This window comes from Frankia sp. Hr75.2 (assembly GCF_949319125.1).
In the GTDB taxonomy this organism is placed as follows: domain Bacteria; phylum Actinomycetota; class Actinomycetes; order Frankiales; family Frankiaceae; genus Parafrankia; species Parafrankia soli.
Window position 1 is genome coordinate 1 of record NZ_CASGGV010000285.1, and the last position, 57,671, is coordinate 57,671.

The 57,671-nt window shown below is 73.9% G+C and carries 45 protein-coding genes (1 of these 45 running past the window's edge); 14 read left to right on the forward strand and 31 right to left on the reverse strand.

Annotation, left to right across the window (positions count from 1 at the left end; genetic code table 11):
• Positions 1 to 287 precede the first annotated feature (287 nt).
• Entirely contained in the window at positions 288 to 2,252 is a 1,965-nt protein-coding gene (locus tag AC559T_RS19325; protein WP_498869641.1) for a glycoside hydrolase family 3 protein, read from the reverse strand.
• 257 nt (positions 2,253 to 2,509) lie between these two features.
• Between AC559T_RS19325 and AC559T_RS19330 the strand changes: the two genes are divergently transcribed.
• Together AC559T_RS19330 and AC559T_RS19335 are read left to right on the forward strand one after the other, a co-directional pair.
• Positions 2,510 to 4,387, forward strand: a complete 1,878-nt coding sequence (locus AC559T_RS19330; RefSeq protein WP_498869642.1) for a class I SAM-dependent methyltransferase — start codon at positions 2,510 to 2,512, stop codon at positions 4,385 to 4,387.
• Positions 4,388 to 4,672: 285 nt separating this feature from the next.
• Positions 4,673 to 5,530, forward strand: coding sequence for a L,D-transpeptidase (locus tag AC559T_RS19335; protein WP_498869643.1), 858 nt, complete (start codon positions 4,673 to 4,675; stop codon positions 5,528 to 5,530).
• 67 nt (positions 5,531 to 5,597) lie between these two features.
• Here AC559T_RS19335 and AC559T_RS19340 read toward each other — a convergent pair whose 3' ends face one another.
• Positions 5,598 to 6,767, reverse strand: a complete 1,170-nt coding sequence (locus tag AC559T_RS19340; protein ID WP_498869644.1) for a M48 family metalloprotease — start codon at positions 6,765 to 6,767, stop codon at positions 5,598 to 5,600.
• Positions 6,768 to 6,772: 5 nt separating this feature from the next.
• Complete coding sequence (locus AC559T_RS19345) at positions 6,773 to 7,237, reverse strand: BlaI/MecI/CopY family transcriptional regulator (protein WP_071061488.1); 465 nt, start codon at positions 7,235 to 7,237, stop codon at positions 6,773 to 6,775.
• A gap of 205 nt (positions 7,238 to 7,442) precedes the next feature.
• Between AC559T_RS19345 and AC559T_RS19350 the strand changes: the two genes are divergently transcribed.
• Positions 7,443 to 7,850 carry a TOBE domain-containing protein gene (locus AC559T_RS19350; RefSeq protein WP_020462748.1) on the forward strand — a complete coding sequence of 136 codons (408 nt, stop codon included), beginning with the start codon at positions 7,443 to 7,445 and terminating at the stop codon, positions 7,848 to 7,850.
• A gap of 83 nt (positions 7,851 to 7,933) precedes the next feature.
• Here the strand turns inward: AC559T_RS19350 and AC559T_RS19355 are convergent, their stop codons facing one another.
• Both AC559T_RS19355 and AC559T_RS19360 read right to left on the reverse strand, forming a co-directional pair.
• Positions 7,934 to 8,920: a tRNA-dihydrouridine synthase gene (locus AC559T_RS19355; RefSeq protein WP_131622150.1), complete on the reverse strand. Its 987-nt coding sequence runs from the start codon at positions 8,918 to 8,920 to the stop codon at positions 7,934 to 7,936.
• 74 nt (positions 8,921 to 8,994) lie between these two features.
• The gene (locus tag AC559T_RS19360; protein ID WP_498869668.1) at positions 8,995 to 10,542 is read right to left on the reverse strand and encodes an MFS transporter; all 1,548 of its coding nucleotides are present in this window, start codon (positions 10,540 to 10,542) and stop codon (positions 8,995 to 8,997) included.
• Positions 10,543 to 10,864: 322 nt separating this feature from the next.
• On the opposite strand from AC559T_RS19360, the gene AC559T_RS19365 reads away from it, so the two are divergent.
• Together AC559T_RS19365 and AC559T_RS19370 are read left to right on the forward strand one after the other, a co-directional pair.
• On the forward strand, positions 10,865 to 11,491 hold the full coding sequence (locus tag AC559T_RS19365) for a TetR/AcrR family transcriptional regulator (RefSeq protein ID WP_071061486.1): 627 nt from the start codon (positions 10,865 to 10,867) through the stop codon (positions 11,489 to 11,491).
• Positions 11,492 to 11,724: 233 nt separating this feature from the next.
• Positions 11,725 to 12,090: a DUF962 domain-containing protein gene (locus tag AC559T_RS19370; RefSeq protein WP_235015031.1), complete on the forward strand. Its 366-nt coding sequence runs from the start codon at positions 11,725 to 11,727 to the stop codon at positions 12,088 to 12,090.
• Between the two features lie 300 nt (positions 12,091 to 12,390).
• Here the strand turns inward: AC559T_RS19370 and AC559T_RS19375 are convergent, their stop codons facing one another.
• The 5 genes from AC559T_RS19375 to AC559T_RS19395 form a co-directional block, all read right to left on the reverse strand.
• Positions 12,391 to 15,171, reverse strand: coding sequence for an ATP-binding cassette domain-containing protein (locus tag AC559T_RS19375; protein WP_498869645.1), 2,781 nt, complete (start codon positions 15,169 to 15,171; stop codon positions 12,391 to 12,393).
• Positions 15,172 to 15,421: 250 nt separating this feature from the next.
• Complete coding sequence (locus AC559T_RS19380) at positions 15,422 to 15,925, reverse strand: DUF1206 domain-containing protein (protein ID WP_498869646.1); 504 nt, start codon at positions 15,923 to 15,925, stop codon at positions 15,422 to 15,424.
• A gap of 66 nt (positions 15,926 to 15,991) precedes the next feature.
• Complete coding sequence (locus AC559T_RS19385) at positions 15,992 to 16,279, reverse strand: DUF1206 domain-containing protein (protein WP_498869647.1); 288 nt, start codon at positions 16,277 to 16,279, stop codon at positions 15,992 to 15,994.
• 93 nt (positions 16,280 to 16,372) lie between these two features.
• A complete protein-coding gene (locus tag AC559T_RS19390) occupies positions 16,373 to 17,119 on the reverse strand; it encodes a RibD family protein (RefSeq protein ID WP_112108800.1) in 747 nt (248 codons plus the stop codon).
• Positions 17,116 to 17,550: a hypothetical protein gene (locus tag AC559T_RS19395; protein ID WP_368953416.1), complete on the reverse strand. Its 435-nt coding sequence runs from the start codon at positions 17,548 to 17,550 to the stop codon at positions 17,116 to 17,118. The genes AC559T_RS19390 and AC559T_RS19395 overlap by 4 nt, the downstream gene beginning before the upstream one ends.
• A gap of 68 nt (positions 17,551 to 17,618) precedes the next feature.
• Between AC559T_RS19395 and AC559T_RS19400 the strand changes: the two genes are divergently transcribed.
• Entirely contained in the window at positions 17,619 to 18,512 is an 894-nt protein-coding gene (locus AC559T_RS19400) for an exodeoxyribonuclease III (protein WP_498869648.1), read from the forward strand.
• A 147-nt stretch (positions 18,513 to 18,659) separates the two neighbouring features.
• Here AC559T_RS19400 and AC559T_RS19405 read toward each other — a convergent pair whose 3' ends face one another.
• From AC559T_RS19405 to AC559T_RS19425, 5 genes are all read right to left on the reverse strand, one after another.
• On the reverse strand, positions 18,660 to 19,259 hold the full coding sequence (locus tag AC559T_RS19405) for an Hsp20/alpha crystallin family protein (RefSeq protein WP_498869649.1): 600 nt from the start codon (positions 19,257 to 19,259) through the stop codon (positions 18,660 to 18,662).
• Positions 19,260 to 19,702: 443 nt separating this feature from the next.
• Positions 19,703 to 20,440: a DUF4230 domain-containing protein gene (locus AC559T_RS19410; RefSeq protein ID WP_071061472.1), complete on the reverse strand. Its 738-nt coding sequence runs from the start codon at positions 20,438 to 20,440 to the stop codon at positions 19,703 to 19,705.
• 82 nt (positions 20,441 to 20,522) lie between these two features.
• On the reverse strand, positions 20,523 to 22,571 hold the full coding sequence (locus tag AC559T_RS19415) for a SpoIIE family protein phosphatase (RefSeq protein ID WP_498869650.1): 2,049 nt from the start codon (positions 22,569 to 22,571) through the stop codon (positions 20,523 to 20,525).
• A gap of 354 nt (positions 22,572 to 22,925) precedes the next feature.
• Positions 22,926 to 23,255, reverse strand: coding sequence for a hypothetical protein (locus AC559T_RS19420; RefSeq protein ID WP_498869651.1), 330 nt, complete (start codon positions 23,253 to 23,255; stop codon positions 22,926 to 22,928).
• 401 nt (positions 23,256 to 23,656) lie between these two features.
• Positions 23,657 to 23,803: a hypothetical protein gene (locus AC559T_RS19425; RefSeq protein ID WP_157904237.1), complete on the reverse strand. Its 147-nt coding sequence runs from the start codon at positions 23,801 to 23,803 to the stop codon at positions 23,657 to 23,659.
• A gap of 3 nt (positions 23,804 to 23,806) precedes the next feature.
• Between AC559T_RS19425 and AC559T_RS19430 the strand changes: the two genes are divergently transcribed.
• Entirely contained in the window at positions 23,807 to 25,027 is a 1,221-nt protein-coding gene (locus AC559T_RS19430) for an ABC transporter ATP-binding protein (protein ID WP_112105815.1), read from the forward strand.
• Positions 25,024 to 25,809 carry an ABC transporter permease subunit gene (locus tag AC559T_RS19435; RefSeq protein ID WP_071061467.1) on the forward strand — a complete coding sequence of 262 codons (786 nt, stop codon included), beginning with the start codon at positions 25,024 to 25,026 and terminating at the stop codon, positions 25,807 to 25,809. Before AC559T_RS19430 ends, AC559T_RS19435 begins: the two co-directional genes overlap by 4 nt.
• A 74-nt stretch (positions 25,810 to 25,883) precedes the next feature.
• On the opposite strand, the gene AC559T_RS19440 is transcribed toward AC559T_RS19435, so the two are convergent.
• From AC559T_RS19440 to AC559T_RS19450, 3 genes are all read right to left on the reverse strand, one after another.
• On the reverse strand, positions 25,884 to 27,689 hold the full coding sequence (locus AC559T_RS19440) for a hypothetical protein (RefSeq protein WP_498869652.1): 1,806 nt from the start codon (positions 27,687 to 27,689) through the stop codon (positions 25,884 to 25,886).
• Positions 27,689 to 28,474, reverse strand: coding sequence for an FkbM family methyltransferase (locus AC559T_RS19445; protein WP_020462765.1), 786 nt, complete (start codon positions 28,472 to 28,474; stop codon positions 27,689 to 27,691). Before AC559T_RS19445 ends, AC559T_RS19440 begins: the two co-directional genes overlap by 1 nt.
• A 178-nt stretch (positions 28,475 to 28,652) precedes the next feature.
• On the reverse strand, positions 28,653 to 30,191 hold the full coding sequence (locus AC559T_RS19450) for a lipopolysaccharide biosynthesis protein (RefSeq protein WP_498869653.1): 1,539 nt from the start codon (positions 30,189 to 30,191) through the stop codon (positions 28,653 to 28,655).
• Positions 30,192 to 30,449: 258 nt separating this feature from the next.
• Here AC559T_RS19450 and AC559T_RS19455 point away from each other — a divergent pair, with 258 nt between their 5' ends.
• Positions 30,450 to 32,162: a glycosyltransferase family 4 protein gene (locus AC559T_RS19455; protein ID WP_498869654.1), complete on the forward strand. Its 1,713-nt coding sequence runs from the start codon at positions 30,450 to 30,452 to the stop codon at positions 32,160 to 32,162.
• Here AC559T_RS19455 and AC559T_RS19460 read toward each other — a convergent pair.
• Positions 32,142 to 36,089 (reverse strand): alpha-(1->3)-arabinofuranosyltransferase, encoded by a 3,948-nt coding sequence (locus AC559T_RS19460; protein ID WP_498869655.1) that lies wholly within the window; start codon positions 36,087 to 36,089, stop codon positions 32,142 to 32,144. The genes AC559T_RS19455 and AC559T_RS19460 overlap by 21 nt on opposite strands.
• 321 nt (positions 36,090 to 36,410) lie before the next feature.
• Entirely contained in the window at positions 36,411 to 37,580 is a 1,170-nt protein-coding gene (locus tag AC559T_RS19465) for a dolichyl-phosphate beta-glucosyltransferase (protein WP_498869656.1), read from the reverse strand.
• A 796-nt stretch (positions 37,581 to 38,376) separates the two neighbouring features.
• Between AC559T_RS19465 and AC559T_RS19470 the strand changes: the two genes are divergently transcribed.
• On the forward strand, positions 38,377 to 38,775 hold the full coding sequence (locus AC559T_RS19470; protein ID WP_498869657.1) for a hypothetical protein: 399 nt from the start codon (positions 38,377 to 38,379) through the stop codon (positions 38,773 to 38,775).
• Here the strand turns inward: AC559T_RS19470 and AC559T_RS19475 are convergent.
• The 3 genes from AC559T_RS19475 to AC559T_RS19485 all read right to left on the reverse strand — a co-directional run bounded on the left by AC559T_RS19475 (position 38,721) and on the right by AC559T_RS19485 (position 41,498).
• Entirely contained in the window at positions 38,721 to 39,206 is a 486-nt protein-coding gene (locus AC559T_RS19475) for a ribose-5-phosphate isomerase (protein ID WP_020462770.1), read from the reverse strand. The two genes, AC559T_RS19470 and AC559T_RS19475, sit on opposite strands and share 55 nt — an antisense overlap.
• A gap of 61 nt (positions 39,207 to 39,267) precedes the next feature.
• A complete protein-coding gene (locus AC559T_RS19480; RefSeq protein ID WP_083390851.1) occupies positions 39,268 to 40,002 on the reverse strand; it encodes a mycothiol-dependent nitroreductase Rv2466c family protein in 735 nt (244 codons plus the stop codon).
• Between the two features lie 80 nt (positions 40,003 to 40,082).
• Entirely contained in the window at positions 40,083 to 41,498 is a 1,416-nt protein-coding gene (locus AC559T_RS19485) for an AI-2E family transporter (protein ID WP_498869658.1), read from the reverse strand.
• A 393-nt stretch (positions 41,499 to 41,891) separates the two neighbouring features.
• On the opposite strand from AC559T_RS19485, the gene pepN reads away from it, so the two are divergent.
• Positions 41,892 to 44,447, forward strand: coding sequence for an aminopeptidase N (gene pepN, locus AC559T_RS19490; RefSeq protein WP_112107644.1), 2,556 nt, complete (start codon positions 41,892 to 41,894; stop codon positions 44,445 to 44,447).
• A 67-nt stretch (positions 44,448 to 44,514) separates the two neighbouring features.
• Here pepN and AC559T_RS19495 read toward each other — a convergent pair whose 3' ends face one another.
• The 7 genes from AC559T_RS19495 to AC559T_RS19525 form a co-directional block, all read right to left on the reverse strand.
• Positions 44,515 to 44,910 carry a DUF5130 family protein gene (locus AC559T_RS19495; RefSeq protein ID WP_498869659.1) on the reverse strand — a complete coding sequence of 132 codons (396 nt, stop codon included), beginning with the start codon at positions 44,908 to 44,910 and terminating at the stop codon, positions 44,515 to 44,517.
• Positions 44,897 to 45,205 carry a hypothetical protein gene (locus tag AC559T_RS19500; RefSeq protein ID WP_235014288.1) on the reverse strand — a complete coding sequence of 103 codons (309 nt, stop codon included), beginning with the start codon at positions 45,203 to 45,205 and terminating at the stop codon, positions 44,897 to 44,899. Before AC559T_RS19500 ends, AC559T_RS19495 begins: the two co-directional genes overlap by 14 nt.
• A gap of 229 nt (positions 45,206 to 45,434) precedes the next feature.
• The gene (locus AC559T_RS19505; RefSeq protein ID WP_498869660.1) at positions 45,435 to 47,816 is read right to left on the reverse strand and encodes a 4-alpha-glucanotransferase; all 2,382 of its coding nucleotides are present in this window, start codon (positions 47,814 to 47,816) and stop codon (positions 45,435 to 45,437) included.
• Positions 47,813 to 49,840, reverse strand: a complete 2,028-nt coding sequence (locus AC559T_RS19510; RefSeq protein WP_498869661.1) for a sensor histidine kinase — start codon at positions 49,838 to 49,840, stop codon at positions 47,813 to 47,815. Before AC559T_RS19510 ends, AC559T_RS19505 begins: the two co-directional genes overlap by 4 nt.
• Positions 49,815 to 50,555 carry a response regulator transcription factor gene (locus AC559T_RS19515; RefSeq protein WP_071061445.1) on the reverse strand — a complete coding sequence of 247 codons (741 nt, stop codon included), beginning with the start codon at positions 50,553 to 50,555 and terminating at the stop codon, positions 49,815 to 49,817. Before AC559T_RS19515 ends, AC559T_RS19510 begins: the two co-directional genes overlap by 26 nt.
• Before the next feature lie 84 nt (positions 50,556 to 50,639).
• Complete coding sequence (locus tag AC559T_RS19520) at positions 50,640 to 51,875, reverse strand: mechanosensitive ion channel family protein (RefSeq protein WP_498869669.1); 1,236 nt, start codon at positions 51,873 to 51,875, stop codon at positions 50,640 to 50,642.
• A gap of 159 nt (positions 51,876 to 52,034) precedes the next feature.
• Positions 52,035 to 52,187, reverse strand: a complete 153-nt coding sequence (locus tag AC559T_RS19525) for a hypothetical protein (RefSeq protein ID WP_165938402.1) — start codon at positions 52,185 to 52,187, stop codon at positions 52,035 to 52,037.
• A 277-nt stretch (positions 52,188 to 52,464) separates the two neighbouring features.
• Between AC559T_RS19525 and AC559T_RS19530 the strand changes: the two genes are divergently transcribed.
• The gene (locus tag AC559T_RS19530) at positions 52,465 to 52,986 is read left to right on the forward strand and encodes an HNH endonuclease (protein WP_020462780.1); all 522 of its coding nucleotides are present in this window, start codon (positions 52,465 to 52,467) and stop codon (positions 52,984 to 52,986) included.
• 58 nt (positions 52,987 to 53,044) lie between these two features.
• Positions 53,045 to 54,748 (forward strand): SDR family oxidoreductase, encoded by a 1,704-nt coding sequence (locus tag AC559T_RS19535; protein WP_498869662.1) that lies wholly within the window; start codon positions 53,045 to 53,047, stop codon positions 54,746 to 54,748.
• Between the two features lie 42 nt (positions 54,749 to 54,790).
• Here AC559T_RS19535 and AC559T_RS19540 read toward each other — a convergent pair whose 3' ends face one another.
• Positions 54,791 to 57,028 (reverse strand): ATP-binding SpoIIE family protein phosphatase, encoded by a 2,238-nt coding sequence (locus AC559T_RS19540; RefSeq protein ID WP_498869663.1) that lies wholly within the window; start codon positions 57,026 to 57,028, stop codon positions 54,791 to 54,793.
• Between the two features lie 170 nt (positions 57,029 to 57,198).
• On the opposite strand from AC559T_RS19540, the gene AC559T_RS19545 reads away from it, so the two are divergent.
• Positions 57,199 to 57,671 carry the 5' end (the start) of a glycoside hydrolase family 13 protein gene (locus AC559T_RS19545; protein WP_498869664.1) on the forward strand. It continues 1,330 nt past the right edge of the window, so the window shows 473 of its 1,803 coding nt (coding positions 1–473); its start codon is at positions 57,199 to 57,201; its stop codon lies off the right edge, out of view.

Here is a 57,671-nt window from a genome sequence, read left to right on the forward strand (position 1 = left end):
GGGGGGGGGGGGTGGTGCGCCCTGGCACCCACCCCCCCGCCACAGTTGTTTTCTAGCGCCCAGGTTGTGGTGGTTTGGGGTCCACGGTGGCGGCCCTGGCGCTGGGCAAAGTGCTATCAATCCCCGGCAGGAGCCCGGGCGGTAGGCCTCCGCCCGGGCTCCTGCCGGGCAACGTCGACGGGGCGCAGCGCCGACCCCGACCGGCGCGGACCACAGCCCACCACCTGCGGCGATGGGGCCCGGCGGCAGGCACGCCACCGACCACGGGTCGGGAGGAGCGGCCGAGGTCAGCAGGCGCGCGGGGTCGGTAGGCCTGCGCCGCGCGGCAACGCGGTGCCGGTCGCGGTTCGGGTGACGACCGGCAGCCGGCCGGAGGGTGGCACCGCGCCGGCCAGCACCGCCGCCAGCGCCTTCATCGACGCTGGGTCGCGTGAATAGCTCGCCAGCCACGCCCCTGCGGCCACCGGCGGACGGTAGGGCGTCCCGGTCGACACGACCACGGTCCGCCGATCGGTGACGGGCGGCGGCGAGTTCCCGACCAGCACCACCCGGACCACAGCCGTACCCGCTCCCGAGGCGCCCGCTGCGGGCGGCGCTGGCGGGCGGCCGGAGCCCTGGGCGGCCAACCGGGCGCCGATCCCCCGGGCACCCAGGGCGTCCACGAGCATCTTCGCGGCGCCTGACGGCCCGGAGACCTCCACCGCCGGCTGCGTCCCGCCCGCACCTGCGCCGGCGGTGCCGCGGCTGAGCGGGAGCAGGTCACACGTCGGCTGGTCAAGGAGCGTGATCGCCCGCTCGGCGATCGCGGCTGCGGTGGCCGCCGCCTCCTCGGGGGTTCGGGCCGCGGCGGGCTCGGTGTGCGCCAGCCTCCACTTCATCCTCAGGATTCGACGTACCGACGCGTCGATCCGCTCCGGAACGATCGCCCCGGAGCGCACAGCGGAAACCACAGCATCAAGCGCCTGCGCCAGGTCCGGCGGCATCAGCAGCATGTCGACGCCGGCCTGGACGGCTCGCACCGCCGCGCCGCCGGGCGTGTTGTGCTCGGTGATCGCGGCCATGTTCAGCGCGTCGGTGACGATGACGCCGTCGAAGCGGAGCTCGTGGCGCAGCAGGCCGTCGACCACCGGCTTCGACAGCGTCGCCGGCGCGGCCGGGTCGAGCGCGGGGACGTTCAGATGACCGACCATGACCATCGGTACGCCCGCGGCGATCGCCGCCCGGAACGGCGGCAGGTCGAGCGCCGTCAGCGCCGCCCGGTCTCTGGTGATCGTCGGCAGGTCGGCGTGGCTGTCGACGGACGTCGCGCCGTGCCCGGGAAAGTGTTTCGCGGCCGCGGCCACCCCGACCTGCCGGTATCCTTCGACCGCCGCCGCGGTGAACCGCCCGACCGCCGCAGGGTCGTCGCCGAAGGAGCGCTCACCGATCACGGGGTTCGCCGGGTCGCTGTTGACGTCCGCGTCCGGGGCGAAGTCGACGTTGATGCCCAGGGCGCGCAGGTCCGCGCCGGTGATCTGCGCGGCGTCCCGCGCGTCGGTGGGACGTCCCGTCGCGCCCTGTGCCATCTGGCCGGGCAGCAGGGTCACGCCGTCCCGGACGCGCAGCACCGTTCCCTGCTCCTGGTCCGCGGCGATCAGCAGCGGGATGCTGGCCGCCGCGCTCAGGTCCGCGGACAGCGACTTGACCTGGTTCGGGTTGACGATGTTGTCCGGGAGCGCCCCCGGGCCCGTCCCGCCGGCGTCGAAGTAGATCACGCCGCCCAGGCCCCGTCTCGCGACGGCTTCGGCAGCCGTGTCCACACCGGACGTCCGCCGGTTCGCGGTGACAACGGCCGGGCTCCGGTCGGCGCCCGCGGTACCGAAGACGTATCCCATCATCATCTGGCCTACGCGCTGCTCCAGCGACAGGCCGGCCAGCGTGGACTCGACCCAGCTGTTCTCCTCGGCCGAACCGGCGCCGGGGCCGCTCCCCGCGCCGCCCGGGTCGGCGGCCGACAGCTCGTCGGCGCCGGTTTCCGGGCCCTCGGCGGGGTGCTCCGCGGTGCCGCGCCCGGATTCCGCGCCCGCCGCGCCGCCGCCCGGGTCCCCCGCCCTGGCGGAGCCGCCTGCGGTGTCGCCGTCGGCGAGGCTGAGCCGGTCCGCCATCGAGCCGCCCGCGTCGGTGCCGCGGACCGCCCAGGCGAACGCCGTGACACCGGCCAGCGCCGCCAGGACGACCGCGAGCGCCACCCCGACGACCCGCACACGCCGCATTGACCATCCCCTCGCCCGCGAGTCGCCCGATCCGTCTCCTCGCACCGTCTGTGACCTCACCTGCCCGGACCGGACCGCTCGGAACCGGACCGCTCGGAACCGGCCGGGAACCGAAACCAGCCGGCAACGGGAGCGAACCGTACACACCATCATGGATCGCCAAGCGGGGTGGGGTGGGCGCGGAGCGGAGCGCACGGGGACGTACGTTGCGAGGTGACCGTCGCGGCGCCTCCGGAGGTGCCAAGACAGGAGGCGTCATGAACCGTCGAGCACTGTTGCCGGTCGCCGCATGCGCGGGCGTCGGGATCAACGGCCTGCGGCTGCGCGCACGGATGCGGGCACTCGCCGTCATCGCACCGGCCGACGAGCCGGTACACCCCTCGCACGTCTTTCTGCTGGCGGACGGCGTCCGCCTCGACGAGCCGGCCCGGCGGGCGGCGAGCGCGCACGCGCTGCGGGAGGGCCTCACCGTCCTGGACCTCGTGCCGGCCGAGCTGCCCGCGCACGAACTGCTCGACCTCGCGCGGCTGGTCGATCCGGCGCGTTACCGCACCCAGCGGCTGGAACGGGGGCGCGGAGCCTTCCGTGCGCTGCTGGTCGACCGGGACGTCCTGGAGCGCACCGGGCTCGACCTGAAGGACCCGAGCCGCGTCGACCTGGTCGCGGCGACGGCGGCCCTCAAGCTGCTCGCGCCCGCGTCGACGGATCTGGCGATCCTGCCGGGCCTCACCACCGCGGACGGCTTCACACCCGCGGACGGCGGGCCGCCGACCGGGTCGGCGGACGGGTCGGACCGGGTCGCGGTGCAGTTCGCCGCTCGCCCGTGGGAGCCCGGCCAACCGTTCTTCCCTCTCGCCCGCGACCTCGCGGTGGCCGCCGGGGCCACCGCGGCCCCGGGCTGGGCGCTCGGCGCGGCGGTGCTGTCGTGGCTGCAGCCGTTGGTCGTCGGAGCCGGGCGCATCCGGGTGCCCGCCACCGACCTCGTCCGCAGCCCGCTGACCCGCCGGCGGCCCGCGCTGCGGACCCTCGCGTCGGCGGTCGGCGGCGCGGTGACGGGCTCGGGCGTGGACCTGCCCAGGCCGGGGCCGCCCGCCCCCGAGCCCGCCGTGCTGGCCGCGAAGCGGCGTGAGTACGCCGCCGACCTGGCCGCCGGCATCGACCGGTTCCTGGAGCCGGCCACGACGAGCTGCCCCTGGTGCGGCGGCACGGACCTCTCGCTGGCCCTGCGCGGCGCGGACGCCATCCAGGTCAAGCCGGGGGTGTTCCGGTACGACCGCTGCGGCGGCTGCGGCCATGTTTTCCAGAACCCGCGGCTGACCCTCGACGGCCTCGACTTCTACTACCGGGACACCTACTCCGGCCTGGGCTCCGGGCTGACCGAGGAGCTCTTCCGCCGCAACACCGACAGCTACCTGGAACGGGCGCGGATCGACATACCCACGCCACGGCGCTGGCTGGACGTCGGCGGCGGGTTCGGGCACTTCTGCGCCGCCGCACGCGAGGTGTGGCCGACGACCTCGTTCGACGGTCTGGACATCGGCGCGGCCATAGGCGAGGCGGAGCGCCGGGGCTGGGTCGACCAGGCCTACCGGGGGCTGCTGCCCGACCTCGCCGGGACGATGAGCGGGCGCTACGACGTCGTGAGCATGTTCCACTACCTCGAACACACCCGGGACCCGCGGGCCGAGCTGCGCGCCGCCGCCGAGGTCCTCGCCCCGGGCGGCCACCTGCTCATCGAGGTGCCGAACGCGCAGAGCCCGGCCGCCCGGTGGTACGGGACGTACTGGCCGGGCTGGTTCGTGCCGCAGCACCAGCATCTCGTCCCGGCCGACAACCTGACGGCCGCCCTCGGCGAGGTCGGCCTCGAGGTGCTGGACGTGCGCTTCGGCGAGACGCACCAGCGCGGGGACGCCCCGGTGGTCTTCTGGGGGATGTGGCAGCGCGCGACACCGTCACCGGCCGTCCCGTGGCGCGAGGTCAGCCGGCCCGGCCTGGCCCGCGGCCGGCGCGCCCTCGTCGGCGCGGCGGTGTTCACCGCGATGCCGGCGGCGATCGCGTGGGACATGGCGAGCCGGCCGTACCTCACCACCGGTAGGCGCTCGAACGCCTACCGGATCCTGGCCCGCCTGCCCTGAGCCGCCTGCCCTGCTGCCGGACGGGCGCTGATGCCCCGCCCGGCAGCAGGGCCCGGCGACGATGGCTGCGGCGCGGTTCATCCGCCGGGCTGGCGTTCGCATGATCCCCCCTCCCTTTCATTACTCTGAGCGACGACAGTGGCCGCAGGGTAGCGAGGTGGCTGCCAGGGGGACAGACGATCTCCGCGCTCGTGGTCCCGCCGGACCACCCGGCCCAGCCGCGGCCGTGACGCCGGCACGGCAAGGCACGCGTCTCGGGGGGTGTGGGGGGGCATGACTGGAAGGATGCGGCGGGGACAGCAGGACACCGCTGGCCGGCGGCGTGGGCCGGCAGCGGCCACCGCTGTCCTGCTGTCCGCGATGGTGGGCATGACGCTGCTCGCCGGCTGCGGCGGGTCCGGTCGGAGTCCCGCACCGGATCCCGGCCCGCGCCCCCACCCGGCGCCCGGCGCGAGCCCTTCGGTCGGCCCGCGCGTCGGCGGCGCGACGCCCCGCGAGGACGGCACGCCCGCCGGCGACGGCGCCGAGCTGGCTCTGCCCGCCGGCTGGAGCTGGGTCGCGCACGCGGACGTCCCCCAGATCAAGATCTTCGGGCGGCCCGGCGACGACGAGCCACGCTGGACGTTGGCGAGCCCGAACCCCCGCGGTGTTCCGCTGCTCTTCGGCGTCGAGGAGCGGCAGCCCGCCTGGCTGCGGGTCAAGGTTCCCGTCCGGCCGAACGGCAGCGTGGGATGGGTTCGCACGGCGGACACGACGATCTCGACCACGCCGTTCGAGCTGCTCGTCGACCGCTCGGAGCACCAGCTGACGATCTTTCGCGACAACACGGTGGTCACGAAGCTGCCGGTCGGGATCGGTACCGGGGCGACCCCCACCCCGACCGGCACGTTCTACCTGACCGAGCTGTTGCGCCCGGGCGACCCGAACGGCCCCTGGGGGCCGTTCGCCTTCGGCCTGTCCGGGTTCTCCGACGTGATCACCCAGTTCAACGGCGCCGAGGGCATCATCGGCCTGCACGGCACCAACCGCCCGGACCTGGTCGGCTCGGACGTGAGTATGGGATGCGTCCGGCTGCGCAACGCCGACCTGCTCCGGCTGGTGGACGTCGTCCCGCTCGGCACCCCGATCACGATCGTCGGGTGAGCCGACGGGCGCGGGCCCTCGCCGAGCCCTCGTCCGAGGGCGGCCGATCAGGGTTCGGGGCGGCTGTTCAGGATTCGGCGATGGCGAACACGCGGCGGTAGGGCAGGTCGAGCAACGCCTCGACGGCGACACCGCACGACGCGGCGGCGAGGGCCGCCGGCAGGGCCACCAGCAGCAGCCCGCGGTTGCCCCGCAGCGGCGCGTCGAGCAGGGCCGCGATCCGGCGTGGCACCGGCCCGGGCCGGGGACCGCGGCCGGGCGCGCCGGCCCGCAGCATCGCCGGCGGGACGGCCTCGGCCCGCTGGCGCCGACTGCGGGCGAGGCCCCTGCGCTTGGAGTGCCGGGCTGGCGGGGCGGGCTGAGCGTGCGGGGCGGACTGAGCGTGCCGGGCGTGCTCGCCGCGGACGAGGTCGTGGCAGGGCTCGCCTGGCCACCCGGGGCCGCGCACGATCCGCTGGAGCGTGGACGGGACCCGCCGCCCGATCCGTGAACTTCCCGTCCCGGCGGCCGCCGAATGCCGGTCGGCCTGTTCCGTCGCGGCGAGCGCGGCTGTTCCGACGACGTGGGCGACCGACCGGCGGTCGCCGACCTCCTGTGCAGCCTGCTCGTCCGCCCAGCGCTCGATCACGTAGTCGATCAGGGTGACCATGGGGCGCAACGCTGGGAGGGCAGCGGCCGCGAGGCGCGCGGTGAACGCGAAGCGGTGGTGCCGGCCGGCCAGGTGCGCCCGCTCGTGAGCGAGGAGCGCCTGGTGGCGGCCGTCACCGAGCGCCGTGAGCATTCCCTCCGTGACGACGATCCGCCCCGGCGCGCCGGGAAGCGCGAAGGCGTCCGGACGGCCGTCGGGGATCACCACCACCTCGCCGGTTCCCGGCAGCGCCGCCGCCTCCGTGCGGGCCGCGCGCAGGGAGTCGTACTGGCGCCGCCCGGTCACCGCCACCGAGGTGATCACGGCCGCGCCGAGCGCCAGGCACATCCACGACGCCCACAGCGGTGCCACGGCGATCTGCCAGGAGCGCGCCACCGCGCGCAGGTCGGGGGCGAACCCGATCAGGCCCGCCGCCGCGGGCATCCCGAACGCGAGCAGGCTCGCGGCGCTGGCCAGCGCGAACAGGACCGCGGCGGCGGTGAACCCGAGCACCGCAACCCGCGGGGGCAGCCGATCGACCAGGATGCGGCTCGTCACCACACCCGCCGCGGGCGCCAGGACGAGGGATACGAGCAGTTGGTCGACCACCGGGCTCAGCCCTGCCGGCGCGGCTCGGAGCCGCGCCCGTGCTCACCGTGCTCACCGTGCTCGGCGGGGGCCGGCGCGGAGGCGAGAAGATCGCGGACGAGCGCCTCGTCGGTGGGCGAGAGCGCGGCGATGAAGTGCGTCAGGGCACGGCGGTGATCGGCCTGCCCGGCGAGAAGCCGGTTCATCCGCCACGCGACGAGCGTGGCTGGATCCCCCGGCGCGGAGTAGACATAGCCCCGCCCGTGCCGCCGACGGGTGACCACACCCTTGGTGTGCAGGCGGGTGAGAGTGGTGACCACCGCGCTGTAGGACAGCCTCGCGGTGGCAGGAAGAAGATCGCGGACCTCACCCGGCGAGAGCTCCCCGGAGCGGTGCAGCACACCGAGCACCTCTTCCTCCAGCGACCCGGGTGGACGCCGCCGCGCGGCAGGCACCGCCTCGGGCTCCGGCTCCTCCGAACCCTCGTCCATCACACCGGCCCCCCGGCAGCTTCCGCGGCCCCGGGACCAGCCCGTCCGCACCCCGCCTCACGCGGACCACGATACGAGGCGGCCGGCCCCGGCCGGCTCCCGTCATGAGACGGAACACCACGGGGCCACGCCGCGCTCCCCCGACGGGGATCGGGCCGCGACCGGCCGCGACGCCACCGACAGCGGGGCCGGATATGGTGCCGGCATGTCGACCTTCAGGATCAGCGAGGTCGCCGGACTGCTCGGCGTCAGCGACGACACCGTGCGTCGCTGGGCCGACGGCGGCCGGCTACCAACGGTGCGTGACGGAGCGGGCCGGCAGGCCGTCGAGGGAGCCGTGCTCGCGCAGTTCGCGATCGACATCGCCGGCGAGCTGCCGCTGACCCCACCGGCGATCGTCGGCGCCTCGGCGCGCAACCGCTTTCCCGGCATCGTGACGCGGGTGCGCCGCGACGACGTGATGGCCCAGGTGGAGATCCAGTCGGGGCGGCACCGCGTGGTCTCGCTGATGAGCCGCGAGGCCGCGGACGAGCTGGGCCTGGAGCCCGGCGTGCTCGCCGTGGGCACCGTGAAGGCGACGAACGTGGTGATCGAGCTTCCCGAGCGGCACTGACGGCCTGCACGGGCTCACCTGCACGGGGCTCAGCCGCCTCGGCGGCGCCTTTCGCGCGGCGCTGGCGGCCGCGCTCCAGTCGCTCAGCCGACCCCGGCGCTCGTGTCTGCCATGCTCCCGGCGTCGATCCAGTCGCTGAGGATGTCACCGAAGACCGTCGGGTCCTCGCCCCGGTTCCAGAAGGCCGTCGCCCCCTGGACCGCTCGGGCGCCGGCGGCCAGGTAGTCGGCGACGTCCCGGCCGCCCAGCACGCCGCCGACGCCGACGACGTCCACCTGCTCGGGCAGGAGGGCACGGAGCTGGCGCACCTGGCCGAGGCCCACCGGCTTGAGCGCGGCTCCACTCAGCCCGGCGAGGGCCACGTCGAGGACGGGGCGCCGTCGGTCGTCGAGGACCAGGGCGTTCGGGAAGGTGTTGACGGCCGTGACGAACCTCGGCCCGCCGTCGGCCTCCGATCGGCGGCCGAGCAGCGCGGCCAGATCCGCCAGGGCCTCGGGATCGGAGAACGGCGAGACCTTGACCCCGTACGCGGGCGCGCGCCGGTGGCCGGGGCCTGCCCGGCCGGCGGCGAGGGCGGCCTCGACCTGGGCGCAGATCGCGTCGGTCTGACCGGGGTCGAAGCAGGCGATGCGCTTCTGCGAGCCGCCGTCCCACACGTTCGGGCATCCGAGGTTGAGCTCGATCAGGTCCGCACCGGTGTCCGCGGCGACACGGGCCAGCGTCGCGTACTCCTCGGCGGCGAACCCGGCCACGCTGACCACCAGCGGCTTGCCGTACCCGTGAGCGATGTCGGCCATCGCCGGGAGCTGTTCGGCGTAGTACCCGATCCCCCGGTTGGGCAGGCCGAGCGCGTTGAGCGAGTAGGAGCCGCCGGACCAGTAGACCTCGCCGCCGTTGCCGGTGCGGGCGTCTCGCGTGATCGAGCCGACGACGACCGCGGCGACGGCTCCGCGGGCGAGGGCGGTGACGTCCTCGACGGTCTTGCAGGTGCCCGCGGCGTTCATGATCGGGTGTTCGAGCGCGACCCCGGCGAGCGTGACCCCGCCCCCCGGCGGCGCCTCGCCCGTCACGCCGCGCCGCCGGTCACCGGGATGAGCCCCTCGCTGCCTGCCACGCGGCCAGCGTAACGGCCAGCGCACCCCCCTTACCGGGTGATCAGGTGGCTGGCGAGCGCCCCGCCGGCGGATCCCGTGCTCGCCGCCGGCACGGCCCCCGCCGGCACGGCCCCGGACGGCACGGCCCCGGACGGCACGGCGGCGGGCACCACGGTCCCCCGCACCCTGCGCCACAGCCACGGCAGCGAACCGGCGACCGCGAGCGCCGCGACGGCCGTCAGCACGAACGGGAGGTGTGCGTTCGCCGCGTACAGGGCGCCCGACGTCAGCGCCGCCCCGGCCGTCGCGGCGGTCTGGGTCGTCGTGAACAGGCCCTGTGCCCGCCCGGCACCACCGGGCCCGGACTCCTGCGCCAGCAGCGACTGGGCGGATGGGAAGCTCACGGCCAGCGCGATCGCCTCGGCACAGCTCACGAGGACGATCAGCCAGAACGACCCGATGAACGAGTAGGTGGCGACGGTGACACCCGTCGTGGCCGTGGCCGCCACCACCAGCCATCGGCGGTCGTTGTGGTCGGCGAGCCAGCCCGCGGGCATGGCGCAGACGATGTAGGGCAGCGAGAACAGAGTGAAACTGAGCCCGACCAGCTCCGTCGAGATGCCCCGGTCGGTCAGCAGGAGGCTCCAGCAGGTCTCGTAGGTCCCGACGGCCAGGCCGTTCACCGCGGCGACCAGCAGCAGCCCCTCGATCCCTGGCCCCACCACGGCGAGGGGTGACCATGTTCGCCGCCGGGACGCCCACGCGGGAGCCCGCCGGCCGGCATGACCAGGGGAACCGTCGCGGTGCACGGCGACTGCCGCCACGGCCGCGACCGCCTCCGCGCCGCCCGCCCGCCCACCGGGGACGCCCGCACCCCCACCCGCGGTGGGACCGACAGCGGAGGCGTCGGAGCCGGTGGAGGCCACAGACAGCGCCGGCGCGTGACCGGGGCCGTCCGGCCGGAGCAGGACGAGCACCGGGACGGAGGCGACCGCCGCGGCCACCCCTGCGCCCAGGAAGAGCAGGTCCATCCGCTGCTCGCCAGCCAGCCCGCCGAGCAGCGGACCGATGGCGGTGCCGGCGATCTGACCGGTGTAGACGGCGCTGACGGCCCGGCCGGTGAGGTCCGGCGGCACGGTCGCGGCGATCGCGGTGAGCACGGCCACCTCGAACGCCCCGGCCCCGGCCCCCTGCAGCACCCGCATCGCCGTGTCACACATGATCCCCGGTGAGACGATCAGCCCGGCGCACCCCACGGCGTAGGCGACGAGCCCCGCGACCAGCACCGGGCGGTGCCCCCGCGTCGTGGTGGCCAGGCCCGCGGGGTACTGGGAGAGCAGCGCGCCGAGGAAGAACGCGGCCATGACCACGCCGACCCCGCCGGCGGAGACGTCCCGTTCCTCCAGGTAGAGCGGGAGGATCGGCGCGATCGCGAACGCCCCGAGCCACTGCAGCAGCGTGGCCGTGCCGAGGGCGACCACCAGACGTCCGACGGCGCCGTGGGTCAGCGAGGCGGCCTGTGGCCCGCCCGGACCGGTTCCCGCGGATGGCCCTGCTGACCCTCGTGGCCCGTCCGGCCCTCGTGGCCCACCCGGCATGCCCGGCATGCCCGGCATGCCCGGCATGCCTGGCCCCGCGCCGCCCGCGGGCTCGGTTCGGTCCGCGGGCTCGGTTCGGTGTTCTCGGCCGGGCCACGGCCGACTGGATGGTCCCGCGCTTCCCGTTGCTCTTCGCATAGCTCCGTCGCCCCCGTCGGCGCGCGTCCGAACCGCCTCGAGCGCCTGGCTCGGGCTGACGCGCTTCCGGGTCCTCCGCCCGGTTCGTCCCGTCGAAGTACTACCGTCCGTCCGGACGGTCGGTCAACCCGGTAGCATAGGCAGCGCGGTGCGAAGCCCCAGGTGGGCCGGTCAGTGCGGCACAATGGCGCTCGTGCCCGCCTCGGACCCGGCTGCGACGCGACAACGGTTGCTGGACGCGGCTTGGCGTGTCCTCACCCGGCACGGCAGTCAGGCACTCAGCCTGGACGCCGTCGCCCGCGAGGCGGCGGTCTCCAAGGGCGGCCTCTTACACCACTTTCCGACGCGGGCGTCGCTCATCGACGCGCTCTACGACCGGTGGAACGACGAGTTCGAGTCGGAGGTCACCGCCCGGGCGGTGCTGGACGACCGGCCCGGCGGCTGGGCACGTGCCTACCTGGACGCCACGACGGCGGCCGGCGTCCAGCCTCGGGACAGCACGGCCGAGGTCGGGTTCCTGGCCGCCCTCATCGCCGATCCCGAGCGGTTGCAACGCTTCCGCCAGCGATACGAGCACTGGCAGAACCGCCTCGTCCAGGACCGCATCGACCCGGCGGCCGCGACGCTGATCCGCATGGCGGCCGACGGGATGTGGCTGGCCGAGCTGCTCGGGCTTGCCCCGCCGACCGGGGAGCTGCGCCGCCAGATGCTCGAGGCTCTGCGCGCGATGGCCACCCCGGGCGGGCCGGCCCCCGCCCCCGGGACGCCCGCGCTCGGGCCAAGCACGGCCGCGGAGCAGGCCGCCCGCTGATCCCCGCCGCCGCCCGCCGTGCCGGACGTAGGCGACCCACCAGCTCGGCTGGAGTTGCCCGCCCTCGTCGCCGATGATGTTCGGGGACGAGACGAAGCGAGGGGGCGTCCATGACGACTGCCGACTCACCACTCGGCGGCAGGCCGGCCGCGCCAGCACCCGGGCCCTTCCGGGAACCCCTGACTTCCAGGGGGCCCGTGACTTCCAGGGGGCCCGTGACTTCCCGGGAGCCCGTGACTTCCCGGGAGCCTGAGCCGCCGCCGGCGTCCGCGCCGTTCGCCGAGAAGATGGCCTATTACCGGTCCCAGCACACCACGCGGGGAATCCGGGCAACTCATCTCGTGGGTATCCCCGGCGTGGCCTTCTCCCTGCCACTGCTCGTCGGCCGGCCCAAGGTGGGCCTGCCGATGTTCGTGGCGAGCTGGGCACTGCAGGTCGCCGGGCACTCGGTCTTCGAGCAGAACAGCCCCACGCTGACCAAGGGCTTCGTCACCTACCAGCTGTGCGGGCTGGCGTTCTGGTGCGAGGAAGTCGCCGATCTGCTCGCCGGGCGCGGCCTGGGCGGCCAGACCCGCCCGCCACGCCGCTCCCGGACCTAGGCCCCGGACCCTGCGGGATCGGCCCAGCGGGACGCGCCTAGTTGCAACGGCACTTGTGCGTGACCTCGTCGTTGGTAATGGCGGCGTCGGGCCTGGTGTCGGTGTCGCCTGCGCCAGGCCGACCAGGCCCGGACGACGTCGGCCGAGTGGAGTTTCCGCGGACGTATCCGCTCGTCCCCGAGCCGACGTGCCGCGCCGGTTGGCACCGGCGCTCCGGTGTTCCGCGGAACACCAAGATCGATTGAGGTTGGTGGTGACCGCGGCGTGCGGAGCAGGGAACACCCAAATGCCGTTGCCGTACTAGCGGCGCGCGCCGGGCGCGGCACCGTAGCCACCGGGGCCACCGGGGCCGGCCGGCGGTGCCTGCCCGGCCTGCGGCGGGCGGCCGACTCCCGGCGGCGGGCCGGCGGGCCGGGTCACCTTGGGGTCGATCCGGCGCAGCATCATCGAGGTCAGCGCGAGCGCCGCCGCGCCGAGGACCAGGCCGAGGACGACGTCGAGCACCCAGATGCCCGCGCTGTGTTCCCACAGCCCGTCGGCCGGGTCCGTGCGCAGCACCTCGTTGCCCAGCTTGGACACCTCGTTGAGGTCGTCGGTGGACGCCAGCGCCGCGAAGCCCCACCGGGCGGGGGCGATCCACGCGACCTGCTCCATCACCAGACGGCCGGACAGCGACACCAGCCCGCCGGAGAGCACGAGCTGCGCCATGGTCACCAGCACCAGGATCGGCATCGTCTTGTCCGCGTTGTCGACCAGTGTCGACACGAGCAGGCCGATCATCATGGACGCCAGCGCAGCGACGATCACCGCGGCCAGGCATTCCACCAGCGGCGAGCCCAGCAGGGACGCCTCCGGCGGCGTGCGGCCGACCAGCCCGATCAGCGTGAAGATCACGCACTGCAGGGTCGTGATACCGGTGAGGACGATGATCTTCGAACCGAGATAGGCCGTCCGAGACAGGCCGATCGTTCGTTCCCGCCGGTAGATGTCGCGTTCCTTGACGATCTCGCGGACCGAGTTCGCCATCCCCATGAAACACGCACACAACACCAGCACCACGAGGACCTTCATCGCGTCCGGGTTCGGTGCGTCCGGCAGGGGTTTCAGCCCGTCGGGGGCCGGGATCACCCGCGGGATGATCCCGAGCAGGAACGGGAAGGCGGCGATGAGCCGCAGGTAGGAACGGTCCGCCAGCACGACCCGCAGATATCGCCGGGTCAGCGTCGCGAGCTGGGAGGTGACCGGCTGCTGGCGCACGCTCGGCAGCTCCGCCGGCGCCTTGCGCACGATCGGCGCCACGACCGCGGAGGGCACGAAGTACTCCGAGGCACGGAACCGGGCCGCCATCTCCGCACCCGGCGTGCTTTCCAGCTCTCGGAAGACGGCTGCGAACTCGCGGAAGTCCTCCTTGCCGAAGAAGCGCAGCGCCCCGTCCGACGGGCCGAAGTAGGCCACGTGCCCACCCGGGGCGAGCACCAGGATGTAGTCGCACAGGTCCAGGAACAGCACGCTGTGCGTGACGACGATGACCGTGCGGCCGCTCTCGTCCGCCGAACCGACCCCGCCGCCCTTGGCCAGGCCCTTCAGCGTCTCCATCACCGACTGGTCGTTCGCCGGGTCCAGCCCCGACGTCGGCTCGTCCAGGAACAGCAACGACGGCCGGGTCAGCAGCTCGAGGGCCACCGACGTCCGCTTCTTCTGCCCGCCCGACAGCCGGCTCACCGCCGTGTCGGCGTGCGCGGTCAGACCGAGCTCGCCGATGACCTCCGCCACCCGGGCCCGCCGCTCCTGCGCCGTGGTGTCCGCCGGGAACCGCAGCTCGGCGCCGTACTCGAGCGCCTCACGCACGGTGAGCTGGGCGTGCAGCGGATCGGCCTGCGGGACGTAGCCGATGCGCCGGCGCAGCTCGTCGTACTCGGCGTAGAGATCCCGCCCGGCGTAGCGGACGGAGCCCACGTCCGCCGGGCGGAAGCCGGTCAGCGCGTTGAGCAGGGTCGACTTGCCCGCACCACTGGGACCGACCACCCCGAGCAGCGAGCGGCCCGGGAGCCGGAAGGTCATGTCGTGCATGAGCTGCTTGGTGCCGGCGAACACCGACAGCGCCTGCACCTCGAAGGCGACGTCACCCGAGTCGACGTACTCCACCAGCGAGTCGCCCTCGAGCTGGTAGAGGTGGTGCCCGATCGCGATGACGTCGCGCTGCCCGACCTGGGCCCGCCCGATGCGCTGGCCGTTGAGGAACGTGCCGTTCGCCGACCCGAGGTCGACGACCTCGACCCTGCCGGGGGCGACCAGCAGCTCGGCATGGTGCCGCGAGGCGAGCAGGTCCGAGACGGAGATGTCGTTGTCGCGCGAGCGGCCGAGCCGGAGCGTGCCGGGCCGCAGCGGGTGCATCTTGCGGCGGGCGTGCACGATGGCGCTCTGCGCCGTCTCCAGGCCGAGCGCCGCGGAGGCGGTGTCCGGGCCGGCGGCGCCCGGGCCCCCGGCGTGCGGTGGCTGGTGGCCCCCCGGGACCGGCGGGCGGGCCGATGCCGGGGCCGTCGGCGGTGCCGCTACCCGGGCCCGGCCGGAGGCGGGCGCGCGACCGGGGGCAGGCGCCTGACCGGGGGTGGGCGCGTGGCCGGGAGTAGGCGTGTGACCTGGGCCGACGGGCGCGGGACCGGGGTTGGGCGACGGCCATCCCGGCGCACCCGCCACGCGCGGCGGCGGCCCGGCCGGGACCGCGGGAGCGGGTGCCGAGGCGGCGGGCGCGGAGCCCGCTCCGGCACCGGAGGCCAGCCCGACGGACGAGGGCACCAGCACGACCTCAGGGCCGTCCGCGGCGCCGAGCCGGAAACGGACCTCGGTCGAGCGGACCGTGGTGTCCCCCATCCGGCGCCCGTCCTGCCAGAGGCCGTTGGCGCTGGTGTCCCGCACATGCCAGCCGCCGGCGACCGGCTCAAGCACGAGATGACGCCGGGACACCCGCGCGTCGTTGATGACGATGTCCGCGCCGCGTGCTCGACCGACCACGCACGGAGCGTCGCCCGTCAGCGTGTTGTGGCCCGCCGGGCTGATCACGCTCAGCGTGGTCCGATCCACCTGTACTCCCCTTTGCCCCTACCGCCATGGTGCCGGCTGCGATGTCAGTGCCGGCCAGGCGACGCCGTGGCCGCGCGACGACGTTGATCGTCCGCTCGACGACACCTAGTCTGCCTTCCCGACCCGACGGATTCTGCACTGATCCGCGACATGTCCGGAAGGCGACGACCGACAAAGCAAACCACCAGGGCGGATGATCCGAACCGCCCGCCTTCGTCCGGCGGGCGGTTCGGCCGTGCGGGGAGCTGGTTCAGAGCTTGCGGTACCGTGCCTCGATGAAGGAGTAGGCACCGAACAGGACCAGGCCGACGGCACAGACGACGAGCAGCACCTGGCCGTACGCCTGGTCGGCGATCGTGCGGAGCGTGCCGTCGAAGCCCTTGGCCTCGTCGGGGTCGAACTCGACGGCGGCCTTGACCACGAACACCCCGGCCAGGCCGAACACGATGCCGCGCGCGACGTAGCCGACCTGGCCGACGCGCTTGCTGGCGGCGCGCATCGCGGGGCTCATCTCCCCGCTCCTGAGCTTCTCCTCGAACTTGGTCGTCACACCCTTGACGATCATGCCGATGCCGACACCGACCACAATCAGGCCGACCGCGCCGACCAGCCACCGGCCACCGGTGTTATCCATGACCCGTGCCGTATACGGAGCGGGCTCACCAGAGCCGGATCCCGAACTACCCGAGGTGAGGAAGGCGACGACGCTGCCCGCGATCACAAGGTAGATCACACCGCGGATACCGGACACCACCCGCTTGGCTGTGCGCTTCTTCTCGTCGGATTCCTCGTGGTGCCCGACGGCCGCTTCCAGCAGGCGCTACAGCGCATATCCGACAAATCCGATGACGAGCAGGATCAGCACCGCCGTGCCGAAGGGCTTGTCCGAGATCTCCCGCAGCGCGCCCTGCCGGTTCGCCTGCTCCCCGGAACCGCCGAACGCGATCTGGAGGGCGATGATCCCGATCAGGACGTAGACCAGTCCTCGGGCTGCGAAACCGAGGCGTGCGGTCAGGTCGACCGCCTTGCTGTCGTGGGCACGCCGGGCCTTGGCACCGCCGGCAGACGCGGCCGCGCGCCCTGGTCGCGCGACACTGGGTACGGACACGGGTCCTCCTCGACGAACAGTTCGGGCGGAACGCCCTTAGGCCGTCTGCCCGACGGGAGGCCCACAAAACGGATAGGCGTCAGCCGGACGACATCAGGTCACGGACGGTGTCAGGTAACGCAGCAGCACGACGCCGTCGAGCTGGCGGACGTCCACGAGCCGCAGTCGGTGCGCGGTGTCGAACGGGAACGAACCCGGGCCGACGAACGTCGGCGCGGCGGCCTCACCGACGAAGAACGGCGCGATGACCAGGTGCAGCTCATCCACCAGGCCCGCGGTGAGGAACGCGGTGTGCACGGTGGTGCCCCCCTCGACCAGTAGGCGCCGCGTGCCGCGCCGGCTCAGGTCGTCCAGCAGGTGCTCCAGCGGCGGCGCCTCGAGATCGACGACGGTCGCCACCACGGAAAGATCCGGGGGGACGGCCGGCGCCGGCGTCCCGGTCCCGGTACCCGCCCCGGCTCCAGCGCCGGGCCCAGATTCAGGCGCGGGCCGGGGCGCGGCTCCGGCGAACCGGTAGACGACCTTCTCCGCGCCGTCCAGGAAGAAGCGGGCGTCCGGGTCGAGCCGTCCGCCGCTGGTCAGGACGGCGCGCAGCGGCGTCGCCGGCCGGCCGGCCGCCGTCCGCTCGGCTCGGCGGAGCTCCGAGCGGACCGCGAGGCCGGGATTGTCGCGGCGCAGCGTACGGGCACCGACCAGGATCGCGTCGCAACCGGCCCGGACCTCGTCCACGCGGTCGAGATCGGCCTGGCTGGAGAGGACCAGCCGCTGGGGCGAGCAGTCGTCGATCCGCCCGTCCAGTGACATCGCGCAGCTCAGAAGCACGTACGGGCGCGCGGTCACTCCTCGGAGTCTTCGCCGTCCGAGTCCCCGCCGCCTGCCCCGCCGCCACCCGAGCCACCGGAACCACCCGAGCCGCCGGAGCCGCCGACGGCGTTCCCGCAGCGCTGGTCCACCCAGTCCGCGAGCTGGGCGCGGGGGCTGAGCACCGTCGGATCGTCCGCGACGCGGTCGGCGATGGCCCGGATGTCGTCCTCGGGCGCCAGGTCGCGTACGAGGAGGGCGACCAGGCGCGCCGACTCCGGATTCTGTTCGATCTCGCTCGGCTGAATGTTGATCTGTGAGCAGACCACGGTCGCGCCGGCCGCACGGGTCTCCTCGGAGACCTGGTCACAGCCGGCGAGGCCGGCGGCGCCCGCCGCGACGAACAACGCCGCGGCGAATCCCGGCCGACCAGGCCGCGCGCTCCTGCCAGGAGCGGATATCGGTGTCATGTCTCCGAGGATGGCACGGACCGGTCGGTGCGGAGATCTGTCGGAGGTGAGGACTACCGTCTCACGGTGTGCGGATCGCGACCTGGAACATCAACTCGGCCAAGGCCCGGCAGCCCCGGCTGATCGAATGGCTTGACCGCGCGAGCCCCGACGTGGTCTGCCTGCAGGAGACCAAGCTCTCGGACGAGGCGTTCCTCGAGCTCTTCGACGAGGATCTCTTCCGCCGCGGCTACCGGGTCGCGCACCACGGCGACGGCCGCTGGAACGGGGTGGCGATCCTCTCCCGCGCCGGGCTGGAGGACGTACGGCGCGGGCTGCCCGGCGACCCCGGGTTCCCGGGGCCCGAGCCGCGGGCGATCTCCGCGAGCTGCGGCGGGATCCGGATCTGGTCGCTGTACGTGCCCAACGGGCGCACGGTGGAGGACCCGCACTACGCCTACAAGCTGGCCTGGCTGGCCGCACTGCGCGACGTCGTGGCCGAGCTCGCCCCGCAGGGGCCGGTGATGACGCTCGGCGACTTCAACATCGCGCCGACGGACGCCGACGTCTGGGACATCGCCGAGTTCGAGGGCGCGACCCACGTGACCGAGGCCGAGCGCGCCGCGCTCGGGCGGCTGCACGAGGCCGGCCTGCTCGACCTGATGCGCGAGCGCTGGCCGGACGAGACCGTCTACACCTACTGGGACTACCGTCAGCTCTGCTTCCCCAAGAACTACGGGATGCGCATCGACCTGACCCTGGCCACGGCCGACGTCGCGGCCCGGGCACGCGCGGTGTGGGTAGACCGGGCCGCCCGCAAGGGCACCGGGACGAGCGACCACGCCCCGGTCGTCGTCGACCTGGACGAGGCGCCGGACGGCGACATCGGCCCGATGGTGCCGCCCCCGTCCTCGCGCGGCTCCTCCGCGCGTGGGTCGTCCTCCCGCGCCGGGGCGGGCACCCGCCGCCGCGCCTCCACCTGACCGCTCCCCGGCCGGCTGCCGACGCCGGCTCGGCCCGTAACGCAGTCGCCCCCGGCGAACGGACCAGACAGGGTCCGCACACCGGGGGCGATCATGCTTCGTTCTCCGGTCAGGCGCTGCTAGCGCGCCGACCGGTGCCGCGTTGGGTCAGGACGCGGGCGACTCGGCCGCCGCGCCGCCGTCACGCAGGGCACTACTCTCGGCGACGGAGCTGTTCTGGGCGCTGGAGCTGTTCTCCGTGCCGGCGCTCCCCTCCGCCGTGGGCAGCTGCGCCGCCGCCGGGGAGGCGCTGACCGGGATCCGCGTGCTGCGCGGCGCCGCCGCCGCTCCCGCCAGCCGGACGGTCAGCACACCGCGGTCGTAGCGCGCGCTGATCCCGGTCGCGTCGACGTTCTCCGGAAGGGCGAACTCCCGGCGGAACGACCCGTGCCACCGCTCGCGGTGTACCCGGCCGTTGACCGTCTTCTCCTGGGTGGACGAACGCTCACCGCGGACGACGAGCGCCCCGCGGTCGATCTCCACCGTCACGTCCTTCTCGACGTCGACACCCGGCAGCTCGAGATTGATCAGAACGTCGTCCCCGTCGACCAGGACATCGGCGCTCGGCACGACGCTCTGCGGACGGTTCGTCGCGCGCAGCGGGCGCACGGTGCGCTCCCGCGAGCCCCACGACCGCCGGACGATCTCGTTGAACTCACGGTCCATGCGCTCGAACGCGGCGAACGGGTCCCACAGGTAGGTGCTCATCTCGGTCGTACTCCCCTCTGGGCGGGGCCTCGTGCGTGAAGCCTCTCGTCGTCGGGCCCGATCGGCCTCTCCGTCGGGCACGTGCATGAGTCTAGACGACTCAATCTTACGAAGGCAAGTGAGCTCAGTAACTCGCATGCCACTGATGTGCAGAACCATTGTCGGAGGAGGCTCTGCTCCTGCGGCGCCACCCCCCACCGCGCAGGACAAACCGCTGCGGGCTCCGACAGTCACCCGCGTTACGGCGCCGACCAGGAGGAACCTCGCGCGAGGACGCCGTCTGACCACCAGTGAGCCGGACCCATGGGCGGGCAGGCCGCCGAACGCGTGAGCGGCCCAGCGCGTCCGGTCGTCCCGGATCGCGCTGGGCCGCGTCTCCGCCCACCGCTGCTCCGTCCCGCCGGCGGGAGACCACCGGCAGGAGGGGTTCGGCGCCCGGGGCGTTACTTGGGGTCCTCCGCGTAGGTCACCTTCACATCGGTGAAGCCGAGCGCACCGAGAAGGCCGCGCAGCATCGCCGTGGTGTTCGTCTTCGCGAGCGCGAGCACCTGGCCGTCGGCATTCGCGGCGTCGGCCATCTTCGCGGACGCCGTCTGGTAGAGCTCGGAGTCATTGCTCTGGCCGCCGAACAGCCCGCCCACCCGGTTCAGCACGCCCCGCTGGCGGGCGACCACGTAGCTCTTGGCGAGATCGAGCCGCGGCTCGGAGATGGTGGGAGCGGGCAGCTGGATGGTCACCGACCGCCGGTCCGCGGAGACGGTGACCGCGCCGTCCCCGAGCTTGCCGAAGTCGATGACCGAGTCGACGGTGCCGACCCCGACGAACAGCGTGCGCTCCCCGCGCAGCGCGTCCGGGATCCAGCGACTGTCCTCCTCCAGGTCGACGACGACCTCGAAGTGCGCGCTCGCCGCGTGGTACTCGCTGAGATCCTCGAGCGAGCGGAGCACGGCCGGCGAGCTGCGGTCGATCGTCCGCTCCTCGAACGGGTTCGGTATCGACGGCCGCCAACCGGTGACGAACGCGAGGCCGGAGATGACGAGGAGCACCAGCACGAGGTAGGCGATCAGGCGGACGGGGCTGAGTCGGGAGCGCACCGCGCGGATACGTCGCGTGGCGCCGGAATCGTCCTGCTCGGTGGAACCAGGCGTGTCCCGAAGGGCGGAACCGGACTCGTCACTCATGGTCGGACATGTACCCGACGAAGATTGCGATCAATCGTTGTCGCGATCGTGCCGCGCGTCGCTTCCCAGCCGCGGGGGCCGGTCAGGAGCGCGGGCGGGAGACCTCGGTGGTGCGGGCGACGACGATCGCGGTGCGGTCGTCGCTCGGCCGACCCGGGGCGTGGCGCCGCACGACCTCGAACGCGTCGTCCAACAGCTCGGCCGGCGCCCGCCGCGGGTCGCGCAGCAGCTCGGCGACGAGCCGATCGACGCCGAACTGTTGGTTGGCCGCGTTCCTGGCCTCCACCAGCCCGTCGGTGTACACGAACAGCACGTCGCCGGGTTCCAGCCGCAGCACGTCGGTGTGCCACGCGCCGTCGGCGGCGACCAGGCTCGACATGATCGGCCCGGTGGCGGCCAGGCAGGCCACCTCCGCGCGGCGGCCGGCGGCCTGTGGCCGTCCCGGCCCCGTTTCCGGGAGTCCCGGGCCCCCAGCCCCAGCCCCGCCACCACCGCTGCCGCCGCTGCCCGCGCCAGCGCCGCTGCCACCGCTGCCACCGCCAGCGCGGCTGCCAGCGCCGTCACCGACGCCTCCGGACCCGGCGCGGGCCGCCGCCGAGGCCAGTCCTGGCTCCCGCGCCTCCCCGCCGGAGGCACCACGCCCGGACCGGCTCACCGCCTCGGCGCGCGCCCCGCGCCCCGCGCCGGCCGTGCCCTCGACGGCGTCCACTCCAGAAGTGTCCGTTCCGACGAGACCGGCTCCAACGGCATCGGCTGCGGCGGCATCGCGCTCGACGGCCTCGCCCTCGATAGTCTCGCTGACGACGGCACCGGCGACGAACGTGCCGGCGACGGCGACAACCGTCCGCGGACCGGCGGGCTCCCCCGCCCTGGGCGCGCCCTCTCCGACGTCGCCCGCGGTCCCGGCGCGACGCGCCCGGCGCAGCAGCAGCGCGTCCGGATGGCCCGCGTTGGCGAGCCGGACCTCCCCGCTGGCGGGGTCGACCACCGCGACCACCGCGGTCGCGAACATCTCGTCGGTCTCCCCGAGGCTGTCGACGACCCACTCGATCGCCTGGCCGGGATCGGCGCCCCGGGTCAGCGCGGCGTCGAGGAGCTGCTTGAGGCGCAACGCGAAGACACCGGCCACGGCGCCATGGCCGGAGACGTCACCGACCACGATCCCGACCCGTCCGTCCGGGAGCTCGAAGGAGTCGTACCAGTCGCCGGCGAGCTCGCCCTGCGCCGGGTCGACCCGTCCCCGCAGCACCAGCCCAGGCGCCCGCAGCACGGACGGTGTGAGCGCGTCACGCAACGCGACCACCGCCGGCCCCTGCTGGGCGAGGGCCTCCCATGACCGCTCGTTCTGCCGCACGAGCCGGACGAGCTGCGCGCGCATCGCCTCGATGTTGCCGGCGAGCTCGACGATCTCCTCCGGCCCGACCTCGGGGATCCTGGTGTCGTACCGGCCGGCAGCGACGGCGTTCACCGCCCGGCGCAGGGCGTCGATGGGGCGCAGCAGCCACCTGCGCAGCACGGTCAACACCGTGAGTACCACGCCGAGAATCACAAACGCGGCGCTCGCCAGTGAGCTGAGGAGGAGGACCGCGGCGCTCTCCAGCCGCCCGGACGCCGTGGTCTGCTCGTTGTCGATCGCTATCCCGAGATCCGCCACCCGGCCGCGCAGCTCGTTGAAGCGCACCCTGCCGCCGGCCTTTTCGATGTTCCGCGCGATCTGGACGTCGCCGACCTCCATCGCGGCGACCTCGGGTTCGGCGACATCACTGCGCCACGCCTGGTAGGCGGCCTCGATCTCGGCGGTGCCCTGGATGAGGTCGGGGAACTCGGCCAGCAGTTGCTGTAGCCGGTTCATCTGCTGGGGAATCGTGCGATCGGACTCGATGTACGGGCCGAGGAAGCTCGGCTCCTCGGTGATGAGATAGCCGCGGACGGCGCTCTCCTGGTCGACGAAGTCGGCGAGCAGAAGAGCGGTGGTCGTCGCCGCCGGGTCGAGCCGCTCGCCGCGCTCGGCGGCCGCGTTGTTCGCGCGCAACGCGGCGAACACGGCGAGCGTGAGCATCACGGCTACGGCGATCGTGGAGATCGTGACGAGCACGCGGATACCGCTGCGCAGACCCGCCGTCTCACCCACCCGTCACTCCTCCGGCGCACGACCGCGGTGATCCCGGGGGTGTCCCCGGGGAGGCCGTCCCGCCACGACGCACTGTCCTCAGGAGACATTGTCGTCCAGGTCGGGAGACGCCCATCCAGCGGCCATCCGATCAGCAACGCCGGGGCACCAGATCCCGACATCGTTCGGTGTCGACCTCCGGTAGTTCCGGTGTCGGGTATGCATGGTTGGCATGCGTAATCATGGTGCCGGGCAGCGGGTGGGGGCCGGGAGCCGGCACACCTCCGACCGTCGGCACGCCGGGCATCGGCGAGACATCGGCCGGACATCGGGCAGACGGTGGTGGTCCGCGCGGGACACCGCGCGCGGTAGCCGTCAACGGCGCGGGCCCACGCGTTCGGGCTTCGGCCGCTGGGATCCGGCTCGACGCGGGCCACTGTGGTAACGGTGCGCTCGCACACCCCAACCGATCGTGATCACCAACAGGGCGCCGAGGAGGGACCCGACGACCGCCCGTGACGTGGGCTCGGCGCCCGCCGGGTGGGCGAGCACGACCTGACCGACGGCTCCGCCGAGCAGCGCGCCGAGGACGCCCAGCACGGAGGCCGTCCTCAGCGTCAGCGGGCGGCGGCCGGGAAGGACCGCTCGGGCCGCCACCGCCGCGAGCATCCCGAGCACGAACGAGGTGAGCACGAACCAGAGCACCGATCGCCCCCCGCCGGCCGCCGCCCGCCCCGGATGGGCCCTGGGCGAACCACGATCACACTGAGATACCCTGCCAACACGTTCGGGAACCAAGCGTGGCGGACGTCCCCCGCCGGGATTTCGTCCTTTCTGGTGGTCCCACCCGATTCGCACGGCGGGCACGGCCGGGGTCCGGCCCCGGACTCCTCGTCTCGACAGGACACCGCCAGGAACGTTCGGCTACCGTGCGTTCGTTCGAGTAACCGAGCAGAAAGAGCGGAACCCACCGGCGCGACTGGTGGTTACCTGTCGTCACCCGACTGTTTCGTCAGTGCAGGCCGTGTGGTGGTGAGGAACCGCGGCGCGGTGAGGAGCATCAGCCCCGGCGGAAGACGCCTCGCGTTCCGCCGGCCCAGGCACGGTCACTCGAACCCGGTCCCGGCACGGCCGTCCGCGGCCGTGCCCATCCCGTGGGCGTACCGCCCTCCTCGTCGCCGTTCGGCGACCATGACGTCCACTCGCCCGAAGGAGATCATTCCGACGATGCCGACGACGACCTCATCAGGCACGCGATGACGGCGAGCACGCCCGCCGAGCCGGCGCGTCGCCAGGCCGCCCCGTCCGACACCGGGCGGGGCGGGGCGACGTCGACCGTCCCGTCCGACACCAGGCGGCGGGGCGGGGCGACGTCGACCGCGCCCGCCCGCGGCCGGCACCGTGGCTCGCGGCCGGTGCCGTCCGACACCGCGGTCTGGACCCGCGGCCTGTCCAAGCGGTACGGCGAACGCCGCGTCGTGGATCACCTGGACCTCCGCGTTCCCGTCGGCGCCCTCTCCGGCTTCGTCGGACCGAACGGCGCCGGCAAGTCGACGACGCTGCGGATGCTGCTGGGCCTGGTCCGCCCGACCGAGGGCCAGGCCTACGTCCTCGGCGAGCCGGTGAGCGCGCCCGATCAGTACCTCGACCGGACCGGGGCGATGATCGAAGGGCCGACGTTCCATCCGGGCCTGTCCGGTCGGCGCAATCTCGACCAGCTCGCCCTGCTGCGCGGACTCGGCCGATCCCACCGGGCGGGCGGAGCCAGCAGGCACGGAGCGGTTGGTGCGGGAGCGGCCGGCCCCGGCCGGCGGGGCCGGCGCGATCGGGTGGCGGAGGTACTCGACCAGGTCGGCCTCTCCACCCGGGCCGACGACAGGTTCAGCACCTATTCCCTGGGGATGAAGCAGCGGCTCGGTATCGCGGCGGCGCTGCTACCGAACCCGGACCTGCTGATCCTGGACGAGCCGACGAACGGGTTGGACCCGGCCGGCATCCGGGAGATCCGCACGTTGCTGCGGGATCTCGCCGGCACGGGGATGACGGTCTTCGTGTCCAGCCACCTGCTCTCGGAGGTGGAGCAGATCTGCGACCACCTGGTGATGATCAGGAACGGCCGGATGCTGTTCCAGGGGCATGTGGCCGAACTCCTGGCGGCCGAGGACCCGCGCATCCTGATGGTGCCCGAGCGCGATGACGACGCCGTCCGGCTCGCCGGGGTGCTGGGCGCGGCCGGGCTGCGCATAGAGATCGAGATGGCCGGCGGGTCACGGCCCATGCCGGCGATGGTCGAACGGCACCCGGTGGTCGTCGCGCACGCGCCCGAAGGGCTGGCGCCGGACATCAACCGGCTGGCCATGCGGGCCGGGATCACCCTGCGGTCGATCCGGACGCACCGGCCGAACCTGGAGGAGACCTTCCTCAAGGCGACGGGGGACGTCGACGGTGACCTGACGATGCGAGGTGGTGCCACATGATCGACGCTTTCCGCTCCGAGTGGGTACCGCTGCTGCGCCGGCGGTTCCTGGTCGGCACTCTCGTCGCCGTCGCGGCCGTCGCCGCGCTGGGCACGGCGCTGACGATCTTCTCGGCGGGCCGCACCGACTTCGACGGCGATCCGGTGTCGGTCGCGATGCTCGCCGCGCCGTCCGGGGTCATCGAGGGCCTGGAGGCGGTGACGATCCTGCTGGGTGTGGTGGCGCTGTCCGTCACCGCCTCGGCGATCGCCGGCGAGTACTCCCATGGGACGCTGCGCAACCAGCTCGTCGCGCAGCCGCACCGGTTGCGGCTGCTGGCCGGCAAGGTGCTGGCGCTGGTGGTCTTCCTCGTGCTCGTGGTCACCGTGTCCGCGCTGGTCACGGTGGGGCTGTCGTTCGCCCTGGCGCCGTTGAACAACATCCCGACCGACGCGTGGCTGTCCCTTCCCGGGCTGGCCGAGTTCGGGAAGGGCCTGGCCAACGTGGCGTTCGGCACCCTCGGCTACGCCGCCGTCGGGGCGCTCGCGGCCGTGGTGCTGCGCTCCCCCGCCGCGGCGATCGCGGTCGGGGTCGCCTACGCCCTGCCGGTCGAGATGCTGGTGTCCCGGATCTACGCCCCGGCCGGCGGGTGGCTGCCGGCGCACCTGATGGAGATCGTGGCCGTCGGCGGCAACGGGTACACGACCGCGTACTCCGCCGCGGGCGTGCGGGTGCTGGTGTTCTGCGGGCTGGCCGCGGCGGTCACGGCGGTGCTGTTCCGCCGCCGGGACGTCACCGCCTGACGACCAGGGCGCCGGCCCGCGCGCCGGCCCGCCCGTCCGACCGCACCGGAACCGCCCGGCGCGCGGGCCGGCGCTCACTCGCGGAGCAGCACGTCCAGGTTCACCCGCAGCAGCCACTGGTCCAGCTTGAACGGCGGGTAGGGCCAGCGGATGCCGTCGAGCACCATCTGGTTCACCGGCAGCCACAGCACGCGGCGCCGCGCGTCCACCGCCCCCCGCCGGATCCCGACGTACCGGGTCGCCGGCCCGCGCAGGTGGTCCAGGCCGACGTCCACCGGGTCCAGGGTCCGGAAGGTCATCCGGCTGCCCCGGCCCGCCGGGCGCACCGCCGTCACTAAACCGTCCAGGCCGGCGAGGAGCACCGTCCCGGTCGTCGGGTCGACGGTCAGGCTGCGCACCAGCCCGCCGCGGTCGGTGTTGGCGACGAGGAAGTCCGGCCGGTTGTCCTGGCCCCAGGTCGCGACCGGCCAGTTGCCGGTGGCCGGAGTCCGGGTGACCAGGCCCCGCTCGCGCCCGAGCTTCGGGTAGACCGCGAGGCGGTCGGCGCGCAGCCCGTCGGCCTTCGTCCGGGCCACGTAGAGGGTGCCGTCCGCGCCGAAGCCCGCGGTCTCCATCCGCGAGCCGTCCTGCACGGCGCGCACCGCGGTGCTGCGCGGGATGATCCGGCCGGTCGACGCCTGGTACGAGAACTCCTGGATCGGGAACGGATGCGTGACGTAGTCGGCGCCCCGGCAGTCGCTGATCAGGACGAAGCGCTCGTCGTCGGCCTCGCTGGTCGGGTCGGCGACGACCTCCCGCGGGTTGACCACCACCTGTACGCCCAGCGGCCGGACCTGCGGGTACTGCCAGTACGCGCGGACGCGGCCGTCGAGGTCGAGGACCATGAGCGCGCCGTTCTCCGTCCCGCCGTAGCCGGTACCGAGGTACTGGGCGACGACCAGGTGCCCGCTGCGCGGGAGCCTGGCGATGGACGCGGGGCCGCGCGGCGAACGCGGCTGCCCCTGGTAGACGACGGGGAAGGCGGTGGCGGCGATGTGCGGCTCGAGGGTGCCCGCCAGGGCGTCGGCGGTGCGCGACAGCCCCGGGTCGTAGCGCCACGCGCCGCCCGGGCCGCCGCGGCGCAGTTGCCCGAAGGCCGGCAGCTGGCCGTAGGTCCGCACGTCCCAGTTGTAGTAGGGCATCAGCGAGGTGAAGACGGCCCGCTCGCCCTCCTCCCCTGCCGGCGCGGGCACCACGATGACGTCCGAGACGTCGCCGCCGCCGATGCCGGCGAAGGCGGGGTCGGCGCGCGGCTGCGCCTCCCTGCCGGTGGAGGACGGGATGACCAGGCGGGTGAAACGGCGCCCCTCCGGCTCGAACAGGCCGAGCTCCATGCCGGTCCCGGTGAGCTTCGACTGGTCGTCGGTGAACGGCGTCGTGCCGATGAAGACCGTTCCGTCCGCCGCGACCGCCGACATGAACCCGGCCTGCCCGGGGCCGAATCCCCAGCCAGGCACGTCGACGACGTCGATCCTGGACGCGGAGCCGAGATCACCGAACGTGCCCGGCGCGCCGAAGATCGTCAGCAGGTCCTCGGGGATCTCCTTGAGCGAGCCGGGGGGCAGGGACGGAGCCGCGGTGGCCCCGCCCACCGGCGTGGACGCGTGCGGCGACGGCAGCCACGACGGCGGGCCGGAGCCGTCGTCGAGCAGGCGCCACGCGGCCGCCCCGGCGGCGGACAGCGCGCCGAGGCCGGCCACGCCGGCGATCAGCCGCCGGCGGGTGAACGCCGGAGCGGGAGCGCCCGGCCGGCCGGAGCGGGGCCTCCCGAGATCGTTGGTGGCGTCCGGGTCGAGCTCGGCCGCGTCGGTCCGGTCGGCCGCGTCGGTCGGGTCCGGCATCAGATGCGGGCGGCCCTGGGACGGAAGACGATCGTGTTGACGTAGCTGTCCCCGGTGCCCTCGGCGACGGCGCGCAGGTACCCGTGCTGGGCGACGGCCTCCATCCCGCGCTGGTGACCGACCAGGTCGAAACCCTCGAGCCGGTGCCACACCCCGTCGAGGTGGAAGGTGCCCTCGTAGCCCCAGCTCGCCAGCAGGTCGAGGGTGTCGGCGGCCGGCGACCGCGCGTCCTCCACCTCGACGACCAGCACCGGCCGGAACCGGCGCACCAGGCCCTCGGCGCCGCGCAGGACGGCCAGCTCGTGCCCCTCGACGTCAACCTTGATCAGGCCGACGTCCCGCAGGTCGAGCGAGTCCAGCCGGATCGTCTCCACGTCGACGGCCCGGCCCTCGGCGGCGGAGGCCCCGGCCGCGTCACGGCCGGTCGGACGCAGCAGCGAGGCACGCCCCTCGGTGCCCCGGCCGCCCGGGGGCAGCCACAACCGTGCCGTCCCGGCCGTGTCCGACGCCGCCTTCGGCACCACGGTCACGTTGGACGGCGCCGTCCTGGCCACGAAGTCGGCCAGCTCCGGGTTGGCCTCGACGGTCACCACCGACCGGGCCACCCTGGACAGCCAGTACGTCCACGGGCCGTACCAGGCACCCACGTCGACCGCGGTCTGGTGCGGGTCGACGAACATGCGGACCTGGCTCAGGATCGGCTCGAAGCGGCGGTGGGCGTAAGCGATGGCCGAGGCGAAGACCTTGTCGGGGATGCGCTCGGCGAGGGAACTGGTCAGGGCCACGGATACTCCGTTCGGACGGCCCGCCGGAGGGCGGGTCGCGATGGGCCTCCGGCCCGCCGTCCGGCGGGCTGCTTCGGGCCTTGGTGGGAACGTTCGCCGGGCACGGACGCCCGGCACGGGTGGGCGCTGGCTGCCGGCGACGCGGCGAGCGGTGCGGCGAGCGGTGCGCTGTCAGGTGTCACCAGACGCCGACGGGCTGTGCCTCCCCGCCGGGAGGATGCTGACCCGGAGGGACCGTACCCGCCTCGCCGGTGGCGGCGGCCGGCGCCGTGGCGGCCCGCGCGTCGGCGCGGTGCAGGCGGTGTACCAGGGCCCCGAGGACCAGCGCCGTCATGGCATGGCAGGCGAGCCCGGCCAGCGAGGTCCGCATCGGGTCCCCGCCGGCGAGGCCCAGCGCCGCCGCCGTGACGACGGCACACACCGTCAGGACCGCGACGACCTGCCGCTGGGCCGCGCCGAGCAGGTAGGTGGTGAACATCAGCGTCACGGCCAGGCAGGTCATGCCGAGCGCGAGCACGGACAGTGAGAAGGCCGCGCCTGCGAGGTCGGGTCCGAAGACCATCGACAGCAGCGGCCTGGCGGCCACCGAACCGAGGGCGGCGAGCAGCAGACCCGGGGTGACGACGAACGCGAGCGCCACCGCCAGCACCGGGGCCGTGCCGTGCCCGGCGGCCCGCCTGCGCGCCGCCTCGGGCAGCAGGAAGTTCGCCACCGCCAGGCCGATGAACACCGGGATCTTGCACGCCGTCGAGATCGCCGCGTAGGCGCCGGCCCCGTCGTGGTCCAGCCAGCCGACGATCACGACGTCCATGTTCTGCAGCAGCGCGAGCGGGACGAGCGCGCCGAGCGCGACCCAGGTGTCGGCCAACAGCCCGCTGCGGCCGGACCGCGTCGGCCCGGGGATGAGCAGCGGGCCGGTGGCGGTCAGCGGGCGAGGCCCGGACACAGCCGTGTCCGGGGCCCCGTCGGGGCCCGGGGCCTGCTCACCGAGGGCCGGCGCACCACCGGAACGGACCGGCCCGGTGAACGTCACTCGGCTGTCCGGTGCTCCGGTGGAGGGTGGTGCCGCCGCGTGGGGCTTCGCGGCCCTCGCCGGGCGCGGGACCTTCGCGACCCCCAGCCGGGCGTGCTCGGCGCCGAGCGCGATGCCCAGCACCAGCCCGAGCCCCGCGCCGTTGACCCCCAGGCCCGCGCCGACGAAGGCGACGATCAGCCCGATCCGCAGCGCCGCCTCGACCACGAAGTTGACCGCCAGGCGCGGATAGGCCCCCCGGGCCTGGAGCACCCCGCGCTCGACGCACAGCAACGTCCACACCGCCGCGCCGATCACGGCCTCGGCGACGGCCAGCGGGTGGGCGTAGGAGAGCAGGGCCGCGGCCGGCCGGCACAGCAGCACGGCGGCGGCCGATGCGGCGACCACACCGATGCCACAGACACCACGCAGGCGCCTGATCCAGGCCCGCTGGGCGCGCCGGCTGTCGCCGTCATCGGCGGTCTCCCGCTGCACGACGGCGATGAGCAGCGCGTTGCCGACCACCGAGAGGATCATGAAAATGCTGACCTGGACGACCACCGCGCCGTACCGGGCCGGGTCGAGCACCCGCGCGAGCACCAGGTTCATGAACAGGTTGAGACCGTTCACGAGGACACCCGCGACCGCCAGCGCCGCCGGGCCGGCCAACATCCCGGCGATCATCGCCCGGGAGCGCGTCGCCATCTGCCTCTTCCTGGGTCCGTGTTCCTGGGTCCGTGCGTTCCTGCCGCGGTCGGTGCTCCGCGCTGGCTGGTACTCCGCGCCGGTTGGTACTCCGCGCCGGTCGAGGCGGGCCACCGGCTGGCGGGCGGAATTGCCGGTAATCGTACGACCACACACAACGGGCCGTCGCGGGCGGCGGTCCCGTAGCGCCCCCCGAAGGTGGGGGGCGGCCGGCCAGTAGGTTTGCGCCGCGAGACCTCCAGCGATGGGAGACATCCGGTGACCACAGCCGCGCCCCGGCCCGTTCACGCCCTCACCGGGCGTCACCTGGTCTTCCTCAACTGGCGCGACAACGCCCATCCGCAGGCCGGCGGGGCGGAGCTGTTCTGCCACTCGGTCGCGGAGCGGTTCGCCGCTGCCGGCGTCCGCGTCACCCTGCTCACCTCCCGCCCGCCGGGCGCCGCCGCCGCCTCGACCACGGACGGCGGGGTCGCCGTGCGCCGCGGCGGGGGCACCTTCGGGGTGTACCCGTCGGTGCTCGCCCGGCTGGCGCGGATGGTCCGCTCCGGGGAGCGGGTCGACGCCGTCGTCGACTGCCAGAACGGCATCCCGTTCTTCAGCCCGCTCGTGCTGCCGAGCCGGATTCCGGTGGTGCAGGTGCTGCACCACGTCCACCAGAAGCAGTTCCCGCTGTACTTCCCGCGGCCGGTGGCGCGGATCGGCCAGCTGCTCGAGACCCCGGGCAGCCGGTGGGTCTACGGCCGCCGGCCGGTGGCCGTGGTCTCGCCGTCCACCAGGGACGAGGCCCGTGGGGTGCTGGCGCTGCCCGGGGCCCGGTTCCTCGTCCCGAACGGCGTCACCATCGCCGACGGTGATGGTGACGCCGGCGGCGATGCCGTCGCCTCCGGCGGCGCGGGCGGGACGGACGGCCCGTTCGGTACCGAGGGCGCCATCGGGGCGAGGGCGGCGGCGCCCACGATCGTGTGTGTGGGCCGGCTCGTCCCGCACAAGCGCCTGCACCTGCTGATCGAGGCGCTGCCCGTGCTGGTCGGGCGGCACCCGGGCCTCAGCCTGCACCTCGTCGGCGACGGGCCGGACCGCCGCCGCCTCGCCGACATCGCCGCCCGGTTGATGCTCACACAGGGCGACGGCTCGTCGGACGCGACCGTGCGCTGGCACGGATTCGCGGCTCCCGAGGTCCGCGACGCCGTTCTGGCGTCGGCCTGGCTGACGGTGAACCCCTCCCACGGCGAAGGATGGGGCCTGTCGGTACTCGAGGCGAACGGGATGGGGGTACCGGCGGTCGCGTTCCGGGTTCCGGGACTGCGCGACTCCGTCCGCGACGGGGTGACCGGCTGGCTGGTGGACGAGCCCGGGCAGCTCGCCGACGCGGTCGACCGCGCGTTGACCCTGCTCGCCGACCCGGCGCGGGCCGGGGAGATCCGCGCGGCCGCGCGGGCGTGGGCCGGCGGCTTCAGCTGGGACACCAGCGCCGATCTGCTGGCCGCCGTCATCGGCTCCGAGCTCGACCGGCTCGCCGGGGCCGGCGCGGGCGGCCGCTCGGCCGGGGGCCCGGGCGAGCCTCCGGCCCGGCACGCGCCGGCACGCCCACTCGCCGCCCGCCCGCCGCGGGACCGGCGGCGCCGCGACGACCAGGCGACCTGGGTCGAGTTCGATCTGGCGCCGGGTGCGGAGGTTCCCGTGCTGCGCCGGACCGATCTGGTCTTCGAGATCGCCCCGGAATCCGGTGCGGCCGGCCCGGAGCCGGGGCTGCCGGGCCCGGGGCGCCGGTTCGTCGCGCTGTTCTACGGGGCCGACAGCACCGGGGCCCGCACCGCGCTGGCCCGTCGCGGGCTGCGGCCGGCGCAGCGGCCCCGCGCGGCCACCGGCGAGGACCTGCTCCTCGCCGCCACGCACGCCGGCCCGAACCGCGCCAGCGCCAGCGCCGCCGGCGGCGGCGGCGGCGTACGGCTACGGGACATGGCCGGCTGAGCCGTCCGAGGTCGGTCCGGGTGATGCGGGCCGGGCCGGCTCGGCACGGCGCAGCGCGAGTGCGGCGACCGTCGCGGCGAACGCCAGCGATCCGAGGGTCTGGGCCTGCCAGCCGAACGCGCCCTCGCCCGAGAACGGAATGCTGTCGGGGCTGACCGCGACGGCGATGCCGGAGCCGACCATGCCAGCCACCGCCAGCACGCCGAGCATCACCGGGAACCGCCGACCGACGAGGACCAGGACCGGTACCGCGAGCGCCAGCCAGCCCGCTACCAGGAACACCGCGGCTGTCGCCAGCGCCATCCCCGCCCAGGCGCCCGGAACGCGGGTGAGCAGCCCGACCAGCGGGACGCGCCCCGGCTCGAGGCCCAGCGGGTACCCGTCGGGGTCGGAGCGGCGCCGGAGCCGGTGCCGGCCCGGGACGGCCGCCAGGACGATCAGGAGAACGACCAGGGCGAGCCCGATGAGCAGGTTGCGCCGGTACTCCTGGCCGGGAAGGTTCTCGATCACGACCGTGCCGGCGGCCCCCGCCGGCACGATCCAGCCCTGCGCCCAGCCGTCGAGCCGGACCGCGGTGAGCGGCTTCCCGTCCAGGGTCGCCGTCCAGGACGCGTTCGCGTTCTCCCGCACCGACACGAAGGACCTGGCGCCGGCGCCGATCTCGATCGTCCGCCGCTCGGCGCCCCACTCCCCGATCCGGGTCGTCCGTGGCTTCTCCGTGCTGGTCGCGGCGGTGGTGCCGACCAGGCTGAGCGAGTCGACGAGCATCGTCGACTGGCCGAGGTCGACGGTGATCAGGTGCTGACCCGGGTCCAGGGTGATCTGGTGGCCCTCCGAGCACAGGCTGATGCGGAACGGCCGCGCGGTGGCGAGGTCGCTGTATTTGCCCTCGACCTGGATGTCGTGGCGGACTCCGTCGATCGTCAGGGCCGGCCCCTGGCCACATGGGATGACCAGCGGATCGTCGGAGGAGTCGACTTCGGCGCCGGCCGGCGGCGGGAGGGCGCTCGCGGTGCCGGTGAGGGTGAAGGTGAGGCGGCGGGGCACCTCGAACCGCCGGGAGAGCGTGATCTCCTCGGATCCGCCGAAGGGCTGGAGCGGGTCGACCCTGGTCCGCTCGAAGGAGTAGGCGACCAGCCCCTCGTCCGGTGCCTGGAACTCGTCGACCATGTCGGCCGGGGCCTGGGCGTACCGCTGGAACCGCACGCCGGGGATCTCGATCTCGCGCAGGCCGGCCCCGAGGACGGGGTCGGTCTCCCGGCTGACCTTGTCGAAGGTGATCCTGTACCAGCGGCTCATCCCCGGGGGCACCGCCAGCCGCTGGATGTCCTCGATCGGCGAGACCCGGGTGACCGCCGACCCACGCTCGGTGGTCACCCGCAGCGCCTCGACCTCCGGGCGCCAGCCGCCCTCCTGCAGCAGCCGGATGTCGATGTAGGGCACGGACATCTCGCGGCCGACGTCGAGCTGGATCCACTGTCCCTGGGAGGTCGCGCCCTGACGGCGCCGCGCCGTCCAGGAGGTCGAGGTCTGCCCGTCGACGGCCGCGGACGGCGCGAAGTCAGGAGCCGCGAGCAGGTCGTAGCCGTAGGAGGAGGCCTGCACGGACATCCCGTCGGCGTAGCCGGCGACGGTCTGGTGACCGACCACCGGCCGGTCGACCCACTGGCTCGGCGCGCCGGGCCGGCCGGCGACGGTCTCGTCCGGGCCGAGCAGGTAGGACGCCGAGTCGTGCACGATGCCGAAGGTGTAGTCACGGCGGGTGTTGGTGTCGGTGACGGCCCAGGCCGTCGTGGGCGTGACGACCTGGGACGCCGGCGGAGGATCGGCGATGGGCGCCCGCGTGATCGCGGTGTCGTCGGCCGCGCCGGCCGCGCCGGCCGCCGTGCCGCCGGCGGGGCGGTCCGGCTCGGCGAGGTCCCCGGCCAGCACCACGGCTCGATCGGCGCTGAGCAGCCCCTGGCCGGCGAGCTGCACGGTGGCCTCGGGGCCGCCGGAGACGACGACCCCGGTGTCGACCGGGTAGGCCTGGACCATGCTGGCTCCCCCGGGCACCGTCCAGATCTCGATCGCCGGGACCTTCTCGGCGGACTCGCTCAGGGATTCGACGAGCCGGGCCTTGGCGGTGGTGCGGGCCTGGACCTCGGGCCCGAAGGACGCCGCCCGGACCAGGCCCGAGCTCTCCAGCGAGCGGTGTAGCTGGTCCGTCGACGGCGGGATGTCCCAGTCCTTCTGCTCGATGTCGTTACGCACGAGCACCTGGCCGACCCCCGCGCGGGCCAGCGTCACCCCGAGCCCGGGGGTGGAGCCGGTGGCCATCATGTGTTCGATGCCGTCCATCAGGCGGGTCGTCCCGACACCGCCCAGCGGGATGATGTTGCGCACCCCCCAGGGGGTGCGGGCGAGCCACTGCAGCGGCTCGTCGAGGGGGCGGCCCCACTGGTACTCGCCGAACGGGGCGCCCGGCAGGACAAGGGCCCGCCCGCCCTCGGGATGGTCCGCGAGCCAGTCGGCCGCCTGGGCCCAGTAGTCCGGCACCTTCGTGAAGGGGCGGGGCTGCAGGCCCTGGCCACGCAGCATCGGTGCCATCCCGGCGACCAGCGTCCCGACCGTCACCAGGATGGCCAGCACCGGGACGAGCCTGCGCCGATCATCGCCGGCGCCCTCCGCGCCGCGCCGTGCCCTGCCCGCGGGCCCGGCGTCCTCAGGCGGGCCGGCGGCGCCGGCCCGGACCGCGCCGGGACGCCACGAGAGGGCCACGCCGAGCAGGTGCGCGAGGCCCAGCGCCAGCGGCAGCCGGACGACCGGCTGGAACTTGTAGACATTGCGCAGGAACCCGAACGGCTCGGTCAGCAGCGAGCGGACGCCGTCCGCGAGCGGGCTGCCCGGCTGGCCCGGGTAGGCCGCCGCCACCGCCACCACCCCGACGGCGAGCGTGACGAGCAGGAAGCGGCGGGCTGGGAGATCCCGGCGGACCAGGCCGGCGAGACCGAAGGCGGACACCACCGCCGAGGCGACGACCGCCAGCGGGGTGCTCACGTACTCCTGGGCCGCCGGCAGCCAGGGGGTCGGCAGCGAGAGGTAGGCCATCCAGTCCGCGGCGCCGCGCAGCGTCTCGCCGACCGAGGTGGTTCCCGTCGTGGTGTCGGCGGTCTCGGTGAAGGGGAGGAAGTTCAGCCCGTAGCGGCCCTGGACGGCCAGCGCGAGCATCCACCAGGCGCACGCCAGCACCACGCACACACACCACCATGCCCGCAGTGCCCAGGCCCGCCGTGTCGCGCCCGCGAACACCAGGACGACGGCCGGGCAGAGCAGCACACACAGCGTGACGGTCGCGTTGATGCCACCGGTGCACAGCACCGCCAGCCCCGACAGGGCCGCGGCGCGCCGCGGCGACAGACGCGCGGCGGCCAACTCCCGGGCCCGCTCCCCGGTGTCGTCACGGTGGCCCGTGTCCGCCCCGCCGGCGCCGTCGGGGCGCAGCGCGAGGATCAGCGGCAGGGTGATCCAGGGCAGCATCGCCGCCCCGACCATCGCGACGGACGTCGCGCCGACCTTGCCGAGGAACATGGGCGACAGGGCGTAGCTCAGGCCGGCCAGGAACCGGGCGCTCGGCCGACCGATCCCGAGCGCCTCGGCGAGGCGGACCGTGCCCCAGGCGGCGGTGGTGAGCAGCACCGCCATCCACAGCCGCTGGGTGATCCACGGCGGCACGCCGAGCAGGTTCCCCAGCCCGAAGAAGGGGCCCATCGGGAACAGGTAGCCGGCGTACTGGTTCGGCAGGAAGCCGAAGTCGGACGTCGAGTTCCACAGGTGCGTGGCCGCCGACATGAACCGCCACGGCTCGAGCGGGACGTCGAGCTTGGTGTCGGCTGTCAGCTTCCCCGGTGCCTGGAGGAGGAACAGCAGGACGAAGCCGGCGAACATCGCCAGCAGCGGCCGGCGGGAGGCCCGGCCGGGCGCCGCGCGGGGGCGGTCGGACCGTGACCGGCCCGCCCCGCGGAGGCCGCGGGCAGGGGCTCCCGCGGACGTGTGATCGGCGGCCGGGTCGGTCGGACCCGGGCGGACGGCGTGTCCGGCCGGCGAGGAGGAGATGGGAGGCTCCAGGCGGTAGTCGGGATTGGCCCGACCTTCATACAACCTCGCACCGACAGGGCTGGGGACCGGTGCGGCCGGCGGGAGCCGGTGACGCCCGGGCGGCGGCCGGTTCCCGCGGCGGCGCGACCGGGCCCGGGCAGGCTCCGCTGGTCACGGTGCGGGCGCAGGACCGGGTATCTCACCGCGGGAGGGCGACGGGGTGAACCGCCCGGTCCCGTGCGCCACGCTCACGGCTGGAACCGCGGGAGCGGGACGCGGCATGGGGCGGGGCACCGCGGGGGGCAGCGCGGGAACGGCCGTGGGCCGGGCCGGAGCAGCCGCGGGCAGCGCGGGAACGGCCGTGGGCCGGGCCGGAGCGGCGGCGGTCGTGGGCCGGGCGACAGGCACCGGCCGGGCCGGTGTGCCGGGCCGGGTACGAGCCGTCGGCCGGGCCGGTGTGCCGGGCCGGGTACGAGCCGTCGGCCGGGCCGGTGTGCCGGGCCGGGTGGGGGTCGCGGGCACTGGCAGCTGGCCGGGCGGGGCACCCTGCGGTTCCCCCGCACCGCGCGGCGTGGCCGGCCGGCCGAGCAGCTCGGACGCGTCCACGACGCCGAGCTCGCCCAGCCGCTGGCGACGGCTGACCGGCGGGAGCCCGACCCGGCTGAGATAGCGGCGGGCCCGGACGACGTCGACGAGCATCGCGGGGGTGTGCCGGGTAATCCGGAAGGTGCCGCCGGGCGTCTCCTCCCAGCGCACGGGTACCTCGGCGATGCGATAGCCCACCGAGCGCGCGATCGAGAGCACCTCGACGTCGAATCCGAAGCCGGTGGAGCGCGCGAGACTGAAAAGAATCTTGGCTTCCGCGTGCCGAAACGCCTTGAAGCCACACTGCGTGTCAGCGACGTCCAGCGCCGCGAGTGAACGCGTAATCTGGTTGAAAGCCCAGCTACCGGCCCTGCGGCCGCTTGTCCGGGTGGCTCCGTCGCCGATTCGCCGCGAACCCAGCGCCACCTCGGCGTGCTCGAGCGCGGCGAGCAGCAACGGCAGGTCGTTCACGTCGGAGGCCCCGTCGGCGTCCATGAAGACGATCGACCGGCCATGCGCGGCCGACACGCCCGCCCTTACCGCGGTGCCCTTTCCGCAGTTCCACGGCAGGCGTACCACACGGTGGTTCGGAAAGCCCTCGAGCAGGTCCTCTGCGACCCCGGCGGTGCCATCGGTGCTGCCGTCGTCGACGACGATCACCTCAGCCCTGGGGATCTTGCCCACGACAGCCAGCAGCCGCGGCAGGGACGCCGGAAGACGAAGTGCCTCGTTGTAAGCGGGAATGACCACGCTCACGGGCACAAGGTCCATTACTCACCCCTCGGCTGTGACGACAGGAGCGATGACCGGACCCTCACCGGATGGAGTCTGTCCGTGGCGACCAGTCTGAATCGCCGAGTTTCGGGGGAGTTGCGTGCTCTGTCAACTTCCTCCCGTCTTAGCGACGTCTGTACGCCAGAGGGCGACAGATCCGCTCGCTTACCGGTCATACCCGCGCAACGATCGCCGCAGATCGGCGCTCAGCATACGGAATGGCCTGAAGATCGACGCCGCTGGGCAGACGGGGTTCTTCATGGTCAGCGGCAACACCGGGAACATTGTACGCAACGACACCAAGGTGCTACTCATCGTTCACATCTACCTCCCGAGAAGCCCCGGATCGTCACATGTGTACCTGGACCCGGAAACAGCACGAAACTTCGGGACCTGACGGCGACGTCGGTGTCGACGGTCGCACGAACCACGGCGGGGATGTCCGGCGGGTGGCCCCGGCGGCACCCCGCGACGGGGCCATCCGCCGCCCCGGGGCCCGGTACGACCCGGTTCTCGACCACCCCGCGAACATGGGGCCACCAGGAGATTTCCCAATGGGAACAGCCCCCTGGCCACGGGGCGCCGGCACCGGAGATGCGGGTGGTCACTACGTCCGCGGAATACCACCATCGTGCGTTCCGCCGGCCGTACGGCACGGGGATCCGCGCATCCGCGCACGCACGCGGGCACCATACGGTTCGAGGCCTTTCCGGCGGCCCGCACGCGCCCGACGTACCGCGGCCGCCGGCCACCGCGCGCGGACCTGACGGGAGGCGGCATGCCACGTGACGACCAACACCGCGCCGACGCGATGCTGCGCGGCCTGGTGGGCGCCGGGCGCTCCCGGCTGAGCCTCAGCGCCGCGATGCGCGCGCGGGACGTCTCCCGCCCCACCGAGGCGGACCTGGCCTGGGCGGAGCAGGCGGTCGTGCTGCGCCACGCCCACCCCGCGCCGGCGGGGCCCGGCGGCGCCACGGATCCGGCGGCAGGCCGCGCCGCCACGCGCTCCGCCGACAGCCCCGGCCCGTCGAGCCCGTCAGGCCCGTCGGACCCGTCAGCGGGCCGAGGGCGCGCCGGACGGCCGCGGCGGGCCGGTGGGGCCCGCCGCGGGCCGAACGGCGCTCAGGACGCCGGCGAGGAGGGGGACGGCTCGGGGATCTCCCCGGAACGCTCGTAGGCGGAGATCATCCGCAGTCGGCGGAGGTGACGCTGCTCTCCGCTGAACGGCGTCGCGAGGAAGATCTCGACCAGCTCCACCGCCTCGGGCAGCGAGTGCATGCGGGCGCCCACGCTGATCACGTTGGCGTCGTTGTGCTGGCGGGCGAGGGTCGCCGTCTGTTCGCTCCAGACCAGGGCCGCACGCACCCCGTCAACCTTGTTGGCGGCGATGACCTCGCCGTTCCCCGAGCCGCCGATCACGATCCCCAGGCTGTCGGGCTCCGCCGCGGCGGCGGCCGCGGCGGCCATGACGAACGGCGGGTAGTCGTCGTCGGGGTCGTACTCGACAGGCCCGTGGTCGACGGGGGCGTGGCCGAGCTCCGCGAGGCGCGCGACGAGAGCCTTCTTCAGGTGGAACCCGGCGTGATCAGAACCCAGATGGACGCGCATGATGCGCCATCATGCCCGGTCACCGCGCACCGCCGCGCGGGGGTGACCAACCCCTCGCGGATCAGTCGAAGATCGGACCCTGTTCGCGGCTGCGCTTGAGCTCGTAGAAGCCAGGTGTCTCCGAGACCAGGAGGACGCCGTCCCACAGCCGACCGGCGGCCTCGCCGCGCGGGGTCGGAGTGATCACCGGGCCGAAGAACGCGTTGTCCCCGATCGCGATGACGGGCGTCCCGACGTCCATGCCGACCCGGCCGATGCCGTCGGAGTGGCTGGCCCGCAGCCGCTCGTCCCACTCCGTGGAGTGCGCGGCCGCCGCCAGCGCCGGGTCGAGGCCCACCTCCTCCAGCGCGGCGACGAAGGTCTCCTCCGTCAGCTCGGCCTTCTCCAGGTGACGGCGGCGGCCCAGCGCCGTGTAGAGCGGGAGGAGGATCTCCTCCCCCGCGGTCGCGGCGGCGGCGATGCAGATGCGCACCGGCCCCCACGCCTGCTTCATCAGCTCCTGGTACTGCTCGGGCATGTCCCGGCCGTCGTTGAGGACCGCCAGGCTCATGACGTGCCACCGGGTCCGGACCGGGCGGACCTTCTCGACCTCCAGCATCCAGCGCGAGGTCAGCCACGCCCAGGGGCACAGCGGGTCGAACCAGAAGTCCGCGTCGACGACCGCCGGCTCGGGGGTGGGCAGTGCCTCGACGTTGCCCACCGCGGTGCCGGCGGCATCCACGGATCCGGCCCGGTCGGCGGGTGCGGCGGGCCCGTCGGCGACAGGATCTACCGAGACGGCGACGTCGGCTGACATGGCAGCTCCAAAGGTGGCGCGCGGAACAGGACGGGGTCCGGCCCGATGGCCCGGAAGGGCCATCGGGCCTCGTTCCCACGTCAACCATCCGCGGGCTGCGGATCCTTCCCGGCCGAGGCCAGGTATGTCGCCACCCGGTTGACCACCGCGACGAAGGGCACCGCCGCGATCGCCCCCGGGATCCCGGCGAGCACGCCACCCGCGGACAGCGCGATGACGATGGCCAGCGGATGCAGCCGGACCGCCCGACGCATCACCAACGGCTGCAGCAGGTGGCCCTCGACCTGCTGCACCGCGATCACGACACCCAGGATGATCAGCGCGTCGGGCACGCCGTTCGACACGAGCGCGACCAGCACGGCGGCGATGCCGGCGACGGTCGCGCCGACGATCGGGATGAAGCCGCCGAAGAACGTCAGCAGCGCCAGCGGCGCGACGAGCGGGGCGCCGACGGCGACCAACCCGATTGTGATGCCGACCGCGTCCACCGCGGCGACGAACACCGTGCCCCGGATGTAACCGGTGAGGGTGAGCCAGGCCTCCCGACCCGCGCCGCGGACCCGGTCCTCGGCCCCGCTGGGGAACCGGGTGACGATCCAGCTCCAGATCCGCTCGCCGTCGTAGAGGAAGAAGAAGGTCGAGAACAGTGCGACCAGAATGCTGGTCAGCACCTCCGCGGCGACCGACGCCGTCGACAGCACGCCGGAGACCACCCGGCCGCGGTTGCTCGTGAGGCTGCTGCGGATGTCGTCGACCAGGTTGTCGATCTGGCCCTGGGAAAGGTGGAACGGGCCGTCCGTCAGGTAGTCCCGGACCTGGTCCACGCCCTCGCTGACCTGGTCGGCCACCGCGGGGATCTCGTTGGCGGCGTTGAAGCCCACCGCGACGCCGGCCCCGACGACGAGCAACAGGAAGATCAGCAGGGCCGCGAACGCCGCGCCGAGCCTGGGCACGCCCATCCGCTGGAACCGGTACGCGATCGGGTGGATGAGAGCCGCGATGAGCAGGCCGGCGATGACCGGGATCACGACGATCCGCACCCGTCCCACGATCATGGCCAGCACGTAGACGGCCGTCCCGATGATGAGCAGACGCCAGGACCACGCGGAGGCGACGCGGAGGGACACCGGCACGTGCTGCTCGGCACGGCGCGCCGTCGAGCCCTGCGTGGCGCCAGCGGCGGTGCTGCCCGCTCCGGCCGCTCCGGCCGGACCGGACCGGCGTGGCTCCTGCTCGGGCGGGCCGGCACCGGCCCCCGAGCGGGCGAGGCGCAGCCGGCGTGGGATGCGCTGGCGCGGGCCGGCCGGAGCGGGCCGGCCGTCGGGACCCGGGCCGCCGGCGGAACCCGCGGAGCCTGGTGTGGCCGGGCTCGCCGGGCCCGCCGGGCCCGCGGAGCCTGGTGTGGCGGAGCCGGCGGCCCCGGAGTCGGCCGCGGCGTCCGCGGCCGCCCTCCTCGGGCCACGCCGCCGAACCGGGACCCGGCCCAGTCCCGCCACCCGCCGCACCGCTACCCCCTACGTCCGGTGTCTGAAGGTTCCGTCCTTCGGGACATCCAACCCGATGGTCGGCGCAAGCTTCCACCAAGGGTGAGAACAACGCACTCAGCACACGTCCGAACAACGCGATCCTGTGGCCGGACCAGGCCGGAGGTGCCAGGACAGGACGGGCCCGGCGGCCCCCGCCGGGCCGGAAGCGGGCGGGTCGGCGTGCGGTCCGGACGTCGCCGGCCCCGCGTCCGGGCGTGGGAGACTGGTCACCGAGGTCAACGTCATGGCCGCGTGCGACCGCGACGCGGCGCGCACGTCCAGTGGTTCGCCGGCCCAGTGGGCCGCATGCCCAGTGGCCGCGCGTCCTCGCCGACTCCGCGACGTTTCTGCGAAAGGATCCGGGTGCCTCACAACCTCACCCGCGACGAGGCGCGCGAGCGCGCCCGCCTGCTGGCCGTCTCGTCCTACGACGTCGAGCTCGACCTCACGGTCGGCGACGAGACCTTCCTGTCCAGCACCACCGCGTCGTTCACCTGCGCCGAGCCCGGCGCGTCGACCTTCGTCGAGCTGGCCGCCCCGGCGGTGCGCGAGGTCGTCCTCAACGGCCGGTCGCTGGACCCGGCGGTGGTCTTCGACGGCGGGCGGATCGCTCTGCCCGACCTGGCCGCGACGAACGAGCTCCGGGTCGTGGCCGAGTGCGCCTACTCCCGTACCGGCGAGGGCCTGCACCGCTTCGTCGACCCCGTCGACAGCGCCGTGTACCTCTACACGCAGTTCGAGACGTACGACGCGCACCGCATGTACACCTGCTTCGACCAGCCGGATCTCAAGGCCGCCTTCACCCTCGCGGTGACGGCGCCCGCCGACTGGCGGATCATCTCCAACAGCGTGGTCACCGGCACCACGGCCGCTCCCGACGGCGCGACGCGGACCGCCTTCGCCCCGACCCCGGTGATGTCGACCTACATCACCGCGCTGGTCGCCGGGCCGTACCACGAGGTGCGCGACCACCACGACGGCATCGACCTCGGGGTGTACTGCCGCCGCTCGCTCGCCGAGTTCCTCGACCCGGGCGAGATCCTGGAGATCACCAAACAGGGTTTCGACTTCTACCACCGGGTCTTCGACTACCGGTACCCGTTCGGGAAGTACGACCAGCTGTTCGTGCCGGAGTTCAACGCGGGCGCGATGGAGAACGCCGGCTGCGTCACCTTCCTCGAGGAGTACGTCTTCCGGGCGAAGGTCACCGAGGCGCGCCGCGAGCGGCGGGCCGAGACGATCCTGCACGAGATGGCGCACATGTGGTTCGGCGACCTCGTGACCATGCGCTGGTGGGACGACCTGTGGCTCAACGAGTCCTTCGCCACCTACATGTCCGTGCTGGCGCAGGTGACGTCCACCCGCTTCACCAACGGCTGGACGACCTTCGCCAACGCGGAGAAGGGCTGGGCGTACCGCCAGGACCAGCTCTCCTCGACGCACCCGATCGTCGCCGACGCCCCCGACATGGACGCGGTGCGCACGAACTTCGACGGCATCACCTACGCCAAGGGCGCCTCCGTCCTCAAGCAGCTCGTCGCGTGGGTGGGCCAGGAGGAGTTCCTCGCCGGCCTGCGCAGCTACTTCCGCAAGTACGAGTACGGCAACACCTCGCTGAAGGACCTGCTCGTCGAGCTGGAGAAGGCCAGCGGGCGGGATCTGAGCCCGTGGTCGGCCGACTGGCTGGAGACCACCGGGGCGAACACGCTGCGGCCGCGGTTCCTCACCGACTCGTCGGGCCTGTTCACCTCGTTCGACGTCGTCCAGGAGCCGGCGAGCGCCCCCGCGACCGCGTCGCGGACGCTGCGCCCGCACCGGATCGCGATCGGCCTCTACGACCGGGACACCACGGGCGCGCTCGTCCGCCGCGAGCGGGTCGAGCTGGACGTCGTCGGGGAGATCACCGAGGTCGCGAAGCTCGTCGGGGTCCGCCAGCCCGACCTGATCGTGCTCAACGACGACGACCTCACCTACGCCAAGGTCCGGCTGGACGAGCGGTCGCTGCGGACCCTGATCGACTCGATCGGGACGATCTCGGCCTCGCTGCCGCGCACGCTGTGCTGGGCGGCGGCCTGGGACATGACCCGCGACGCGGAGCTCGCGGCCCGCGACTACGTCCGGCTCGTGCTGTCCGGCATCGACGCCGAGGACGACATCGGCGTGGTGCAGTCGCTGGTCGCCAAGGCGGCGCTCACCGTCGACAGCTACGGCGACCCGGCGAACCGCCCGGCGGCGCTGCGCGAGCTGACCACCCGGGCCGAGGAGCTCATGCGCTCCGCCGAGCCCGGCGGCGACCTGCAACTCGTCTTCGCGACCGCCTTCGCCCAGACCGAGGAGCCCGGGCAGATCGCCCGGGTCAAGGCGATCTTCGAGGGCACCGACGTGGTGCAGGGGCTCGCCCTGGACACCGAGCTGCGCTGGACCCTGCTCATCCAGCTCGTCGCGCGCGGGGTCTACGGCGACGCCGAGATCGACGCGGAGCTCGCCCGGGACAACACCGCCACCGGGGAGAAGCGCGCCGCCACCGCGCGCAGCGCCCGCCCGACGGCGCAGGCCAAGGCGGACGCCTGGTCGGCGGTCATGGACTCGGACGCCCTGTCGAACCACCTGGCGGTCGCCACGATGAACGGTTTCTGGATCTCCGACCAGCTCGAGCTGACCCGGCCGTACGTCGACCGGTTCTTCGCCGAGATCGGCGGGATCTGGGAGACCCGCTCGTTCGACACCGCTCAGACGATCACCCAGATGTTGTTCCCGTCCGGGGTCATCGAGCAGTCGACGGTGGATCTGACCGACGCCTACCTGGCGGAGCGGGACCCGGTGCCCGCGCTGCGCCGGGCACTGATGGAGGGCCGGGACGGGCTCGTGCGGGCACTCGCCGCGCGGGCGAAGGACACCGCGGGGCCGGTCGCGGGCTGACGGTCCGCCGCGCCGGGCTCTCTGCGCCCGGCGCGGCGGCCGGTGTCAGCGGCGGGAACCGTCGAGATCAGCGGCGGGACCCGGTCGGCGCGGCGGGCGCGCCGGCGGCGTCGGAGAGCTGACGCAGCCCGGTGATCACACCGCCCACCAGGTCACCGAGAGCGAAGCTGGACGTCATGGCCAGGGCCGCCAGACCGGCGGCCGAGTCGCTGATGCGCTTCTTCGCGGCCGGCGTGGTCACAACGCGGACGAACCGCTGCCCCGGGGAGACGGCGACGAGCACCGCCTCGTCGTTGCGGGGATCGGCCAGGCCGCCCAGCAGCCGCTCGGCGGCGAGCTTCAGATCGCCGTCCAGCGCACCGACGCGGACAGTGAAGCGGATGCCGGTCTGGGTCTGCGCGGACTGCCGAGCACGTTCGATCCGCTCGGTCTGCTCGTGGGTGAATGCCTCACCAGGTGCCACTGGCACCACCCGCACCCGGTACGGCGGCCCGCGAACGCTTCGCCTCGATGTCCTCCGGCTTCGCGCCGATCCAGATCTCGTCGTGCTCCCAAGGCTGGCCCGGACGGTAGCGCGACGGGCGGCTCAGTCGGCTCGTCACCGCGGTGAGGAGGAACGCCAGCAGGAAGCCGCCGATGACCGTTCCACCGTAGAGCGCCCAGGCATGGACAGCCGACAGCGGGTCGGGGTCGTAGGGAGTCCCCACATCCTGCGCGGAGGCCGACACCGCGAGGAAGGGCACCGTGAACAGGGACAACGCAGCGACGGTCAGAACGCGGCGCGCGGCGACCCGCCGACCCGACCTGGAGGTCGGGGGCAGATCGCCGGCCGCGGCGGACCGCCGAGACGTACGGCGCGGACGACGTGGAATCACGTCCGGAAGGGTACCGGGAACGGCCGGCACGATCCGTGCCCAGGGGTGCGAGCTAGCTCGCCCACACCGCCGACGAGCACGGTTGCGTCCCGGCGACGCGTGCCACAGCGCTTCAGGGGCGCCGGGTGGTGGTGGCTCCCGCCCGATCGGCGGTGATCGCCCCGAGTGCCTCGACCATCCGACGCGACCGGGGATCGGTGATCAGCCGTTCGACGGTGACGCGTTCCCCGGCATCGTCGACGACCGGTAGCCGCCAGTTCGGATAGCTGTCGACCGTCCCGGGCAGGTTCGGCTGGCGGACGTCGCCGAACGCGTCGCCGGGGGCGACCAGCACGATCCGCGCGCGTGACCGGGCAAGCAGGACGTGCAGGCCGAGCGCGGCCGCCGCACGCAGCTCCGGATCGAGGCGATCCTCCTCCTCCGCCGCCACGACCCCCGCCGGCGGGCTCACCAGGCCCTCGTCGGCGAGCAGCCGCAGCAGTCCGGCGCGTTCGGCGAGCCAGGCGGCGCGTTCCTGCTCGTCGGTGCGGGCGAGCAGGCCGAGCCGCGCACGCACGCGCACGTGCTCGCCCTCGAGGAAGCCGGCGGCGGTCGGCAGGTCGTGCGTGGTCACGCTGGCCATGGTCCGGGCCCGGTACTCGCCCGGCGGGAGCGGGGAGCCGTCCGCCGCCTGCTCGAACCACAGCACCGAGGAGCCGAAGATGCCAGCGCCGTCGAGCGCCTCGGCCACCGACGGTTCGACGGTGCCGAGATCCTCACCGACGACCAGGGCGCCGGCCCGGTGCGCCTCGAGGGCGAGCAGCCCCAGCAGCGCCTCGGCGTCGTAGCGGACGAAGGTGCCGCCGGCAGCACCGGCACCGTCCGGGACCCACCACAGGCGGAACAGCCCGAGAATGTGATCCACCCGTAGCCCGCCGCCCCGGGACAGCACCGCGGCGACCATTGCCCGGAACGGGGCATACCCGCTCTCCGCGAGGACGTCGGGCCGCCACGGCGGTAGGCCCCAGTCCTGGCCCTGCTGGTTGAAGCCGTCCGGCGGGGCGCCGACGGAGGCACCGGTGGCCAGCACGCCGCGCATCGCCCAGGCGTCCGCGCCGCCCGGATCGACCCCGACGGCCAGATCGTGAACGACGCCGACCCGCATCCCGGCCGCCCTGGCCGCGGCCTGCGCCGCGCCGAGCTGGTCGTCGCACCGCCGCTGCAGCCAGACGTGGAACGCGACGCGTTCCGCTAGTTCGGCGCGCGCGGAGTCGTCCGCCAGCCCGGCGCGCGCGGCGTCGACCGCCGGCCCGGCGGGATCGCGCAGGTCCTCCGGCCAGGTGCGCCAGTCCCGGCCGTGCCGCTCGGCGAGCGCGCACCAGAGCGCGAAGTCGCGCAGCGCGCCGTCGGCCTCCTGCCCACCGGCCGGCCCGTCGCCCGTCCCGCCGCCGGACGAGGTGAACAGCAGCTCGACGGCGGCGAGCTTGGCCCGCCACACCGCGTCCCGGTCGATCAGGCCGTCCCTGGTCCCCTCCCGGCGGGCGACTCCCGCCAGCCGGTCGACCTCCGCCCGCACCGTCTCGGAGGCGTGCCGGTACTCCGGGGTCAGCTCGGGCCGCAGGTAGAGCGGTGAGACGAAGCGGCGACTCGCCGGCGAGTACGGCGACGGCTCGACCGGAAAGGTCGGCGCCACCGCGTGCAGCGGGTTCACCAGCAGAACGTCGGCGCCGTCACGCGCGGACCACTCGGCGAGGGTGGCGAGGTCGGCGTAGTCGCCCATCCCCCACGATCCCGCGGAGGTGAGCGCGTACAGTTGGATCATCCAGCCCCAGGCCCGCCCGGTGGCCTCGGCCGGGCTCGGGGCGTCCGCGAAGTCGGGCACGCGCTCCGGGACGACGATCAGCGGGCACTCGGCGGTGCTCCCGCCGAAGCTCAGCCGCAGGCGGTGATCCCCGAGCGGCAGGCCGGACGGCAGGTCCACCGTGCCCACGCGGACGGCACGGCCGTCGACCTCCCCGACGGTGCCGCGCAGCCCGACCGACAGCGGCACGCTCTCCCCTCCGGCCAGCACGGCCTCGGCGGTGACGGCGTCCGCGGCGGCATCCGGCACATGCACGGCGACCGGCGCGGGGGCCTGCGCCCGGACGACCGCGCACGGGGGCAGCGGGCGCCGCCGACGCGCCTCGCGTGCCCCGGCGAGCGCGACGGCCGGGTCCGACGGGTCGACGCCGAGCAGGCCCAGCGCCGCCCGGACGGCCGTCGGCTGCACCGTGACCGGCGTGCCGTCCTGCCCGTCGTAGGACGTGGCCACCCCGAACTCGGCGGCGAGGGCCGCGAGGTCACCGAGCCCGGACCAGACAGACGCCGGACCCGGCTGCCCACCGGCTCCGACCGCGCCGCCGGCTGACGGCCCGGCGGTGGACGATGCGGCGGTGGACGGCGCCGCAGCGGTAGGCGCCGCGGTAGCAGCGGGGGGCGCGGCGGGCTGGTCGGGGCGCTCGGTCGCGGATGTCACGGACCTGATCCTGCCCGCTGCCCCGGGCGGACCGTCGGACGCCCCCCGGGCCGCTCCGCGCCAACGCCGGGCGCCGTGGCCGGACCGCCCGCGCCTGCCCCGCCCGCCTTCCGCCCAGCCGCCCGCTCTGCCGTCTGTTCTGCCTTCTCCGCTCTCTCGGCCACCGCCTGCTCCGCTTCGGCGGCCGCCGCGGAGCCGCCGGCCGGCCGCCGCCACGGCGAGTCCGCGTCCGCAGCCGCGGGCCCGGAGCGCGTCGGGGAGACGCCCACGGGCGCGGCTCCGCCCGCCGGAGCGAAGCCGCCCGTGGGCAGAGGGCCGCCCATCGGAGGAGGGCCGCCTGCCGAAAGGGAGCCGTTCGCGCCGGCGGTCCCGCCGTCGGAGACGAACCCGCCGTACCCGACGGGATCGTCGCCGTCCCAGGGAACCCCCCGCTCCCAGGCCGCCACGCAGGGCAATGTCATCCGCAGCAGCGCGCCGCCGGACGGCGACTCGGCGGCCTCGGCCGTCCCGCCGTGCATCGCCGCGGCGTCCGCGACGATCGCCAGGCCGAGGCCGGAGCCGGGCAGGCTGCGCGCCGCCGTGGCCCGGTAGAAGCGCTCGAAGACGCGGGCCCGGTCGGCCGGCGCGATGCCCGGGCCCTCGTCGGCGACGGTGACCTCGCCGGCCCGGCTGACCACACGCACGGTCGAGGACGGCGGGCTGAACTTCACCGCGTTGTCCAGCAGGTTGGTCACCGCCCGCTCCAGCAGGCTCGGCCGCCCGTCCACCAGGGACGGCTCGACGCTCACCTCGATCCGGATGCCCTTGGTGTTCGCCCGGCGCCGGGCCCGGTCCGCGGCGGCCCGCACGACCTGGGCGAGGTCGAGCCGCTCGATCTCCTCCGTGGGCACCTCGTCGCGGGCCAGCTCGATCAGCTCGTTGACCAGCGCGGTCAGCTCGCGCATCTGGGCGTCGACGTCGCGCAGCAGCGCGTCGCGGTCCGCCGCGGGCAGCGCCCGGTTCGGAGTCGTCTCCGCCCGCATCAGGAGCTCGATGTTGGTGCGCAGGCTGGTCAGCGGCGTGCGCAGCTCGTGGGCGGCGTCGTCGACGAGCTGGCGCTGCCGCAGCCGGGATGCCTCCAGCGCCCGCAGCATGCTGTTGAGGCTGGTAGCCAGCCGGGCGATCTCGTCCGAGCCGGTGACCGGGATCAGGGCGGAGAGGTCCTGGGTACGTGCCACCTCCTCCGCCGCGGCCGCCGCGGCGTCCACCGGTTTCAGCGAGGCGCGGGCGACGAGGCGGCCGGCGATCACCGAGCCGACCACGCCGACCAGCCCGACGATGAACAGCACCAGCCCGAGATCGCGCAGCGTGCGATCCACGTCGGAGGTGGACCGGGCCAGCTGCAGGGCCCCGGTGCCGGTGAGTGGCGGCGGATAGCGCAGCGGGACGGTGGCCACCCGGTACCGCTGGCCCTCGACCGTGACGGTGCGCAGGTTCTTGCCACGCAGGCCCCGCGCGACCTCGGCGTCGGCCGCGTCGACGGGGATCGCGAAGGTCTCCAGCGACGGGAAGGCGCTCTCCAGGGGCACTCCGTCGCCGTCGAGGAACTGCAGCTCCATGCCGAAGTTCAGGGCCCGGACGCTGATCTGGCTCGCCTGCAGGTTGCCGGCCGACGCCTTGGCCTGCTCCAGGAGCTGGTCGTCGATCGCCTGGTTCAGCACGATCCGGGTGACGCCGAGGGCGACGCTGACCACGACGGCGACCGCGGCGGCTACGGCCACCCCGGCGAGCAGCGCCATCCGGGCCCGCAGCGTCAGCCGCGGGAGCCGGCTGGGCCAGCGCGACGCCGCCGGCCGGGACGACGGACCCCCCACCCGCCGGCCCTCGACCAGCGTGTCCGCCGGCTGCTCCGGCCCGGTCACACCGACCTCGTCGGCGTTGTCGGCCTTGCCCGCCTTGCCCGCCTCTTCGACCTGGCCGGTTTCGTCGGCATCGTCGGCCCTGACAGCGGCAGCGGGCTCACACCCGGTCGGCGGCGGGTTCACGCAGGACGTAACCCACCCCGCGCACCGTGTGCAGCAGCCGTGGCTCCCCGCCGGCCTCGAGCTTGCGCCGCAGGTAGCTCACGAACACCTCCAGGGAGTTCGAGGAGGGTCCGAAGTCGTAGCCCCAGACTTTCTCCATGATCATCGATCGGGAGAGGACCTGGCGCGGATGGGTCAGGAACAGCTCGAGCAGCTCGAACTCGGTCTTGGTCAGCGTCAGCTCCCGGCCCTCCCGCAGGACCTGGCGGCTCGCCGGGTCGAGCGCCACCCCCGCGTACGACAGCGCGGGGGGGACGCCCTGGCCCGGCTCGGCGCCCTGCGCGGGGCCGTGGCCCACGCTGGCCCGTGTCACGAGGGTGGACCGCCGGATCAGCGCCCGCAGCCGGGCGAACAGCTCCTCCAACGCGAAGGGCTTCACCAGGTAGTCGTCGGCGCCCACGTCGAGGCCGCTGACCCGGTCGGCCAGCCCGTCACGGGCAGTCAGCATGAGGACGGGGACGTCGTCACCGCGCGCCCGCAGACGGCGGCAGGTCTCCAGGCCGTCCATCCTCGGCATCATCACGTCGAGCACGACGATGTCCGGCTGGTCGCGCGCCACCACCTCCAGCGCGGCGACCCCGTCGGGCGCCGTGCGCACCTCGTAGCCCTCGAACCTCAGCGACCGCTCCAGCGACTCGCGGACAGCCGCGTCGTCGTCCACCACCAGTACTCGCACGGCTCCAGTCTGCCCCGCTCGCCCGACAGTTCCATGCTCCGGACGCGCATCTCAGCAAGACCTTGTCCGATCCTCAGCCCCGCTTCAGGCGCTGTGCCTGGAAGGGGCCGGCGCGGGCGGATCGATCCTGGGTGTCGGCACGTCGTTCGCGCCCTGGCCCGGCGAGCCGCCGGTGCCGCCCGGCGTCTCCTCCTCCTCGGCGGGCTTGTCGTCGTCATCGTCGTCGACGACCACGACCTCGCTGCGCTGGACGGTGCCGAGCTCGATCCCGGCCCGGCCGAGCGACGCCCGGACCCGCTCCCGCAGCTCGCGGGCGACGTCCCACTGCTTGAGCGGCTGGGTCTTGATGGCGATCCGCAGCGTGTAGCCGTCCGCGGTCATGGTCTCCATGCCCCAGACCTCCGGCTCGGCGAGGATCAGGCCGGACCAGGCCTCGTCCTTCCACAGCTTGTCGGCCGTCCGGACGAGCACCCGTTTCGCGGCGGCGACCTCGGTGTCGTAGTCGAGCGGGACGTCGAGAACCGTGCGGGCCCACTGTTGACTCTTGTTCCCGACCCGGGTTATCTCGCCGTTGCGGACGTACCAGACCGTCCCCTCGACGTCGCGCATTCGGGTCATCCGCAGGCTCACCGCCTCGACGGTGCCCGAGACCGGGCCGACATCGATCACGTCGCCGACGCCGTACTGGTCCTCCAGCAGCATGAACATGCCCGACAGGAAGTCGCGCACGAGGTTCTGCGCACCGAAACCGACGGCGATGCCGAGCACTCCGGCGCTGGCCACGATCGGGGCTAGATTCAGGCCGAGCTCGCCGAGGATCGTGAGGAAAGCCAGCCCGAACACAAAGATTGACGTCACGCTGCGCAGCAGCGATCCGACTGTTCCGGCGCGCTGGCGCCGCCGCTCGAGCAGAACGGTCGGATCACCGAATGCGCCCAGCAAGGTGTTCGACCGCAGCCCGCGCAGCATGCCGGTACTGCGCCCCGAGGCGGCCCGTTCGGTGGTCCGCCGGATGAACCGGTGCAGCAGCGTCCGGATCACCATCGCGAACAGCAGAATCAGCAGAATCTTGATCGGCGTGCCGAGGAACACCTCGGCGCCGGACGCAAGATAGTTACTGCCCGTGACGTCGTACACGGTGCGGCACATGAGGCCGGGGTCCGTGCCGCAGGCGTCCCGCAGCGCGTTCGCGACGCCCTCGATCGAGACGAGCGGATCCGTCGTCGGACCGGGCGAGATCGACACCGAGGGTATGGGGCTGGGCGAGACCGTCGCCGCGGTCGTCGGTGCGGCGGTGGGCGACAGGATCGCGCCGAGCATCGGGATCACGGGCTGAGCCAGCAGGGACGGCTCCGCGCCCATGACCGCCGGGGGCAGCCCGGCCGCGACTGGTTCGGCGGGCACGCCACCGAACGGGACAGCACCAAACGGGACACGTGAGATGGACACAACGCCGGCCATCCTCCGTAAGCAGGTCTCTCAGTCGGATCGACGCCGATCGGGCGCCGTGTGCGTCTGGAAGCCCCCCGGCCGGGCCGCGGCAAGGCCGCCGGCACCCATCCCCCGGCGGCGCTCCGTAGCCCGCACAGCGAGCTGGCGCAGCGCCGAGTCGACCTTGACAGTCTTGCCCATCGGCGGACCCGGACGGCGGGCACCCCCGTGTCGGCCACACACGGACACGGCCCGACAGTCAGTCACACAGTGTAATTTTTCGGTCACGGCACACGGTCGAATGAGGTTGTTGTTCGTCACAAACCACGCCGGATATGCACATCGACGCTTTGCCGGGACGGATGACCATGCAAACAGGCTCGCGTTCTGCCGCCGAAGAAGGTTGACTGTCCATTGTCACCGGAGACGCTGGGTAGGACGGTCCGCGAGGACCCTCGGGTGGGCAGGAGGTCGGCGCGTGGCAGAGGCGCTGGTTCTCAATGCCACGTACGAGCCTCTGTGCGTGGTGTCACAAAGAAGAGCACTGGTGCTCGTTCTGACCGACAAGGCCGTGATGGTCGAATCCGCCGGCCAGGTGCTGCGTTCGACGACGGCCGCAGTCGAGGTTCCGATCGTCGTGCGGTTGGCACGGTTCGTGCGCGTGCCCTACCGTTCACAGATTCCACTCACCCGCAAGGGTGTACTGGCACGCGACCATCACCGGTGCGTGTACTGCAACGCCCCGGCGACATCACTGGATCACGTGATCCCCCGCTCTCGCGGCGGGCCACACGTATGGGAGAACGTCGTGGCGGCCTGCGGCCGCTGCAACCATGTCAAAGCCGACCGGGCCGTCGCGGACCTCGGTTGGCGGCTTCGCACGGCGCCCAGAGCGCCGAGCGGAGCCGCCTGGCGCATTCTGGGGTCCCGTCGCATGGACCCGCGGTGGTCGCGGTACCTGAGCACGGTGGGGGACGTCTCCGAGGCCGCGAGCGCCTGACCCGTCCCACCCGGTCTGCGGGGCGGTACCCGCCGCCAGGCCGGGGCAGGTACCCGGGGTGCGCATACTCGTCACCGGTGCGACCGGGTATATCGGTGGTCGGCTGGCACCCCGCCTGCTCGGCCAGGGCCATCACGTCCGCTGCATGACCCGTGATCCGGCGCGGCTGTCCGACGTCGGCTGGGCCCGGCATCCCGACATCGAGGTGGTCCGTGCCGACGCCCTCGACCCGGAGTCGCTGCACGCGGCGATGGAGGATGTCGACGTCGCCTACTACCTGATCCACTCGATCGACACCGGCGGCGACTTCTCGGCCGTCGACCGCCGGGCGGCCGCGGCGTTCGCGCGGGCGGCGCGGGCCGCCGGCGTCCGGCGGATCATCTACCTGGGTGGGCTGAGCCCGGCCACCGGCATCGGCATGTCGGCGCACCTGGCGTCCCGGCAGGAGGTCGCGCGGATCCTGCTCGACTCCGGGGTGCCCACGGTCGTGCTGCGCGCCGCGATCATCATCGGCAGCGGCAGCGCGTCGTTCGAGATGCTGCGCCACCTCACCGAGCGGCTGCCGGTGATGCTCACCCCACGCTGGGTGCGGACCCGCATCCAGCCGATCGCCGTCCGGGACGTCCTGCACTACCTCATCGGATGTCTCCAGCTGCCGGCCGGGATCAACCGCTCGTTCGACATCGGCGGGCCGGACGTCCTGACCTACGCCGACATGATGCAGCGTTTCGCGGCGGTCGAGGGCCTGCGTCACCGAGTGATCATCCGTGTGCCGGTGCTCTCCCCCGGCCTGTCGTCGCTGTGGGTCGGGGTGGTGACGCCGGTCCCCCGGGCGATCGCGCGGCCGCTGGTCCGCTCGCTGCGGACGGAGGTCGTCGTCGGCGAGCACGACATCGCGCGGTGGGTGCCGGACCCGCCCGAGGGGCTGCTGCCGTTCGAGACCGCGGTCGCCTACGCGCTGGCGCGGGTGCGCGACCGGACGGTGGAGACCCGGTGGTCGACTGCGGTCTGGCCGGACAGCCCGCTCGCCGCGCCGTTCCCCGAGGTCGCCGCGTACCTCTCCGCCGACCGGGCCGGCCGCCGCGGGCACCGCCCGGTCGCGGCGGACGTCCGGACCGCGGCGGACGGCGGCTCGCCGGACAACGCCCCGTCCAACGGAATCCTGGCCGGCGGCGCTCCGCCAGGCGAGCCCGTCCCGACCGATCCGGCCTGGGCCGGGAGCTCGCTCTACACCGACGAGCGGTCGAAGGCCGTGGCCGCGCCGGCGGGAGGCCTGTGGCGGGTCATCGAGGGGATCGGCGGCGAGAACGGCTGGTACAGCTGGCCGCTGGCGTGGTCGGCGCGCGGGTGGCTCGACACACTCGTCGGCGGGGTCGGGCACCGCCGCGGCCGGCGCGACCCCGCCCACCTGCGCACCGGGGAGGCGATCGACCTGTGGCGGGTCGAGGAGCTGGTCCCCGGACGGCTGCTGCGCCTGCGCGCCGAGATGAGGCTGCCCGGCCACGCCTGGCTCGAACTGCGCGTCGAGCCAGGCGGCCCCGACGGCGGGACGGTCTACCGGCAGCGGGCGCTGTTCCTGCCGCGCGGGCTGCCGGGCCACCTCTACTGGCGGGCCGTCAGCCCGTTCCACGCCGTGGTCTTCGGCGGGATGCTGCGCACTATCGTCCGCCGGGCCGAGTCCGCCCCGGCCGCGGCCGCGCCGGCTGTGACAGCCCCGACGGAGTCGACTTCGATCGAGCCGACCACGCCGGCCGGCCGGTGACCGGCCACCGGCCGGCACACCGCCTCGTCCTCAAGTGTGGTCTCAGGTGTGGTCGGCCTCGTCGGGGATCTCCATCTCGAACCAGACGCGCTTGCCGTCCGGTGTCGTCTCGACTCCCCAGGCCTGCGCGAGCGCCTCGACGAGGAGCAGGCCCCAGCCGTGCTCGGCCTCCGGATCGTCCGGGGAGTTGCCGCCGGGCCGGGGCAGGGCGGTGCCCTCCCTGTCCTCGACGCTCACCCGCAGCCGCCCGGGTTCCAGAGTGGCCCGCAGCACGAGATCGCTGCGCGCGTGCAGCACCGCGTTGGTGACCACCTCGCTGACCAACAGGATCGCGTCGTCGAGTGATCCGATCCCGGCGTCGAGCAGCGAGCGCCGGACGGCCGTGCGGGCCTGTCCGGCCGATGCGGCGACGGCGGGCAGCGCGAGCTGGAGCAGCGGCGGGCGCAGCTGCCGGGTGACCAGCGTGAGCAGCGCTATGTCGTCGTCCGTGCGCGGCGGGAGATCCGCGGCCAGCAGGCAGCGCTCGAGCAGGGTTCGGGCGCTCTCCTCGCTCGGGCCCGATCCGCTGCCGCTCACCGCGTCCGGGCCGGACCAGCTGCGGGCCGCGAAGCCACCGCCGGTGCGGCGGCGGTCACCGCTCGCCCGCGTCCTGCGGTAGCCCCCGCGGCGGTCCCGGCCCGACCGCCGCTCCCTGATCCGCCGCTCCGGCGTGACCATGGCTCCGCCAGCCGCGGCGGCCGGCGCGGAGGCCGCCAGCGCCACGGCGGCCGCGGGCGGATCACCCGCGGCAGGCGCCGCGCCCACAGACGGATCACCCGTGGCAGGCGCCGCGCCCACAGACGGATCACCCGTGGCAGGCGCCGCGCCCACAGACGGATCATCCGAAGGCGGTGCGAACGCCCGAACGGCGCGCGGACGGGCGATCTGCTCGCCCAGGCCCGACCTCAGGTGCTCCAGGCCGTCCGCGAGCGGCCGGCGCCGGGACTCCACCAGGCCGTCGGTGAACATCACGAACGCCGAGCCGGACGGGAGCGAGACGGTCAGCTCGGAGAAGGTGCCCTGCTCACCCGTCCCGAGCGGGAGCCCGGGCTCGAGCACGAGGTAGTCCGGCTCCTCGTCGGGCAGCAGCAACAGCGGCGGCGGATGGCCCGCGCTCGCGATCGTCATCCGGCCGGAGTAGGGGTCGTACACCGCGTACATGGAGGTGGCCATCTGCAGGCCGGGCAGCGAGTCGACAACCCGGTCGAGCCGGGCCAGCAGCTCGGCGGGCCCCCAGTCCTCCAGCGCGTACGCCCGCAGTGCGGCCCGCAACTGGCCCATCACCGCGGCCGCGTGCAGGCCACGGCCCATCACGTCACCGATCGCCACGCCGACCCGCCCGCCGGGCAGCGGGATGACGTCGTAGAGGTCCCCGCCGACCTCCGTACCGGCCGTGCCGGGCCGGTACTCCATCGCGATCTCCATGCCGTCCAGGGCCGGCGGGTGCGCGGGAAGCATCGAGCGCTGCAGTGTCAGCGCGGACTCCTCGACGTCCCGGAAGAGCTGCGCGTTGTCGAGCGCGGTGCCGCCGCGCCGGGCCAGCTCCTCGATGAGGCGGATGTCGAGCGCGGTGTACTCGACGGATTCGCGCCGGCCGACCGTCAGCGCGCCGAACACCCTCCCCCGGGCGTACATCGGCACGGTGATCGCGGCTCCTGCCTGGATCTCCCCGAACCGCTCAGCGGCCTCGCCGGGGAACAGCCGGCGGACGACGTCCTCGGTGTAGCGGGGCACGTAGTACGACTGGCCGGTCCGGATAACGACGCCCGGCGGGATGTCCTCGGTGGCTGTCGGCGGGTGGATCTGGACGATGGCCCGGGCGAAGTCCGCCGTCTTCGGGTCGAGAAAGCGCGACCCGGCGATCCGAATGCTGTCCCCGTCGCCGCGAAGCCAGACCACGGCCGCGTCGCCCATCCGGGGCACAACCAGGGATGCGATCATGTCGATGATCCGCTGCGGGTCGAGCGAGCTGCTCAGGACCAGGCTCGCGTCGGCGAGGAACGACAGCTGCTCGAGCGTCGCCTCCTCGGTGACGTGCGCGCGGCGCCGGCGCCGGATACTCGACAGCTCGCGGACGATGGCGCGGCCAACCGTGGCCGTCGTGGCGGCCCAGCCCGCCGAGCGGGACTCCGTGTCGATCACCGGGCCTCGACTCTCCCATCCGGACGTCGCCGGTCCGGATGCCGCCCGTCCGGACGCCTCGACCGGATCGGCCGCGGCACCGAGGGGACGTTTAGCCACCGGGACACATCTACCCCCAGGAAGCACACCATAACGGACAGTGACGTCATCCACTCGCGGAAGTGTAGTTCGAGAGTCGGACATCGCGCCCGCCGAGCCGCTCGACGGACACTTTCCGTAACCGGAGCATCCCGTTTACTTCATGCCCGCAGAGAGGGTTTGATGCTGGCATGGATCCCGTTGTCGCATACCGTGCGGGCGAACCCGGGCAGCCCGGCGGCCGCTCCGGCCCGGCCGCGCCACCACCGGGAACCGAGGAGACCGATTACTCCGCGTGGTGGCACGACGCCGTGATGTACGAGGTCTACGTCCGCAGCTTCGCCGACGCCGACGGCGACGGGGTCGGCGACATCGAGGGCATCCGCCGGCGCCTGCCCGACCTCGCCGACCTGGGCGTCGACGGGATCTGGGTCAGCCCCTTCTACCGCTCCCCCATGGCCGATCACGGCTACGACGTGGCCGACCACACCGACGTCGACCCCTTGTTCGGCACTCTCTCGGACGTCGACGCGCTGCTGCGCGACGCCCACGAGGCCGGCCTGAAGGTCGTCGTCGACCTGGTCCCGAACCACTCCAGCAGCGCGCACCCCGCCTTCCAGGCGGCGCTCGCGGCCGGGCCGGGCGCGCCGGAGCGGGACCTCTA

Excerpts from the sequence above, each read along its gene's own strand:
- AC559T_RS19360 (WP_498869668.1), bottom strand. The coding sequence starts at position 10,542 with ATGCCGGGTGGGCCACGAGGGCCGGACGGGCCACGAGGGTCAGCAGGG.
- AC559T_RS19335 (WP_498869643.1), top strand. The coding sequence starts at position 4,673 with ATGCGGCGGGGACAGCAGGACACCGCTGGCCGGCGGCGTGGGCCGGCA.
- AC559T_RS19525 (WP_165938402.1), bottom strand. The coding sequence starts at position 52,187 with ATGGGCAAGACTGTCAAGGTCGACTCGGCGCTGCGCCAGCTCGCTGTG.
- AC559T_RS19450 (WP_498869653.1), bottom strand. The coding sequence starts at position 30,191 with ATGGCGACGCGCTCCCGGGCGATGATCGCCGGGATGTTGGCCGGCCCG.
- AC559T_RS19480 (WP_083390851.1), bottom strand. The coding sequence starts at position 40,002 with ATGTCAGCCGACGTCGCCGTCTCGGTAGATCCTGTCGCCGACGGGCCC.
- AC559T_RS19435 (WP_071061467.1), top strand. The coding sequence starts at position 25,024 with ATGATCGACGCTTTCCGCTCCGAGTGGGTACCGCTGCTGCGCCGGCGG.
- AC559T_RS19345 (WP_071061488.1), bottom strand. The coding sequence starts at position 7,237 with ATGGACGAGGGTTCGGAGGAGCCGGAGCCCGAGGCGGTGCCTGCCGCG.
- AC559T_RS19405 (WP_498869649.1), bottom strand. The coding sequence starts at position 19,259 with ATGAGCACCTACCTGTGGGACCCGTTCGCCGCGTTCGAGCGCATGGAC.
- AC559T_RS19410 (WP_071061472.1), bottom strand. The coding sequence starts at position 20,440 with ATGAGTGACGAGTCCGGTTCCGCCCTTCGGGACACGCCTGGTTCCACC.
- AC559T_RS19395 (WP_368953416.1), bottom strand. The coding sequence starts at position 17,550 with ATGACACCGATATCCGCTCCTGGCAGGAGCGCGCGGCCTGGTCGGCCG.
- AC559T_RS19325 (WP_498869641.1), bottom strand. The coding sequence starts at position 2,252 with ATGCGGCGTGTGCGGGTCGTCGGGGTGGCGCTCGCGGTCGTCCTGGCG.
- AC559T_RS19330 (WP_498869642.1), top strand. The coding sequence starts at position 2,510 with ATGAACCGTCGAGCACTGTTGCCGGTCGCCGCATGCGCGGGCGTCGGG.
- AC559T_RS19440 (WP_498869652.1), bottom strand. The coding sequence starts at position 27,689 with ATGCCGGACCCGACCGACGCGGCCGACCGGACCGACGCGGCCGAGCTC.
- AC559T_RS19470 (WP_498869657.1), top strand. The coding sequence starts at position 38,377 with ATGCCACGTGACGACCAACACCGCGCCGACGCGATGCTGCGCGGCCTG.
- AC559T_RS19520 (WP_498869669.1), bottom strand. The coding sequence starts at position 51,875 with ATGCTCGGCGCGATCCTGTCGCCCACCGCCGCACCGACGACCGCGGCG.
- AC559T_RS19430 (WP_112105815.1), top strand. The coding sequence starts at position 23,807 with ATGACGGCGAGCACGCCCGCCGAGCCGGCGCGTCGCCAGGCCGCCCCG.
- AC559T_RS19460 (WP_498869655.1), bottom strand. The coding sequence starts at position 36,089 with ATGTTCGCCGGCTTCGTCCTGCTGTTCCTCCTCCAGGCACCGGGGAAG.
- AC559T_RS19475 (WP_020462770.1), bottom strand. The coding sequence starts at position 39,206 with ATGCGCGTCCATCTGGGTTCTGATCACGCCGGGTTCCACCTGAAGAAG.
- AC559T_RS19365 (WP_071061486.1), top strand. The coding sequence starts at position 10,865 with ATGGCGCTCGTGCCCGCCTCGGACCCGGCTGCGACGCGACAACGGTTG.
- AC559T_RS19350 (WP_020462748.1), top strand. The coding sequence starts at position 7,443 with ATGTCGACCTTCAGGATCAGCGAGGTCGCCGGACTGCTCGGCGTCAGC.